The sequence below is a fragment of the Parahoeflea olei genome (assembly GCF_001703635.1).
Classification (GTDB): domain Bacteria; phylum Pseudomonadota; class Alphaproteobacteria; order Rhizobiales; family Rhizobiaceae; genus Hoeflea; species Hoeflea olei.
The window spans coordinates 56975-112116 of the sequence record NZ_LQZT01000007.1 but is presented as its reverse complement, the minus strand read 5'-3'; the positions used below and the strand labels follow the sequence as shown (position 1 = coordinate 112116).

General features: G+C 65.8%; 56 protein-coding genes, 1 tRNA gene and 1 CRISPR repeat array (2 of these 58 running past the window's edge). Of the genes, 23 read left to right on the top strand and 34 right to left on the bottom strand.

Annotated elements, in window-relative coordinates:
- Window positions 1-694, bottom strand: partial view of a pyrimidine 5'-nucleotidase gene (locus AWJ14_RS07010; protein WP_066176760.1) — the 5' portion only. It extends 14 nt beyond the left edge of the window; the window shows 694 of its 708 coding nt (coding positions 1-694); the start codon lies at window positions 692-694; its stop codon lies off the left edge, out of view.
- 292 nt (window positions 695-986) lie between these two features.
- On the opposite strand from AWJ14_RS07010, the gene AWJ14_RS07005 reads away from it, so the two are divergent.
- The 4 genes from AWJ14_RS07005 to AWJ14_RS06990 all read left to right on the top strand — a co-directional run bounded on the left by AWJ14_RS07005 (window position 987) and on the right by AWJ14_RS06990 (window position 4700).
- On the top strand, window positions 987-1697 hold the full coding sequence (locus AWJ14_RS07005; protein WP_171904835.1) for a GGDEF domain-containing protein: 711 nt from the start codon (window positions 987-989) through the stop codon (window positions 1695-1697).
- A gap of 170 nt (window positions 1698-1867) precedes the next feature.
- The gene (locus tag AWJ14_RS07000; RefSeq protein ID WP_066176756.1) at window positions 1868-2770 is read left to right on the top strand and encodes a DMT family transporter; all 903 of its coding nucleotides are present in this window, start codon (window positions 1868-1870) and stop codon (window positions 2768-2770) included.
- A gap of 73 nt (window positions 2771-2843) precedes the next feature.
- The gene (locus tag AWJ14_RS06995) at window positions 2844-4163 is read left to right on the top strand and encodes an alpha/beta hydrolase (RefSeq protein WP_083220116.1); all 1320 of its coding nucleotides are present in this window, start codon (window positions 2844-2846) and stop codon (window positions 4161-4163) included.
- An 18-nt stretch (window positions 4164-4181) separates the two neighbouring features.
- Window positions 4182-4700: a methylated-DNA--[protein]-cysteine S-methyltransferase gene (locus AWJ14_RS06990; protein WP_066176751.1), complete on the top strand. Its 519-nt coding sequence runs from the start codon at window positions 4182-4184 to the stop codon at window positions 4698-4700.
- Between the two features lie 24 nt (window positions 4701-4724).
- Here AWJ14_RS06990 and argB read toward each other — a convergent pair whose 3' ends face one another.
- Entirely contained in the window at window positions 4725-5621 is an 897-nt protein-coding gene (gene argB / locus AWJ14_RS06985; RefSeq protein WP_066176749.1) for an acetylglutamate kinase, read from the bottom strand.
- Window positions 5622-5842: 221 nt separating this feature from the next.
- Between argB and AWJ14_RS06980 the strand changes: the two genes are divergently transcribed.
- From AWJ14_RS06980 to msrB, 4 genes are all read left to right on the top strand, one after another.
- The gene (locus tag AWJ14_RS06980) at window positions 5843-6382 is read left to right on the top strand and encodes a sigma-70 family RNA polymerase sigma factor (RefSeq protein ID WP_066176747.1); all 540 of its coding nucleotides are present in this window, start codon (window positions 5843-5845) and stop codon (window positions 6380-6382) included.
- Window positions 6383-6406: 24 nt separating this feature from the next.
- Window positions 6407-7126, top strand: coding sequence for an anti-sigma factor (locus AWJ14_RS06975; RefSeq protein WP_066176745.1), 720 nt, complete (start codon window positions 6407-6409; stop codon window positions 7124-7126).
- 124 nt (window positions 7127-7250) lie between these two features.
- On the top strand, window positions 7251-7805 hold the full coding sequence (locus AWJ14_RS06970) for a fasciclin domain-containing protein (protein ID WP_066176744.1): 555 nt from the start codon (window positions 7251-7253) through the stop codon (window positions 7803-7805).
- A 180-nt stretch (window positions 7806-7985) separates the two neighbouring features.
- The gene (gene msrB / locus AWJ14_RS06965; protein ID WP_066176741.1) at window positions 7986-8492 is read left to right on the top strand and encodes a peptide-methionine (R)-S-oxide reductase MsrB; all 507 of its coding nucleotides are present in this window, start codon (window positions 7986-7988) and stop codon (window positions 8490-8492) included.
- A 31-nt stretch (window positions 8493-8523) separates the two neighbouring features.
- On the opposite strand, the gene yihA is transcribed toward msrB, so the two are convergent.
- Genes yihA through rpmH form a run of 4 tightly spaced genes read right to left on the bottom strand, consistent with a single transcriptional unit; the run spans window position 8524 to window position 11652 of the window.
- Window positions 8524-9204, bottom strand: coding sequence for a ribosome biogenesis GTP-binding protein YihA/YsxC (gene yihA, locus AWJ14_RS06960; protein WP_066176739.1), 681 nt, complete (start codon window positions 9202-9204; stop codon window positions 8524-8526).
- 23 nt (window positions 9205-9227) lie between these two features.
- The gene (gene yidC / locus AWJ14_RS06955) at window positions 9228-11030 is read right to left on the bottom strand and encodes a membrane protein insertase YidC (protein ID WP_066176738.1); all 1803 of its coding nucleotides are present in this window, start codon (window positions 11028-11030) and stop codon (window positions 9228-9230) included.
- Window positions 11030-11479 (bottom strand): ribonuclease P protein component, encoded by a 450-nt coding sequence (gene rnpA, locus AWJ14_RS06950; protein WP_066176736.1) that lies wholly within the window; start codon window positions 11477-11479, stop codon window positions 11030-11032. The genes yidC and rnpA overlap by 1 nt, the downstream gene beginning before the upstream one ends.
- A gap of 35 nt (window positions 11480-11514) precedes the next feature.
- Window positions 11515-11652: a 50S ribosomal protein L34 gene (rpmH, locus tag AWJ14_RS21865; protein WP_083220111.1), complete on the bottom strand. Its 138-nt coding sequence runs from the start codon at window positions 11650-11652 to the stop codon at window positions 11515-11517.
- A 315-nt stretch (window positions 11653-11967) separates the two neighbouring features.
- On the opposite strand from rpmH, the gene AWJ14_RS06945 reads away from it, so the two are divergent.
- The 5 genes from AWJ14_RS06945 (at window position 11968) to AWJ14_RS06925 (ending at window position 17088) form a co-directional block, all read left to right on the top strand.
- On the top strand, window positions 11968-12777 hold the full coding sequence (locus AWJ14_RS06945) for a DUF547 domain-containing protein (protein ID WP_066176734.1): 810 nt from the start codon (window positions 11968-11970) through the stop codon (window positions 12775-12777).
- Window positions 12778-12981: 204 nt separating this feature from the next.
- Window positions 12982-13791 (top strand): TVP38/TMEM64 family protein, encoded by an 810-nt coding sequence (locus AWJ14_RS06940; protein ID WP_139112558.1) that lies wholly within the window; start codon window positions 12982-12984, stop codon window positions 13789-13791.
- Window positions 13792-13888: 97 nt separating this feature from the next.
- Entirely contained in the window at window positions 13889-15319 is a 1431-nt protein-coding gene (locus AWJ14_RS06935) for a dihydrolipoyl dehydrogenase family protein (RefSeq protein ID WP_066176730.1), read from the top strand.
- A gap of 39 nt (window positions 15320-15358) precedes the next feature.
- Entirely contained in the window at window positions 15359-16840 is a 1482-nt protein-coding gene (locus tag AWJ14_RS06930) for a sensor histidine kinase (RefSeq protein WP_066176728.1), read from the top strand.
- Window positions 16841-17011: 171 nt separating this feature from the next.
- Window positions 17012-17088 (top strand) — tRNA-Arg (locus AWJ14_RS06925).
- A gap of 140 nt (window positions 17089-17228) precedes the next feature.
- On the opposite strand, the gene AWJ14_RS06920 is transcribed toward AWJ14_RS06925, so the two are convergent.
- Window positions 17229-18179, bottom strand: a complete 951-nt coding sequence (locus AWJ14_RS06920; protein WP_245304158.1) for a COG2958 family protein — start codon at window positions 18177-18179, stop codon at window positions 17229-17231.
- A 136-nt stretch (window positions 18180-18315) separates the two neighbouring features.
- Between AWJ14_RS06920 and AWJ14_RS06915 the strand changes: the two genes are divergently transcribed.
- Both AWJ14_RS06915 and AWJ14_RS22970 read left to right on the top strand, forming a co-directional pair.
- The gene (locus tag AWJ14_RS06915; RefSeq protein ID WP_280949304.1) at window positions 18316-19155 is read left to right on the top strand and encodes an NAD(P)H-quinone oxidoreductase; all 840 of its coding nucleotides are present in this window, start codon (window positions 18316-18318) and stop codon (window positions 19153-19155) included.
- Between the two features lie 13 nt (window positions 19156-19168).
- On the top strand, window positions 19169-19297 hold the full coding sequence (locus AWJ14_RS22970; protein ID WP_280949303.1) for a zinc-binding dehydrogenase: 129 nt from the start codon (window positions 19169-19171) through the stop codon (window positions 19295-19297).
- A gap of 388 nt (window positions 19298-19685) precedes the next feature.
- Window positions 19686-20699: a CRISPR direct-repeat array (repeat unit 31 nt; unit sequence GTTTCGATCCACGCCCCCGTGAAGGGGCGAC).
- A 204-nt stretch (window positions 20700-20903) separates the two neighbouring features.
- On the opposite strand, the gene cas2 is transcribed toward AWJ14_RS22970, so the two are convergent.
- The 16 genes from cas2 to AWJ14_RS06840 all read right to left on the bottom strand — a co-directional run bounded on the left by cas2 (window position 20904) and on the right by AWJ14_RS06840 (window position 35985).
- Window positions 20904-21194, bottom strand: coding sequence for a CRISPR-associated endonuclease Cas2 (gene cas2, locus AWJ14_RS06910; protein ID WP_066176726.1), 291 nt, complete (start codon window positions 21192-21194; stop codon window positions 20904-20906).
- A gap of 9 nt (window positions 21195-21203) precedes the next feature.
- Window positions 21204-22238 carry a type I-C CRISPR-associated endonuclease Cas1c gene (gene cas1c, locus AWJ14_RS06905; RefSeq protein ID WP_066176725.1) on the bottom strand — a complete coding sequence of 345 codons (1035 nt, stop codon included), beginning with the start codon at window positions 22236-22238 and terminating at the stop codon, window positions 21204-21206.
- Window positions 22235-22906, bottom strand: a complete 672-nt coding sequence (cas4, locus tag AWJ14_RS06900) for a CRISPR-associated protein Cas4 (protein ID WP_066176724.1) — start codon at window positions 22904-22906, stop codon at window positions 22235-22237. Before cas4 ends, cas1c begins: the two co-directional genes overlap by 4 nt.
- A 3-nt stretch (window positions 22907-22909) precedes the next feature.
- On the bottom strand, window positions 22910-23863 hold the full coding sequence (gene cas7c, locus AWJ14_RS06895; protein ID WP_066176722.1) for a type I-C CRISPR-associated protein Cas7/Csd2: 954 nt from the start codon (window positions 23861-23863) through the stop codon (window positions 22910-22912).
- Window positions 23860-25611: a type I-C CRISPR-associated protein Cas8c/Csd1 gene (gene cas8c / locus AWJ14_RS06890; protein ID WP_066176720.1), complete on the bottom strand. Its 1752-nt coding sequence runs from the start codon at window positions 25609-25611 to the stop codon at window positions 23860-23862. Before cas8c ends, cas7c begins: the two co-directional genes overlap by 4 nt.
- Complete coding sequence (gene cas5c, locus AWJ14_RS06885; RefSeq protein ID WP_066176718.1) at window positions 25608-26300, bottom strand: type I-C CRISPR-associated protein Cas5c; 693 nt, start codon at window positions 26298-26300, stop codon at window positions 25608-25610. Before cas5c ends, cas8c begins: the two co-directional genes overlap by 4 nt.
- A gap of 303 nt (window positions 26301-26603) precedes the next feature.
- Entirely contained in the window at window positions 26604-27530 is a 927-nt protein-coding gene (locus tag AWJ14_RS23090) for a hypothetical protein (protein ID WP_425349615.1), read from the bottom strand.
- A 428-nt stretch (window positions 27531-27958) separates the two neighbouring features.
- The coding region (locus AWJ14_RS22735; RefSeq protein ID WP_245304157.1) for a CRISPR-associated endonuclease Cas3'' at window positions 27959-28867 on the bottom strand (909 nt) is incomplete at its 3' end.
- 261 nt (window positions 28868-29128) lie between these two features.
- On the bottom strand, window positions 29129-29656 hold the full coding sequence (locus AWJ14_RS06875; RefSeq protein WP_066176716.1) for a 2,4'-dihydroxyacetophenone dioxygenase family protein: 528 nt from the start codon (window positions 29654-29656) through the stop codon (window positions 29129-29131).
- Window positions 29657-29667: 11 nt separating this feature from the next.
- Window positions 29668-30372, bottom strand: coding sequence for an SDR family NAD(P)-dependent oxidoreductase (locus AWJ14_RS06870; protein WP_066176797.1), 705 nt, complete (start codon window positions 30370-30372; stop codon window positions 29668-29670).
- 2 nt (window positions 30373-30374) lie between these two features.
- Window positions 30375-31289 carry a sugar kinase gene (locus tag AWJ14_RS06865; protein ID WP_066176714.1) on the bottom strand — a complete coding sequence of 305 codons (915 nt, stop codon included), beginning with the start codon at window positions 31287-31289 and terminating at the stop codon, window positions 30375-30377.
- 63 nt (window positions 31290-31352) lie between these two features.
- The gene (locus AWJ14_RS06860) at window positions 31353-32003 is read right to left on the bottom strand and encodes an RraA family protein (RefSeq protein WP_066176712.1); all 651 of its coding nucleotides are present in this window, start codon (window positions 32001-32003) and stop codon (window positions 31353-31355) included.
- A gap of 129 nt (window positions 32004-32132) precedes the next feature.
- A complete protein-coding gene (locus AWJ14_RS06855) occupies window positions 32133-33098 on the bottom strand; it encodes a C-terminal binding protein (RefSeq protein ID WP_066176710.1) in 966 nt (321 codons plus the stop codon).
- A gap of 21 nt (window positions 33099-33119) precedes the next feature.
- Complete coding sequence (locus AWJ14_RS06850; protein ID WP_066176709.1) at window positions 33120-34139, bottom strand: DctP family TRAP transporter solute-binding subunit; 1020 nt, start codon at window positions 34137-34139, stop codon at window positions 33120-33122.
- A 19-nt stretch (window positions 34140-34158) separates the two neighbouring features.
- On the bottom strand, window positions 34159-35445 hold the full coding sequence (locus AWJ14_RS06845) for a TRAP transporter large permease (RefSeq protein ID WP_066176708.1): 1287 nt from the start codon (window positions 35443-35445) through the stop codon (window positions 34159-34161).
- A 3-nt stretch (window positions 35446-35448) separates the two neighbouring features.
- Window positions 35449-35985 carry a TRAP transporter small permease gene (locus AWJ14_RS06840; RefSeq protein WP_139112557.1) on the bottom strand — a complete coding sequence of 179 codons (537 nt, stop codon included), beginning with the start codon at window positions 35983-35985 and terminating at the stop codon, window positions 35449-35451.
- Between the two features lie 114 nt (window positions 35986-36099).
- Between AWJ14_RS06840 and AWJ14_RS06835 the strand changes: the two genes are divergently transcribed.
- Complete coding sequence (locus AWJ14_RS06835) at window positions 36100-36762, top strand: GntR family transcriptional regulator (RefSeq protein ID WP_066176704.1); 663 nt, start codon at window positions 36100-36102, stop codon at window positions 36760-36762.
- A gap of 286 nt (window positions 36763-37048) precedes the next feature.
- On the opposite strand, the gene AWJ14_RS06830 is transcribed toward AWJ14_RS06835, so the two are convergent.
- From AWJ14_RS06830 to AWJ14_RS06815, 4 genes are read right to left on the bottom strand one after another with little or no spacing between them, the layout of a single operon-like run.
- Window positions 37049-38215, bottom strand: coding sequence for a thiolase family protein (locus AWJ14_RS06830; protein WP_083220109.1), 1167 nt, complete (start codon window positions 38213-38215; stop codon window positions 37049-37051).
- Window positions 38212-39690 carry a class I adenylate-forming enzyme family protein gene (locus AWJ14_RS06825; RefSeq protein WP_066176699.1) on the bottom strand — a complete coding sequence of 493 codons (1479 nt, stop codon included), beginning with the start codon at window positions 39688-39690 and terminating at the stop codon, window positions 38212-38214. Before AWJ14_RS06825 ends, AWJ14_RS06830 begins: the two co-directional genes overlap by 4 nt.
- Before the next feature lie 43 nt (window positions 39691-39733).
- The gene (locus tag AWJ14_RS06820; RefSeq protein WP_066176698.1) at window positions 39734-40528 is read right to left on the bottom strand and encodes an SDR family NAD(P)-dependent oxidoreductase; all 795 of its coding nucleotides are present in this window, start codon (window positions 40526-40528) and stop codon (window positions 39734-39736) included.
- Between the two features lie 2 nt (window positions 40529-40530).
- Complete coding sequence (locus tag AWJ14_RS06815) at window positions 40531-41334, bottom strand: IclR family transcriptional regulator (protein ID WP_066176693.1); 804 nt, start codon at window positions 41332-41334, stop codon at window positions 40531-40533.
- Between the two features lie 272 nt (window positions 41335-41606).
- On the opposite strand from AWJ14_RS06815, the gene AWJ14_RS06810 reads away from it, so the two are divergent.
- The 7 genes from AWJ14_RS06810 (at window position 41607) to AWJ14_RS06780 (ending at window position 49539) form a co-directional block, all read left to right on the top strand.
- Window positions 41607-42821, top strand: a complete 1215-nt coding sequence (locus AWJ14_RS06810) for an amino acid ABC transporter substrate-binding protein (RefSeq protein WP_066176691.1) — start codon at window positions 41607-41609, stop codon at window positions 42819-42821.
- 115 nt (window positions 42822-42936) lie between these two features.
- Entirely contained in the window at window positions 42937-43881 is a 945-nt protein-coding gene (locus AWJ14_RS06805; RefSeq protein WP_210183512.1) for a branched-chain amino acid ABC transporter permease, read from the top strand.
- A 15-nt stretch (window positions 43882-43896) separates the two neighbouring features.
- A complete protein-coding gene (locus AWJ14_RS06800; protein WP_245304156.1) occupies window positions 43897-44781 on the top strand; it encodes a branched-chain amino acid ABC transporter permease in 885 nt (294 codons plus the stop codon).
- Between the two features lie 53 nt (window positions 44782-44834).
- Window positions 44835-45539 (top strand): ABC transporter ATP-binding protein, encoded by a 705-nt coding sequence (locus tag AWJ14_RS06795; RefSeq protein ID WP_066176689.1) that lies wholly within the window; start codon window positions 44835-44837, stop codon window positions 45537-45539.
- Window positions 45540-45541: 2 nt separating this feature from the next.
- Entirely contained in the window at window positions 45542-46318 is a 777-nt protein-coding gene (locus AWJ14_RS06790; protein WP_066176789.1) for a branched-chain amino acid ABC transporter ATP-binding protein, read from the top strand.
- Between the two features lie 24 nt (window positions 46319-46342).
- Entirely contained in the window at window positions 46343-47758 is a 1416-nt protein-coding gene (locus AWJ14_RS06785; protein WP_066176687.1) for an amidase, read from the top strand.
- A 56-nt stretch (window positions 47759-47814) separates the two neighbouring features.
- Window positions 47815-49539, top strand: coding sequence for a thiamine pyrophosphate-binding protein (locus AWJ14_RS06780; RefSeq protein ID WP_066176685.1), 1725 nt, complete (start codon window positions 47815-47817; stop codon window positions 49537-49539).
- Window positions 49540-49648: 109 nt separating this feature from the next.
- On the opposite strand, the gene AWJ14_RS06775 is transcribed toward AWJ14_RS06780, so the two are convergent.
- The 7 genes from AWJ14_RS06775 to lhgO all read right to left on the bottom strand — a co-directional run.
- The gene (locus AWJ14_RS06775) at window positions 49649-50440 is read right to left on the bottom strand and encodes a hypothetical protein (protein ID WP_066176682.1); all 792 of its coding nucleotides are present in this window, start codon (window positions 50438-50440) and stop codon (window positions 49649-49651) included.
- Window positions 50441-50458: 18 nt separating this feature from the next.
- The gene (locus AWJ14_RS06770) at window positions 50459-50758 is read right to left on the bottom strand and encodes an antibiotic biosynthesis monooxygenase family protein (RefSeq protein ID WP_066176680.1); all 300 of its coding nucleotides are present in this window, start codon (window positions 50756-50758) and stop codon (window positions 50459-50461) included.
- Window positions 50759-50805: 47 nt separating this feature from the next.
- Complete coding sequence (locus AWJ14_RS06765; protein ID WP_066176677.1) at window positions 50806-52101, bottom strand: NAD(P)H-dependent oxidoreductase; 1296 nt, start codon at window positions 52099-52101, stop codon at window positions 50806-50808.
- A gap of 55 nt (window positions 52102-52156) precedes the next feature.
- Window positions 52157-52939, bottom strand: coding sequence for a hydroxypyruvate isomerase family protein (locus tag AWJ14_RS06760; RefSeq protein ID WP_066176676.1), 783 nt, complete (start codon window positions 52937-52939; stop codon window positions 52157-52159).
- 14 nt (window positions 52940-52953) lie between these two features.
- Complete coding sequence (locus AWJ14_RS06755) at window positions 52954-53370, bottom strand: cupin domain-containing protein (protein ID WP_066176674.1); 417 nt, start codon at window positions 53368-53370, stop codon at window positions 52954-52956.
- Window positions 53371-53443: 73 nt separating this feature from the next.
- A complete protein-coding gene (locus AWJ14_RS06750; RefSeq protein ID WP_066176672.1) occupies window positions 53444-54889 on the bottom strand; it encodes an NAD-dependent succinate-semialdehyde dehydrogenase in 1446 nt (481 codons plus the stop codon).
- A gap of 19 nt (window positions 54890-54908) precedes the next feature.
- On the bottom strand, window positions 54909-55142 hold the 3' portion of the coding sequence (gene lhgO / locus AWJ14_RS06745) for an L-2-hydroxyglutarate oxidase (protein WP_066176670.1). Its footprint extends 957 nt past the window's final position; the window shows 234 of its 1191 coding nt (coding positions 958-1191); its start codon lies beyond the right edge, outside the window — the gene reads right to left on this strand; its stop codon occupies window positions 54909-54911.

Below are 55142 nucleotides of genomic sequence, written 5' to 3'. Positions count from 1 at the left end.
CCAGCAGGAAGGCGGCCAGATCGTCGGTGATGTGGTCGATATGCGCCCCGTCGCGGCCTTCGTGTTCCCACACCTCGTCGAACACCCGGTCGAGATTGGTGGGCACGATCAGCACCGTGCGCATGCCGAGCGCATGCGGGGCCACCAGGTTGCGCGGCAGGTCCTCGAACATTGCCGCCCTGTCCTTGTGGACGCCGTGCCGGGCCAGGAACCGGTCATAGGTCTCGGGCGCCGGCTTGGGCTTGAGATCGGCGGCAAGGATATCGAAGATGTCGTCGAAATGGTCGAGAATGCCGAGTGCCCGCGCGGTTCGCTCGGCATGCGGCGTATCCCCGTTGGTGAAGATGAACTTGCGGCCCGGCAGCGCCTTGATCGCCGCGCCAAGGGCGGGATCGGGCTTGACCCAGGAATAATCGATATCGTGCACCTTCTCCAGAAAGTCGCTGGGATCGATGCCGTGATGCAGCATCAGCCCCTGCAACGTGGTGCCGTGGTCGCGGTAATAGCGTTTCTGCACCTCGCGCGCGGCGTCGTGGTCGAGCCCGAGCAGGTCGCGCACATAGGCCGTCATCTTCTTGTCGATCTGCGAAAACAGGTCGGTGTGGCGCGGATAGAGCGTGTTGTCGAGATCGAACACCCATTCGCTGACATGGGCGAAATCAGCGGGATCGGGCAGGGCCGATTTGTCTGTCATGCATCCCTCGGTCGGCTGATGGAGCGGCCCCTGAGCACCGGTGCGGTCCGTGGCGTCCGGCAGCGCCGCTGTCTCATTTCGCAGCGCTCTTGTCATTCGTATACGCGAGGTTTACCGCGTCTGTATACCGACTGTCAAAACTATCCTGCGAAGCATCGCGCAACAGCCATCAGGAACCGGTTCCATGCACGCCCCCGACCCCAAGAGGCGTATTTCATTCAATTTAATCAAGAGGATAGCTGCATTCACCGTTGCTTCGGTGGCGCTTTCCGTCTTGTTCACCGCATCGATCATGGCTTTCCTCGGTGCGGGCGCGGAAGCCCACCGGCTGGCGTTCCTGATCGCCCTTTTCTGTCCGCTGCTGATCGCCCCGCCGGCGACCTTCGTGTTCTTCCGGCAGACGGCCGAGCTTGCAGCCGCGCACGAAGCGCTGCGCAAGGCGCACGAGAACCTGTTTGCGATCCATGCCGAACTCAAGTCCGCGCACCGCAGCCTCGAGCACAGGGCGAGCCACGACGGCATGACCGGGCTTGCCAATCGCGAGGCCTTCCAGGCGCGGCTCGACGAGCTCAAGGCGGCCGGCGAACACGGCTATCTGCTGATGATCGATGCGGACAGGTTCAAGCAGATCAACGACGAGCATGGCCATGATGGCGGCGACCGGGCGCTCCTGGCGATCGCCGAGGCGATTTCCGCGGCGATCCGGCCCGGCGATTTCGCCGCCCGCATCGGCGGGGAGGAATTCGCGGTGCTGCTGCGCCAGGTCGGCGGGGAGCAGGCCGGCCAGATCGCCGAGGGCCTGCGGGCCAGGGTCGAGGCCGTGCGGGTGGCGACCGTCGAGGGCACGTCCTTGCAGGTGACCGTCAGCATCGGCTGCGCCGCCTTCACGGCCCAGTCGCGGATCAAGGACGACATGCGCGCGGCCGACCGGATGCTCTATGACGCCAAGCGCGATGGCCGCAACCGCGTCAGAATCACCCCCGGCATCACCCGCGCGGCCTGAGGCCGGCCCGCGCCCGGCCCGGCTCCGGCCAAGGGAGGCGGGCTTGTGGCTTGTCGCGAGGCCCGTCGGGCTGATAGACCACGCATCCTGGACGGACGCCGCCCCGTACCGGAGGGCGACACCGCGACCGTTCCACAGCCCTCGCGCACAGACAGAAAGCAGGCCGCCGGATGGAAACCTGGGTCCTCATCACCGTTGCCGCCGCGTTCCTGCAAAACATCCGCTCGGTGCTGCAAAAGCACCTGAAGGGCGTGATGGGCACGACCGGCGCCACCTTCGTGCGCTTCGGTTTCGGGGTGCCCTTCGCAATCGCCTTCGTGGCGTTTCTCGCGTTGGGACTGGGCTATCCGCTGCCGCGACCCAATGGCGGTTTCTTCTTCTGGGTCACGATCGCCGCCCTCGCCCAGATCGCCGCCCAGGCGTTGCTGATCCAGATGTTCGGCTACCGCAATTTCACCGTCGGCACCGCCTATTCCCGCACCGAACCGGCCCAGGCGGCTCTGTTCGGCCTGATCTTCCTCGGGGATCGCGTGAGCGGGGGCACGATCGCGGCCATCGCCATCAGCCTCGTCGGCGTGGTGCTGATCTCTGTCGCCCGCTCCGCCACCGGCACGGCGTCGCTGCTGCGCTCGGTGTTTTCGCGCACGGCGGCGCTGGGGCTTGCCTCGGGAACCATGTTCGGCGTCGCCGCGGTGGGCTACCGCGCGGCCTCGCTGTCGCTGGGCGGGCCCAATTTCATGATGCAGGCGGCGGTCACGCTGCTCGCCGCGATCCTGCTGCAGACCGCGGTGATGCTGGTCTGGATGCGGCTGCGGGCGCCCGACGAACTCGCACGCATCCGCGCCGCCTGGCGGATTTCCGCCCTGGTGGGGCTGGTCGGCGCCACCGCCTCCTTCGGCTGGTTCATGGCCATGACCTTGCAGAGCGCCGCCGCGGTCAAGGCGCTGGCGCAGGTCGAAATGATTTTCACCTTCGGCTCGTCGGTGCTAGTGTTCCGGGAACATGTCAACAGGCTCGAGATTGCCGGCTGCGTCCTGATTGTGGCCGGAATTGTCGTGCTCCTCTTGGTCTGAACCGCCCGATGTCGGTGTCCCCGGACGCAACTGTCCAGAGAACATGAACGGAAGCCTCATGCCCGCGCGGCACATGCCCTCCACCGTTACGCCGTCCCCCCGCCCGCGCTCCCCGGTGCGCGCGGCGCTGTTCGTGCTTGCCGCTACGCTCGGCGCCTGCGCGAGCCCGCCCGAGGGCGTGCTGTCGCCGGTGGCCAGCACCGTGCCGGATGCCACCCGGATCTCGATCCTCGTCGCCACCACGCGCGCACCGTCCGACAATCCGGGCCTGCTCTATTCCGGGGAGCGCGGCACGGCGGTCGATTTCGACGAACTGGTGGTGTCGATCCCCCCGGAAAAGGCCCGCAAGGTGGGCGAGGTGCAGTGGCCGAAGAAGCTGCCCCCCGATCCCGCGCGCGAATTCGCCACGCTCTCGGCCGAGAAGTTCACCACCGTCGGTCAGGTCGATGCCTGGTACGAGCGCAACCGTTCGCCTTCCGGACGGCTCCTGGTGTTCGTCCACGGCTTCAACACCCGCTACGAAAGCGCGGTCTACCGCTTCGCCCAGATCGCCCATGATTCCCACACCGATGCCACGCCGGTGATGTTCACCTGGCCCTCGCGCGGTTCGGTGTTCGATTACGGCTACGACAAGGAAAGCACCAACTATTCCCGCTCGGCGCTGGAGATGCTTCTGACCCGCGCCGTGGCGGCCCCGGAGATCCGGGAAATTACCATCCTGGCGCATTCCATGGGCACCTGGCTGACCATGGAATCGCTCAGGCAGATGGCGATCCGCAACCACGGCGTACCCAAAAAGATCTCAAACGTGATCCTGGCCTCGCCAGATCTCGATATCGACGTGTTCCGTCAGCAGCTGGCGGACATGGGGCCGAAGCGGCCGGATTTCACTGTGTTCGTCTCCAAGGATGACCGCGCCCTGACGCTGTCGCGGCGGATCTCCGGCAATGTCGACCGCCTCGGGCAGATCGACATCTCCAACCCCGTCTATCGCGACGAATTCGAGCGTGGCGGCATCACCATTCTCGATCTTTCGGCGCTGCAGGTCGGCGACCGGCTCAACCATTCGAAATTCGCCGAGAGCCCGGAGGTCGTGCGGCTGCTGGGCCAACGGCTGATCGACGGCCAGGCGGTCACCGAGCAGGATCTCGGCCTGGGCGCGGAACTCGGTGCTACCGCGATGTCGGTGTCCAACACCGTGGGCTCGGCCGCGGGCATCGCGATCTCGGCACCTATCGCCATCATCGATCCCAAGGCGCGCGACACGCTCGACGCCCAGTCGCGGCGCTTCGGCCGCGGCCTTGGCGACACCATCCAGGGCGTGACGCTGGGCCTAGCGGACGGACCGGCGGCGACCTCACGGCGTTGCGCACGGCAGTCCGAGGGCTGCTGACGGGGAGAGGCGTCTCGGATGGAAAAGGGCGGAGACCAACTGCAGGCACGCTGGATCGACACCCCGATCGGGCCGATGCGGGCGCTCGCCGACGCGACCCACCTCGTCGGGCTGGAATTTCATGACGAAGCCGCGGCCGCGCGTGCCGATTCGGCAACCTCCGGCACCTCGCCGGTGCTCGACCGGATCGAGGCCGAACTCCGTGCTTATTTCGCGGGCCACAGCGCCGAATTCCACACTCCGCTCAGGATCGAGGGCAACGAGCTCGAACGCAAGGTCTGGCAGCGATTGTGCGAGGTTCCGCTCGGCGAGACCTGCTCCTATGGCGACATTGCCCGCGACACCACCGGCGGGCTCGAAGCGGTGCGGCTGGTCGCGAAATATTGCGGCACCAACCGCATCCCGGTGGTCATTCCCTGCCATCGCTGCATCGGTTCGGACGGCTCGCTCACCGGGTTCGGCGGCGGGCTGTGGCGCAAGAAATGGCTGTTGCGGCACGAAGGGCGGATGCGCCCGGTCGGCCTGTTTGCGCTTTGAAGCCTGTTCGGGACGCGGCCCGGCTCAGGGAATAAGCAGCGTTCCCGCGCCGTGCGAGGTGAACAGCTCGAGCAGCACCGCATGCGGGGTCTTGCCGTTCAGGATGACCACGCCCTTCACGCCGCGCTCGATTGCCTCAATGCAGGTTTCCACCTTCGGGATCATGCCGCCCGAAATCGTGCCGTCGGCGATCAGCGCGCGCGCTTCGCTGACGGTCAATTCGTCGATCAGCTTCTTGTCCTTGTCGAGCACGCCCGGCACGTCGGTCAGGAACAGAAGCCGCGAGGCTTCCACCGCACCGGCAATCGCGCCGGCAAAGGTGTCGGCATTGATGTTGTAGGTGTGGCCGTCGCGCCCGGGCGCCACCGGGGCCAGCACCGGGATCATCTCCGACTTGGCGAGCAGGTCGAGCAGCGTCCGGTCCACTTCCACCGGCTCGCCGACAAAGCCCAGATCGAGCACCCGCTCGATGTTGGAATCGGGATCGGTGAAGCGCTTCTGCGCCTTTTCGGCATAGACCATGTTGCCGTCCTTGCCGCACAGGCCGATCGCCCATTCACCCTCGGCATTGATCAGCGCGACGATTTCCTTGTTGATCGAGCCGGCGAGCACCATCTCGACGATCTCGACGGTCTTCTCGTCGGTGACGCGCAGGCCACCCTCGAATTTCGATTCGATGCCCATCTTGGCGAGCATCGCGCCGATCTGCGGCCCGCCGCCATGCACCACGATCGGGTTGACGCCCGATTGCTTGAGCAGGGCGATGTCCTGGGCAAAGGCCTTGCCGAGCTTGGCATCGCCCATCGCGTGGCCGCCATATTTCACCACCACGGTCTTGTTCTCGTAGCGCTGCATATAGGGCAGCGCTTCTGCCAGCAGGCCGGCCTGGGTTGCGGCTTGGTCGCTTGTGAATTCGGACATGGGCATGCCTCCCGGTTCGGCGTGGGCGCCAGTGCAAAAATGGTCCGGCGCTGTTTAGCGGCATTCGGGGCCGGCAGCAACAACTCCCGCGGCCTGAACCCGGGCGCATCCGCGCTTTCGCCTTTGCCGGGAGAACCGCTTCGCCTGCTCGTGCGTAGGGGGTGGTCGCGGAAGCAGAACCTGCTAATACTCGAAAAAGATCATCAACGCGCCCGGGCCAAATGACCACAGAAGACCTCTCAGGATTGATCGCACGCACCGCGCTGGGCGACCGCAAGGCCTTCTCGGCATTGTATGCGGAGACCGCGGCGAAACTTTTCGGCGTCACGCTTCGTATTCTCAAGGACAGGGCCCAGGCCGAGGACGCCTTGCAGGAGGTCTATGTGCGCATCTGGCGGCGGGCCGGCAGCTTTCGGGTCGGCCAGGCCTCCGCAACGGCCTGGCTGGTGACGATTGCCCGCAACCAGGCGATCGACATGCTGCGTGCCCGCCAACCGGCCACTCTGGACTATGATGACGCGCCGGACATTGCCGACCAGGCCCCGGACCCGGAGGCGCGCGCCGCCCTGAGCGGCGAGGCCGGACGGATGGAAGCCTGCCTTGGCGAACTCGACGCGGACAAGGCCCGGGCGGTGGTCGGCGCCTATGTCGAGGGATTGAGTTACCAGGAGCTGGCCGAAGGCAATGGCGTGCCGCTCAACACCATGCGAACCTGGCTGCGGCGCAGCCTGCTGAAACTGAGAGAGTGCATGAACCGATGAGCGCCAACGGATGACCCTGGACCGATGACCACAGACGCGCCCATTCCCGACGACGACGCCCTGGCGGGCGAATACGTGCTCGGCGTGCTTCCGCTATCCGAACGGCTTGCGGTCGAGGACCGCATGCGCCACGACGCAGGCTTCGCGCGGCGCGTTGCCGCCTGGCAGGCGGAGCTGTCGCATCTCGACGAGGCCTATCAGCCCGAAACCCCGCCCGCGGGCGTGAAATCGCGGATCGATGCGCGGCTGTTCGCCGAAACCGACCGCCCCTCTCCGGGCCTGTGGGGTTCGCTCGTCTTCTGGCGCGGCCTGGCTTTTGCCGCCGTCGTGCTGGCCGCAGCGAGCTTCTTCCTGCCGGCCGAGGTCGCGGGGCCTGAAACCCCCGCGGCGGGGCCGCAATTGGTGGCCGAACTCGGGGCCGCGGGCAGTTCGGTCGGGCTTCTGGCCGCCCTCGATCCGGCAAACGGCGCGCTCACGGTCACGCCCGCCGCCTTCTCGCCCGACGACGGCAAGGCGCTCGAGCTCTGGCTGGTGCCGGGCGAAGGTGCCCCGGTGTCGCTCGGCGTTGTCCCCGATGACGGCGGCCGCATCCTGCTCGACCGCAGCATGGCCGAGCGCCTCGGCGCCGGAGCGCTGATCGCCGTCAGCATCGAGCCGGCCGGCGGGTCGCCCACCGGCGTGGCGACGGGGCCGGTGGTCCTTTCCGGCAAGCTCGCAAAAAAAATAGATCAGCCAAAAAAATAGATCGGCGTGGGCGAAACTCTTTTCGCGCCCCTCCCGTCTACCTCTCCAACCGCGGCGCTCCCGTGCCGCGGCAAGCGAAGGGCCGGATCAGCCGGCCCGGAAACAAAAACAGAGAGGTTCAGTCATGAAAACCACCCTACGCTCCATCGCCGCCACCGCCATTCTCTTTTCCGGCGTGAGCCTGGCCCTGGCCGCCAATCCCATGGTCGGCGGCGCCGAGATGTATCCCGACAAGAACATCGTCGAGAACGCCGTCAATTCGGCCGACCACACCACGCTGGTCGCCGCCGTCAAGGCCGCGGGCCTGGTCGACACGCTGTCGGGCGAAGGTCCGTTCACCGTGTTCGCCCCCACCAACGAAGCCTTCGCCGCGCTGCCGGAGGGCACCGTCGACACGCTGCTCAAGCCCGAGAGCAAGGACCAGCTCACCAAGGTGCTGACCTGCCATGTGGTGGCTGCGGACGCGATGTCGGACGCCATCCGGAAGATGGTCGATGACGACGGCGGCAAGCACCCGGTCAAGACCGTCGGCGGCTGCATGCTCAACGTCACCTACAAGGGCGACCAGATCATGATCGAGGACGAGACCGGCGCCATCGCCCATGTCACCATCGCCGATGTCGACCAGTCCAACGGCGTGATCCACGTCATCGACAAGGTGCTTCTGCCCAAGGGCTGAGCCTCGCCCGGGCATGCGGTCCGCCGGAGTTCAAACACGTCTCCCCGGCGCTCCGGCGACCGCCTGGCCTCCCGCCCAGCCATCTCCGGGCGGGAGGCCGTCACGGCCATGTGAAAAGATGTGGTTGGCGCGCCCGGTCCATCCGCCCTACCTATCGAACAGGAGAGAAGGAGACGCGAAATGACCAGATCCACCGATTTCACCCGTCGCGCGCTTCTGGCCGCCGGTTCCGCCGGACTGGTCCTGTCGGTATTCGCGCGCCGCTCCCCGGCGCATGCCGACGAAGGTCCGTTCGAGATCGTGCTGAGCGAGGCCGAATGGCGGGCCCGTCTTACCAAACAGCAATTCGCCGTGTTGCGCGAGGAAGCCACCGAGCGCGCCTTCACCAGCCCGCTCAACGACGAGAAGCGCAAGGGCATGTTCCACTGCGCGGGCTGCGACCTGCCGGCCTATTCGTCCGAGCACAAATATGACAGCGGCACCGGATGGCCGAGCTTCTGGAAGGCCCAGGACGGTGCAATCGGCACCAAGGAAGACCGCTCCCTGTTCTCGGTGCGCACCGAGGTGCATTGCCGCCGCTGCGGCGGCCATTTCGGCCATATCTTCGATGACGGGCCGGAGCCCACGGGAAAGCGCCATTGCCTCAATGGCGTGGCGCTCAGTTTCAAGCCGGCCGAAGCCGCCTGAAGTACGCGGTCAGTCCCGAACCTCAGGCAACCTACTGGGTGATCGCCAGCGCGATCGCTTCCCTCAGATCGTCGATGCCGGTCGATTTTTCCGACGAGGTGGCGATGATTTCCGGATAGGCGGCGGGCCGGCGCTTGAGCAGCGCCACCGTGTCCGACATCAGCCGCGGCACGCCGGCCTGCTTGATCTTGTCGGTCTTGGTCAGCACCACCTGGTAGGACATCGCCGCCTTGTCGAGCAGGTCCATCACGCCTTCGTCGTTCTTCTTGATGCCGTGGCGGCTATCGATCAGCAGATAGACGCGCTTGAGCGTCGAGCGGCCGCGCAGATAGTCGAACACCAGCTTGGTCCACTGGTCGACCTGGTCCTTGGGCGCCTTGGCGTAGCCGTAGCCGGGCATGTCGACCAGCGCCATCGGCGGCAGGTCGTCCTCTGCCCCCGAATAGCCTTCGGGCACGAAATAGTTGAGCTCCTGGGTGCGGCCCGGCGTGTTCGAGGTCCGCGCCAGCCCGTTCATCCCCACCAGCGCGTTGATCAGCGAGGACTTGCCGACATTGGAGCGGCCCGCGAAGGCGATCTCCGGCGGGCCTTCCGGCGGCAGGAACTTGAGTGCCGGCACGCCGCGGATGAACACCCACGGCCGGCGGCCGAACAGCGTGGCCGACAGTTGCTTCGCGGCCTGGACGGCCGGATCGGCGGACAGGTTGGTCATCGCTTCCGCCTTTCGCGGCTGGTTCAGGTCTTTTTCGGCTTTCGCTTGAACAGACCCTTGAGGTTGTCCCACAGCTCGATCTTGGCGCCCTGGCGCTTCATGATCACGCCCTGCTGGATCACCGACAGCGTGTTGTTCCAGGCCCAGTAGATCACCAGACCGGCAGGGAAGGTCGCCAGCATGAAGGTGAAGATCACCGGCATCCAGGTGAAAATCATCGCCTGGGTCGGATCCGGCGGTGTCGGGTTCATGCGCATCTGGATGAACATGGTGATGCCCATGATCAGCGGCCAGACGCCGATCATCAGGAACGACGGCACGTCATAGGGCAAGAGGCCGAACAGGTTGAACAGCGAGGTCGGATCGGGCGCGGACAGGTCCTTGATCCAGCCGAAGAAGGGCGCGTGCCGCATCTCGATGGTGATGTAGAGCACCTTGTAGAGCGAGAAGAACACCGGGATCTGCAACAGCACCGGCCAGCAGCCGGCCACCGGGTTGATCTTCTCCTTCTTGTACAGCTCCATCATGCCCTGCTGCAGGGCCATCTTGTCGTCGCCGTGCTTCTGCTTGAGCTCCTCGAGCTTGGGCTGCACCTTCTTCATGTTGGCCATCGACACATAGGACTTGTTGGCCAGCGGGAAGAAGATCAGCTTGACGATCACGGTGGTGACCAGGATCGAGATGCCGAAATTGCCGAACAGCTTGTAGAGGTAGTCGATCAGCCAGAACATCGGCTTGGTCAGGAAATAGAACCAGCCCCAGTCGATCATCAGGTCGAAATTGAGGATGTTGTACTGGTCCTTGTAGCCGGAAATGACCGGCACTTCCTTGGCGCCGGCGAAGACCAGCGTCTTGGAGGTCACGCTGCCGCCCGGCGCGATCGACTGCGCATCGGTCTTGAAGTCGGCCTGGTAGCGGGCGCGCCCGTCGGTGAAATGCGCAAAACGGGTCTCGAAGCCCGCACCCTGCGGCGGCACCAGCGCGGAGGCCCAGTACTTATCGGTGATGCCCATCCAGCCGGCGGTGGCCTTCGCGTGCGAGATCACCGGGGTTTCCTCGACATCGGAATAGTCGACTTCCTGCAGGCCCTCGTCACCGATGACGCCGATCAGGCCTTCATGCAGCACGTAGACGCCCTTGGTCTGGGGCTTGAAGAAGCGGGTGACGCGACCGTAGCCGGCCACGGCGGCAGCGGCGCTGCCGGAGTTTGCGACCGTGTCCTCGAAGCTGAACATGTAGTTCTCGTCGACCGAGATCACGCGCGTGAAGGTGAGGCCCGCGCCGTTGTCATAGGTCAGCGTCACCGGCGTCGAGGGGGTGAGAACCTGGTTTGCATCAGAGTTCCAGACCGTGTCCGGACCCGGCGCCGGGCCGGAGGTCGCGTCGGCGATGAAGCCGACTTCTGCGAAATAGCCGTTGGCCAGCGAGGCGGGGCTCAGCAGCGTGATCTTCGGGCTCGTGGGGTCCACGGTCTCGTGGTACTCCTTGAGCAGGATGTCGTCGATGCGCGCGCCGGCAAGGTTGATCGAGCCGGACAGCGACGGCGTGTCGATGGCGATCCGCGGGGTCTGGGCCAGAACCTGTTCGCGGGTCTGGCCGGAGGCGGCGGAAATCGCGCCGGGCACGGCGGTTTCGCCGGAGGGCGTGGTTCCGCCCGGCGCCGCCCCGTCCACGGTCGCGGGGCTCTGTGCGGCCTGCTCGGCCTGCACCGCCTCGGCGGCGGCGCGCTCGCGCTCGATCTTGGGGCTGACGAAAAGGAACTGCCAGGCGACGAGAACAAGCACCGACAAGAGGATTGCGACGAAATAGTTACGGTTGGTTTCCATCACTCTTTCCTGCTGGCCGGGCCTGAAGCGCCTGGCGTTCTGATGTTGTCCGGTGCGCCGGACTTCTCCCGCGTGCGCACCTGTCTGTCCCGCGCAGGACCGCCGCCTTCGGCGATCCGTTCGGCGAGCGCCCTGACCAGTCCGTCGAACGGGGCGGTCAGCGTATCGCGGCGTGCGACCACCACATAGTCGTGTCCGGGCTTGAATGGAACCCCTGCAATGTGACGCACGGCCTCTTTGAGCCGGCGGCGCATGCGGTTGCGCTCCACCGAATTGCCCTGTTTCTTGGTCACGGTATAGCCGATGCGGGGAGGGTGGTCCGGTTTCCCCCGGTCGAGGGTTTCCAGAAGAAAATAGGGGCCGCGCAGGCGTCTGCCCTTTTGCACGGCGAGGAAATCCGGGCGGGTCTTAAGCCGCCCGGGTTTCTTGATGGTGTCGTCTTGCGCCACGCGACATGCTTTCTTCGCGGGTCGTCTCTGAAGGATCAGGCCGAAAGACGTTTACGCCCGCGGGCGCGGCGAGCCTGGATGACCTTGCGGCCGCCCTTGGTTGCCATGCGCGCACGGAAGCCGTGGCGCCGCTTGCGAACAAGCTTGGAGGGTTGGTATGTACGCTTTGACATTTATTTAAATACCGCGGTGTGCGGCCCTTCTTGGAACATCTGCGTTTGGAGGTTCAGTCCGCCGAAATGCATTCCCGGAAACCGGATGCTCCCGCGGACGAGCGGCTTATACGCGTGTTCAACGGCAAAAGTCAACGTACCGCCCGGTCCGCGCTCGCTGCGTCCGCTCTGCCGCGGTCCTCTGCGGTGCCGGCCTCACGCCGCTTCACAAGACGGTGACACCGGTGGTGCGGGCCTTGCCGCGTCGGGCCTGCCGCGCAAGCTATGCGGGCACGCACCAGCCTTGTCCCACGCTCCCAGAGGGTCCCGTCAGTCATGCCCATCGCCCGCCGCACCGTCCTTTCGGGCTTCGCAAGCCTCGCCGCCGCCGCGGCCATCGCGCCCGTTGCCGCCGGCGCGGCGATCACCGCCTTTCGCCCGCGCGGGCAGGGTAGCGCCGATCATGCGGCCTTCGACGCGCTGCTTGCAGCCCATGTCCGGCCCGACCCGGAGCGCTACAACCGCGTCGACTATCGCGGCCTGAAGGCCGATCTCGCCGCGCTCAGGGCCTATCTCGCCTTTCTCGAAGCGCTCGACCCGGTGGCACTCTCGCCGGACGAGGCGCATGCCTACTGGATCAATCTCTACAATGCCAGGACGCTCGAGGTCGTGGCCGATGCCTATCCGGTCACCTCGATCAGGAAGATCAATCTTGGCGGCTCGTTCCTGTTCGGCTCCGGCCCGTGGAGGGCGAAGCTCGTCACCGTGAACGGCCGCGCGCTCTCGCTCGACGACATCGAACACGAGATCGTCCGCGGGCTGTTTCGCGATCCGATGTCCCATTACGGGCTCAACTGCGCCTCCTATTCCTGCCCGAATCTCGCGGCGCGCGCCTATACCGGCGCCACTCTCGCCGCGCTGTTGCGACAGAACGCGGTCGACTATGTCAACCATCCCCGCGGTGTCGCGATCGGCTCGGCCGGCATCACGGCGTCGAAGATCTATTCCTGGTATGCCGGCGATTTCGGCGGCGCCTCGAAGCTCAAGGCCCACTGGACCGCGCTTGCCACGCCGGAAAAGGCCGCCCGGATCGCCCCGGCACCGATCGTGAATTATGCCTATGACTGGCGCATCAACGCGCTCTGAGCCGATCAAGCCGTGCTCACCAAGCCGTGAGGTTTGCGTGCGCCCGGTTCACGCCTGTTTGGTCGCGCCGGGAGCAGTTGTCATTGGCGCAGCAGGTTGCGACCCTTTAGTATAGGTTCGGATCGACCCCGGCCCGCGCCGGAGGTCGAAGCGGGACCTATCTCCAGACCCCTGAACAACCCAACCGGCCGGATGGACAGCGCCATGCCAGACACACCCGAGACAAGGCCAGCGCCCGAACGCGCCCGTGAAGGCGCCCCCGAGTGCGGAAGAAGCGCGCCGGATGCATCCGCGGCCGCCTGCTCTTCGCCCGCCTGGCGGCGTTTCCTGCCGCTGGCGGTGATCGGGGCAGGGCTTGCGGCCGGATATGCGTTCGGGCTGCACGACTATCTCACCTTGTCGGCGCTGGCCGAACAGCGCGAGGCGCTCAATGTCTTCGTCGCCGATCACCGGGTGGCGTCGATCCTGGGCTATTTCGTGATCTACACGCTCGCGGTGGCCTTCGCCTTCCCGGCGGCCTCGGTGCTGACGATCTTTGCGGGCTTCGCGTTCGGCTGGTGGATCGCCGCCATCCTCACCGTGTTTGCCGCTACCATCGGCGCGTCGGCGATCTTCCTGGCTGCGCGCTCCGCCTTCGGGGACGTGCTGCGCAAGCGCGCCGGCCCCTTTGCGGCCCGCCTCGCCGAGGGCTTCAAGAAGGACGCCTTCAGCTATCTTCTGGTGCTGCGCCTGGCGCCGGTGTTCCCGTTCCTCGTCATCAATATCGCGCCGGCCTTCTGCAATATCAGCCTGAAGACCTATGCGGCGGCCACCTTTCTCGGCATCATCCCCGGAACGCTCGCCTATTCCTGGCTGGGGCAGGGGCTCGACAGCGTTCTGGCGGCGGCGGATGTCGACGGGCGGGAGGTCGCGATCTCCGATCTGGTGACGCCGGAAATCGCGATCGCCTTGCTCGGCCTTGCAATCGTCGCCGCGATCCCCACCCTAATACGGAAATTTCGCGCGCGGGCCTAGGCCTTTGCCGGTTCCGGCCTTTCGGCAAGCCGGCCGGGCCGGCACTGGCAGCCGCTCCGCCAGGGCCCCACGCGCCGACACACGGAAAGACAGAGCCATGAGCAACCGCCTCACCCCAGACATCTGCATCATCGGTGCCGGCTCGGGCGGCCTGTCGGTCGCCGCTGCGGCCGCCGCCTTCGGGGTCGAGGTCGTGCTCGTGGAAAAGGGCAGGATGGGCGGCGATTGCCTCAATTACGGCTGCGTGCCCTCCAAGGCGCTGATCGCCGCCGGCAAGCACGCCCATGCAATTGCCGAGGCGCCCCGCTTCGGCGTAAGCGCTGGCGACGCCAAGGTCGACTTCCGCGCGGTGCATGATCATATCCAGTCCGTGATCGCCGCGATCGCGCCCAATGATTCCGCCGAGCGCTTCCGCGCCATGGGCGTGACCGTGATCGCGGCCGAGGCGCGCTTCATCGACAAGGCGACGGTGATCGCCGGCGACACCGAGATCCGCGCCCGCCGCTTCGTGGTGGCGACCGGCTCCTCGCCGCTGGTGCCGCCGATCCCCGGGCTCGACACGGTCGATTATCTCACCAACGAAACCCTGTTCGAGCGCACCCGGGCGCCCAGGCATCTCGTCATCATCGGCGGCGGCCCGATCGGCATGGAAATGGCGCAGGCCCATCGCAGGCTCGGCGCCGAGGTGACCGTGATCGAGGGCGAGCGCGCGCTTGGCAAGGAGGATCCGGAACTCGCCGCGATCGTGCGCGATGCGTTTCGCGCGGAAGGCATCGCCGTGCGCGAGGGCGCAAAGGTCACCGCCGTCGAGAAACGCGGCAAGACCGGTGTGCGCGTGAGCTACGAGACTGCCAGCGGCAGCGGAACCGTCGATGGCTCCGACCTGCTTCTCGCCGTCGGCCGCAGCGCCAATGTCGAGGGGCTCGGCCTCGACGAGGCGGGCATCAAACATGACAGGCGCGGCATCAAGGTCGGCGCCAATCTGAGAAGTTCCAACCGCCGCGTCTATGCCATCGGCGACGTTGCCGGCGGGCTGCAGTTCACCCATGTCGCGGGCTACCATGCGGGCCTCGTCGTGCAGCAGATCCTGTTCCGCCTGCCGGCGAGGGAAGACCGCAGCCTCATTCCGCGGGTGACCTATACCGCTCCCGAGCTTGCCCATGTGGGGCTCGGCGAGGAGGAGGCCGCCCGGCGCCACGGCGGGCGCATAAAGGTGCTGCGCTGGCCCTATGCGGACAATGACCGGGCCCAGGCCGAGCGCGAGACCCAAGGCCTGATCAAGCTCGTGGTCGACCGCAAGGCGCGCATCCTCGGCGTCTCCATCGTCGGCGCCGGCGCGGGCGAGATGATCAACATGTGGGCGCTCGCCATTGCCAATTCCATGACGCTCAAACAGGTGCGTGGCTATGTCCCGCCCTATCCGACCATGGGGGAAATTGGAAAACGCGCCGCAGTCTCCTATTATGCGCCCCTGGCGCGCAAGCCGCTGGTGCGCCGGATCGTCCGTTTCCTCAGGCGGCTGGGCTAGTTTGGGCGATCGGGCCGGAACGGCGCAAGGGGGCGGATCATGACCGACGACACACAGACAGTCCGGGCCGGGCAGGCAGGCCGCGGCCGCTCCAGGCCCAGGGGCATGAGCCTGTCCTCCAAGCTCCTGTGGCTCACCATCCTGTTCGTGATGATCGCCGAAGTGCTGATCTTCGTTCCGTCGGTGGCCAATACGCGGGTGCGCTGGCTTGCAGACCGTCTCAACGTCGCCGCCGCCGCGGCGGTGGTGATCGACGCGGTCAACGACATCAACCTGCCGCGCGCGATCCAGGACGATGCCCTGATGGCGACCGGCACCAAGGCGATCGTGCTGCGCAAGGACGGCGCCTCGCGGCTGATCGCCGCCGCCGACATGCCGCCGGTGGTCACCCACCAGTACGATCTCTCCGCAGTCACCCCGGTGGGCGCGATCATCGACGCCTTCGATACTTTCCTGTTCGGCGGCGACCGGGTGATCCGGGTCTATGGACCGGTGGCCGACGATCCGCGCATGCAGATCGAGCTGGTGATGGCCGATGCGCCGCTCCGGCATGCGATGCTGATCTATGGCCGCAACGTGTTCCTGCTGTCGGTGGCGATCTCGGTCATCACCGCAAGCCTGATGTTCTTCGCCATCAACCGGCTGCTGTTTCGCCCGGTGCGCCGGGTCACGGCCAACATGCAGGATTTTGCGAGGGACCCGGAAAATCCCGCCAACATCATCGTTCCCGGTCCCGCCGTCGATGAGCTGAGCGCTGCCGAGGGGCACCTGGCGGCGATGCAGACGCAGTTGCAGCAGACGCTCAAGGAACAGCGCCATCTCGCCGATCTCGGGCTCGCGGTGTCCAAGATCAACCACGACATGCGCAACATCCTGACCTCGGCGCAGTTGATGTCCGACCGCCTGGCGACGATCGATGATCCCATGGTCAAGCGCTTCGCGCCCAAGCTTCTGCGCACCATCGACCGCGCGGTGAGCTATTCCGGCGAGGTGCTGGCCTATGGCAAGGCGCGCGAGGCGCAGCCGCGCCGGCGCTTCATCAACCTGCCGACGCTCGCCCGCGAGGTGCGCGACATCGTCAGCGAGGAGACCGAACTCGACATCCAGTACGTGCTCGATGTCGACCGCGATCTCGAGGTCGAGGCCGACAGCGACCAGCTGTTCCGGGTGCTCTACAACCTGGTGCGCAACGCCGTGCAGGCCTTCGGCGCCGATGCCGATGACGATGCCCTGGTCCGGCGCATCACGCTCTCGGCGCGTCGCACCGGCACGGTGGTCGAGATCCGCATCGCCGACACCGGCCCCGGCCTGCCCGCCAAGGCCCGCGAGAACCTGTTCCAGCCGTTCCGTGGTTCGGCGCGGGCCGGCGGCACCGGCCTGGGGCTCGCCATCGCCCGCGAACTGGTGATCGCCCATGGCGGCTCGATCGCGCTCGACGAGACCGTGACGCAGGGCACTGCCTTCCGAATCGAGCTCCCGGACCAGCCGGTGCCGCTCGACACCTTCCGCGCCCGCGCCTGACCGGGCGAGCGTCGCCCCGATCCGTCGCGGCGGCGGGTGCGGTTTTCCCGCGCGACGCCGGGCCTCGCCAAAAGGATTTGCACCTCCCATGCTTTTTTCGCCAATTCCGCTTGCAATCCCCCGCCGTCCGTTTTAGGAGATCGCCTCGCAGGCGAACACAGCCTGCCCTGCGCGCCCGTAGCTCAGCTGGATAGAGCACCAGACTACGAATCTGGGGGTCAGAGGTTCGAATCCTTTCGGGCGCGCCATTTTTTCTCAGATAAATCATGTCGCTGTACGAGTATGCACGCGAATGGGCGCGTCGCCGCTTGGCTCAGGGGAGCGGCAGTATCGCTTATGCTCCCCAGATGTTCAGAGGGGCTTTGCCCGCAACCAAACAATCTGCAAATCAGGCGTCCAAATCACCTGTCTGAAAAAATTGCCGGACGCGCTTCATGAACATCCTGTAGTCCTTATTTTCCTCCGCAAGGCGGCTGCACATTCCCCATTCCAGCTCTATCCGTTCCCGAGCGGGGATGACAATCTGGCTCTCGGAGGGGGTCTTGGGGTCTAGCTTTATCAGTCCGATACCGTGCATCGCATAAAGGATACGGAGTTCCTTAAGCGTATCTGGACCTTCTATTTCCCCGGCAACCAGATAACCCATATTCGACCAGGAGCAATTCGATACGGCTTGGTAATAGGCCTCGCGCGCATTTGATCGGTTGATCAAGAGCTTCACCTCGAAGGACCAGAGACGCACACGTTTCTCTCTGCTTTCTCGCATCGCCAGAACAACCTCATTGTTCAGGCCATTGGTCAAATCCTCCATCCCAACGACATCAGGGAATAGCCATTTGTTCCCGCCTTGACCGTTCCTGTTTGAAGATTTCGTCTCATCAATCCGAAATCCCTTAACGCCCTGGTCCTCCTTCATGAACTCGATGAGCATAGGGTAAAGATCGTGTTCGCGGAGCTTCGGTGTATCTGCGAAAATCGAAATATTGTCTTCGGCCTGTTCGATCTCAGCTTCGGCTGATTTTTCAGTCCAGTAGTACAGTCTGGGCCTTTCACCTTCAGTTGTTCTGAGTTGGAAATGCCTTTTCTGCCATGTCGGCCGATTGGCACCTATTTCGGCCACGAGTTGGTTCAAGAGATCGGCTTCAGTGTGGATGGAAGCACTGGCCGTCATTTTCCCATTCGCTTCATCAGGGTAGGCCCCACAAAACCATTCGGCGATATCTCTGGCCCTAAATTTCCTCTCGGGATTTGCTGAGAGAAACTCAACGACCCTTTTTCGCAGTTCAACGGCCAATTCATGCACCCCGATTCCCAATTGGCTAATCTTTGCAGGTAACATGTGTGGGCCGCAACCATCGATTTACATCTCCGATTAGCTCTTCAAACGCGGCCAAAACTCGCTGTTGTCTGTGACCGGCTCCCCTGAATGATCCTCGGTTATCGGTTAGCCTGCACCCTGATGAAGGAGACAGGCGATGAAACACGTCGCCCTTCGCGCGCCCGGCCAGTCCGGTGGTCTCGACATCACGCAAGGTCCGCGCCCGAAGGCCGAGGCCAGCGAGGTGCTGGTCAGGGTCCATGCCGCGGGCGTCAACCGGCCCGACATCATCCAGCGCCTCGGCAACTATCCTCCGCCGCCCAGGGCGTCGGACAGTCTCGGGCTCGAGGTGGCGGGCGAGATCGCCGCACTCGGCAAAGGGGGCGAGGGCGGGTCGTTGGGCGGCCGGGTCTGCGGGCCCGTGACAGGCGGTGGCTGTGCCGACTATGTCGCGGTGCCCGTGTCTCAACTGCTGCCGGTGCCCAAGGGCATGGATTCCGTGACGGCGGCCGCCATTCCGGAAACCTATTTCACCGTCTGGACCAATGTCTTTCAGTCCGGCGCCCTGAAGGCCGGTGAAAGCCTGCTGGTCCACGGCGGCGCGTCGGGCATCGGCACCACGGCGATCACGCTCGCCCACGCGCTCGGCTCGACGGTCTGCGCCACGGTCAGCTCCGCGGAAAAGGCGCAGGGCTGCCGAGATCTCGGAGCGGTGGAGGTGGTCGATTGCAACACCGGGAATTTCGCCGACCGCCTGCTCGAGATGACCGGCGGTCGCGGCGTCGACGTGATCCTCGACATGCGGGCCGGGCCGTTCTTCGCCGACACCATGCGGCTGATCGCCACCCGGGGCCGCCTGGTCCACATCGCCTCCCTTGCCGGCCGGGAAGTCACGCTCGATATTTCGCAAATGATGCGCAAGCGGGCGATCGTGACCGGTTCGACGCTGCACGCGCTCGGTCGAGGAAAAGGGCCGGATCGCCCGGGAGCTGCTTGAACGGGTCTGGCCGTTGCTCGATGCCAAAACGATCGCACCGGAGGTCTCGTGCGTCTTTCCCTTGGCCGAAGTCGCCGCTGCGCATGACATGGTCGAATCGAACAAATTGATCGGCAAGGTGGTTCCGGATCTGTCAGCGTGAGCGGCAAATGATGTGTGCGCTGAGGCCAAACCGCACCCGGAGACAGCCATCATTTCGGTGTGCCAGACGCTTTTCGGTCTGTCTGACGGTGGCGCAACCGGAGATCAAGCCGATCGGGGCATAACGCAAGCAAGGCCGATCCGAGCGCACGCCGTTCTTGCAAGAACCTCGCCTCATCCTGCGGGTCTCGTGCCGCCGTGCGCTGCCGGTTCGCAACACCTGCGCGACCCGGCCCCAAACCGGCCTTGATCTCGATGCCTGCTGTTGTGATCCACGCCCCGCGAAGGGGCGACCGTTTGAAAATCGCTTCTTGTTGTTCTTTTGAAAGTTTCGATCCACGCTCCATGGGCGGCTCCCCCATCGTCGGCGATTTGTCGCCACAACTCAAGTTTCGATCCACGCCCCCGTGAAGGGGCGACGGTGGCGGCGGCGTGACCACGTCGGCCAGCACGCCGTTTCGATCCACGCCCCCGTGAAGGGGCGACCACATCATGGCTGCCGCCATCCGGAAAGGACCAGGTTTCGATCCACGCCCCCGTGAAGGGGCGACCACCGCCACCATTGGCCCGGTTCATGTTGTCAAAGTTTCGATCCACGCCCCCGTGAAGGGGCGACGCGCCCGGCGCTGCACGGCGGCGGCCGTGGCGCTGTTTCGATCCACGCCCCCGTGAAGGGGCGACCTCGGGGGTTATAGTCGCACTCGGCAACTTTGGTGTTTCGATCCACGCCCCCGTGAAGGGGCGACGCGGCGCATGCGCACACGCCGCAGACTGCCGGGTCGTTTCGATCCACGCCCCCGTGAAGGGGCGACCCCCGGCCGGGGAGGACGCGGCATGAGCGCACCCGTTTCGATCCACGCCCCCGTGAAGGGGCGACGCGACAATCCGCGACGTGAAATCGGCCATTGCCGGTTTCGATCCACGCCCCCGTGAAGGGGCGACGCACGGATTCCCGTCTGATCATCGCGGCTATTGGCGTTTCGATCCACGCTCCCGTGAAGGGGCGACCAGCGCCACCGGCCAGGACCATTCTCCTGCCGCGGTTTCGATCCACGCCCCCGTGAAGGGGCGACAGCCGCTTTAGCGCAATTGTGCGCGGCATTGAAAGGTTTCGATCCACGCCCCCGTGAAGGGGCGACGCCAAGCGCTACATGGGCGAGCCCGTGCCGGCGGAAGTTTCGATCCACGCCCCCGTGAAGGGGCGACCCACGGCCCCGCGTCATAATCCGCGGCACGTTCTCGTTTCGATCCACGCCCCCGTGAAGGGGCGACCGGCGCCGGAACCAGTCACTGGCGGGACCTGTGGGAGTTTCGATCCACGCCCCCGTGAAGGGGCGACCAAGGCTGCGATCCTGCTGCTCGTTTCCCACTGGTTTCGATCCACGCCCCCGTGAAGGGGCGACTCCGGGGTGTTTAACCCATTGCGCGAGCGGACGGAATGGGATCGTGGTCGCGAAGCCGGTCGCTGCGGCTCGGGAACCGCGCGGAGGGAGCCGGGACAATCCGGGAAGCTTCACGATTTCAAAGAGCTGGGTCCGGTGCGAACATGCCGGTGCTATGCGGCACGCTTCAGGTTCGCACCGCTTAATCTGATACCCTTTGGACCGTCAGACGATCAGCACGCCGCCAAGGTCGGTTGCCGGTTTGGCACCGACATGTTCGACCTTCCGCTGCCAGTTGGCGCCGAGATAGTAATAGCGCAGGCTGTCGAATTCGGGCTTGATGATGGCTTCCAGGCGGGCCTTCAGCCGCGTCCATTGCGCAGGGTCGACCTCGATCTCGAAAACGGAATACTGCACCCGCTGGCCATAGTCGCGGCAGGCCTTGGCCACCATACGCAAGCGTCGCGCGCCGTCTTGCTCGGAGGTCCGGACATCATAGGTGACGAGCACGAGCATGGCGGGATCCTACTTCCAGAGCCAGGGCGGGTAGGCGTCGAGATCGCCGCGCAGATGCCGCGCCAGCATCTGTGCCTGGAGATGGGGCACCAGTCCGAGCGGCGCCTTCTCCCCGAGGAACGGATGGAGCCGCTCCTCCTTCTTGCGCTCCTGCCAGGCGGAAAGCACGGTCTTGCGCGCGTCGTCGCTCATCATCACCGCGCCGCCGTCTCGCGTCTCGAAATCCCCGGCGCGCAACTGCCGCCGGTTGAGCAGTGCCAAGGCAAGCCGGTCGGCCAGCACCGGGCGCAGTTCTTCCATCAGGTCGAGGGCGAGGGACGGTCGCCCGGGCCGGTCGCGATGCAGGAAGCCCACGGCGGGATCAAGCCCCACGCTTTCGCAGGCGGAACGGCAATCATGGGTCAAAAGGGTGTAGAGAAAGGACAGAAGCGCGTTGACCGGATCGAGCGGCGGGCGGCGGGAGCGGCCGGTCCAGCGCAATTCGGGATCGGGCGCGCGGATCAGATGATCGAACACCGAAAAGTAGAGATTGGCGGCCTCGCCCTCGGAGCCGCGCAACTGCTCCAGCGTGTCGTCGGCCCGCTCCGCCCGGCGAACGATGCGCGCCAGCCGGTCGGTGACCGCGGCAATCGCCTCGCTGTCGGCCGCCGCACAGCTGTCGCCATGGTCGCGCAGGGCGCGCATCAGCACCGCGCGCTGGTTCATCACCTTGCCGATGACGATCGACCGGACGATCTCGACCGGCGCATCCGAGGCCTTGTACTGGGCCCTCCGCAGAAGCACGTTGCCGGTCACCGGCCCTTCGATCCGGGCCTGGAAGCGGCCGTTGCGGTCAAGCAGCACGAGGGTGATGCCCGCCGCGGCTGCGGCTGCGATCAGGGCAGGCGAGACGTAAATGCCGCCGAAAACGACGATCGAGGCCAGCATGTGCAACGGGACGCGCGCGCGCTCGGTGCCCTCCACTTCGGCCACCAGGTTTTCGCCGTCCTTGCGCAGCGAGGCGCCCTCGGTGGTGATGTAGACGGTGTTGAGCAGCTTCTTCACGACGGCGTCTCCTCGGCGAGCAACTGCTCCACTCTGCGGTTGCGCCATGCCGTCGCCGGACGCGCCACTGTGTCCGGGCGGCAGAGCTCGCGCAGTGAACAGGCGCGGCACCGCTCCCGCCTGGCGGTCGGGGGTGGTGTCCGGCTGCTCGCGAACAGCTCGGCAAGCGCCTGGGCCGTGTCCTCGGTGAGCGCGCGCAGCGCCGGATCGAAGGGAACGGCAACGCGGCGTTTGGTTTCGGCGTAGTAGAGCGCGCCTTCGGGCACGGGCCGGCCGGTCATCTCTTCGAGGCAGAGGGCCTGTGCGCAGAGCTGCACCTCGTCGGCGCGGTGCAGCTTCGGCTTGCCGCGCTTGTATTCGACCGGGTAGGGCGTTTCTCCATCAGCGGTCGGGTGAAACTCCACCATGTCGGCAACGCCGGCGATATGAAGGCGGCGGCAGGCCACCGGCAGGGCCATGACGCGGCGCAGGCCGCGCGCCTTGCGGCTGCCGCCCTTGTCGGCCACGGCATGCAGCACCTGGCCTTCCGCGGTGAACCGGTTTTCCGCCCAGACCCGCTCGAGATGGATCAGCGCCGCCTGGCGCAGGCAGTAGACCGCGTGCTGCAGGGCAGACAGCGGGATCGGCTCGTCGCCGTCCTGCGTCGCCCCGTCAGCATGCGCGGCCATGGCTCACAGCTTCTCGATGATCTCGATGCCGGCGGGCAGGTTGTCGCGGTCGATCTCGATCCTGTAGTCGGAGAATTTGCGGGCCGGCGGCGCATTGCCGATGCCCCTGTCGTCGATCGCGCGGAATTCGCCATCGATCGCCCGGCCGATCCTCACCCGCTCGAACAGCGTGTGCGCCGGGGCGTTGCCGAGCGGATTGTCGTGCCGGAACACGATCAGCTTGCGGCTGGCCATTTCTCCGCGGGCGGCCGAGCGGTCGTGCTCGAACATGGTGGCGAGTGCCTCGAACAGCAGCTCGAGGTCGGCTTCGGAAAAGCCGGTCTGCGCGGCGAACTTGGCGGAAATGAAGCCGTGCGCGACGTAGAGGCCGTAGGGCACGATGTGCTTGCGCCCCATGGTGCGGTTGTCGGTGCGGTCGCTCGAATCGTCGCCCTCGGCCTTCTGCTTCTTCTCCGCCTCGTTGGTCGCGGCCATGCGCGTGATCGAGATTTCGAGCGGCATGATCGGCTCGACCGAGGTGGCAAAGCTCATCTGCACCGGTCCCTTGACCTGGCCGCAATTGATTCCGGTCGACATCACCGCGCCAAAGGTGCGCACGTCGAAGAAGTTCGCGCACATGAAAGCCTTGAGATCGTGCGCCTCGGCATCGTCCCTGGGATTGAGCTTGGGGGCCTTGTCCAGCTTGGCGTCGTCCGGATGCAGGGCCTTGTAGGCCTGGCGGTGCTTCTCGTTGAGGATCGCGCCTTCCTCGACATAGATGTGATAGCCATCCTGGCCATGGCGGGCGAGATCGACATAATTGCGGATCTTGCGCTTGAGCGAGACGTCGGTGACCAGGCCCTTGTTGGTCTCCGGGTCGAGGCGCGGCAGGTTTCCCGCATCCGGGTCGCCGTTGGGATTGCCGTTGGTCACCTCGAAGATCAGGGCGAAATCATAGCGGTTGGCGATCGTGGTCATTGGTCTGTCTCCCCGGTGCTGGCGGGCTCTGCCGCCTTCTTGAAGAACTCGTTGCGCTGGTGGTAGTAGCCCAGGCCGAACAGGGCCTGGTCCTCGGCGGGAAGCGATGCGGGAAACGGGTCGTCGCCGGGCGTCATTTTCTCCATGATGGCGCCGATCAGCTTTTCCAGGTTCACTTTTCGCCCGGGCGATTGCTTGCCGACCTTGGAGAGGTGGTTGGCCGATCCGCTTTCCAGCAGCGCGAACACCTTTCGCGGCTGGGCCGATGCCGATCCGTAGTATTTGTCCTTGATCGTCGAATTCACCCTGGAGCCCAAGGCGGCCGTCTGCGCCTGCTCATAGGCCGCAAACAGCCGCCCGAGCAGATAGCCTCTGTTTGTGTTGTCCGGGTCGAACGCCACGGGAGCCTCCTTGTCAAAGTTTCGGTTGAGCAGTGCTTTGAGAATGCCGACCCGCAAGGCATTCACCTCGCCGTCGGCGCGGATGCGCATGAGGACGCCCGAGAGCAGCGTCAGCGGGTAGCGGGTTCCGGCCAGGATCGCCCGCATCCATTCGCCGGCCAGATTGGGCGGCACGTTCTCGCGTTTTCCGAGAACCGCGAGTTCCGAGAGATATCTCCAGAGCGGCGGATAGGGATCGCGCGGCGGCGGAGGTTCGATGCGCATGTCCTCGACGAAAGCCTGGTAGTTCCGGGTCAGGGCGCCAAAATCATTTTCGAAATAAAAGCGGATCGAGAGCCGGGCGGCATTGGGCGCAAGGCCAAGCACGTAGAAGCGCACAGTGTCGGCGAGATCGGGCTCGATGGCACGCAGCTGTTCGCCCCTGCGAATGCGCTCGAGCTGAATGCCGATGGCTTTCGTCGCGTCCTCTTCCACGGCTTTCGGATCGAAATAGGAAGCAAACAGGCTTTCGGCTTCGGCTGCCGTGGCTGTGTTCGCGGCTTCGGCCCAGAACACGGTGGAGGCATCTCCGATCTGGATCCTGTGGCCGCTCTCGTGCTCGAGAAAGCGGTTGAGCGCAGTGGTGTAGGCGAAGGCTGCCGCCTCGGAGACCGGCGCATTGTCGCCCTGGTCGTGTCCATAGGAGGTGAAGGCGTCGAGATTGAACGAGACCAGCGCCGCGCCCGAAGACTGCGCGTCCCGGACGCCCTTGATCGAGGGGTGAAGTCGCGCCACAGGTCCCTGCTCGCCCGTCACCAGGCAGGCCTGCGCCGCGCCGTTGCCCTCGGCGATGAGGCGCGTCCACAAGGCTCTGGCAGCGGCCCGGTCATGCAGCCGGATGTGGTTCTGCCGGTCGCTTTCCAGCGCGAAGACCACGTTCTGGTCCTTGAGATCGTCGTCCCAGAGCGGAGGGACGAATTGATCCGGCGTCCATTTTTCGAGGAAGCGGCGCAGCGCCAGCAGGCCGGGGTCGGTCTCCGCTTCCAGAAGGCCGAGATGGCGGTCGACAAAGGCGGCATGTTCCTCCGCGGTCCGCTTGCCCTCGCCGGCGGTCACGCCGAGCACATAGGAGGTCTTGTCCCAGAGCGTGTTCGGTGCGATCCCTGCTGTGCGTTTGACCGGCTGCGGCACCAGCATCGGCCGAGGCCGCTTCTTCCGGCCTTCGCCGTCGCGCCAGTCGGAGACATTGGCGACGCTTCCGTCTTCGTTCAAGCCGATGATCACGCCGATCTTTTCAGAAGAGAATCCAAACGGCGGGGCATCGGGCAACCGCTCATAAGCCTTCGCCAGAGACGCAAGAATACTCATCGGCGGATCTCCGGCGAGCCGGGCGGGGGGACGCGGACGACGCCGTTGTCGAGCGTTGCCCGGAAGAACAGCGACGGTCGGCTCTCTGCCTGGTGGTCGATGTCCCACAGCATGAAGCCGAGGTCGCGCGGCGCGCCAAACCCGAGATCCGCGGATTTCTCCTCGGGCTCAGGGGGTGTTGCGTCCGGCGGCACGGGCTCGAAATGGGCGGCGAACTCCCGGGTGCCGAGGCAGGGCTGGTGGAAGCACTGGCCGCGGGCGGCCCGGCGGTTGAAGATGTCGAGATGCTTGCCTTCGGTGTCGTCCGGTCCGGCCTTGTCGGTGAGCTCGAAATGCGCCGCGATCATATAGGCGGGCCTGACCAGAACCGTGGCCGCGCGTTGCTGCCGGTCCTCGTCGACGCGCAGTTGCAGGCCGCCCAGGTCGCCACGCTTCATGGCGCTCCTGATCTTGCCGGCCGGGGCCTTGTGCCCGACCTCGTTGCGGCGGATCGACTGGAAACGGACCGGCTCGAGCACATGGATTTCATCGATCACCCAGCGGATCGCCGGCTTCCAGTGGATCGCTTCCAGGATGCCGCGCGCCGCCGAGGGCGTCATCACGTCATAGGAGACGCGCTCCACCTTCATCTCCGGGCGGGTGAAACAGGCGTGGGCGCCCCAGACTTTCAGCCGAATTCCGTAGGTCATAACACACCATTCATCTCATCAGTCCTTCTGTCTACACGAAGTGAATTTCAATTCATATATCTTGTATCCGGCTCGAATCATGCGTATAAGATAGCGTCACCTAATTTGAGGAACGCACGATGAGACGGCGAAGGTATGCACTTCGTATCAGGGTAGGACCCTTGAAGATCGAGGTTGAGCTCGATCTGGAGCCTATATAGTTGTTGCGTGATTCCCTCTTTGGGTGTGGATAGAAACTGTCTTCACGATGGGGTTTTTCCAATTCAGCCCAGGCGGCGGAGCCAGCGCTCCGCCGCCCATTCTTCAGACGATCGAATTTTCCGTCGCCACATAATCCGCATCCTCCCACAGCAGCCCAACATCGGGGTGATACAGGCTCTCCGTTTTCAGCACCGCGAACTGGTCGCCACGCAGATCCGGCCGGACAAAACTGACATGGCCGTTGCGCACCAGGGCGGTCCGTGCATTGGGGGGCGTTTGCACGATATAGGATTGCAACTTCCGGGCGAGTCTTCCAGAGGGAATGTGTTCAATCCCCAATTCGTCCACAGCCCGCTTGGCCTTGTCGTCGGTGGCGACGATGACCGGCACCATGGCGCTGTCGATCATGCGGAAGTCCTCGGCCACCGACCGGAAGGCGAAATCGGTTTCCATCTGGCCGCCGAAGCGGCCGAACCGGAAGCGCGGCAGGATCGCCTTGGAGCTTTCCTTGCCATCGAGCCGGTCTCCCATCCGCCAGTAGACCTCGCCGAAATAGGCCTCGATGGCCTCGATCGACAGCAGGTCGTCATGGCTGTCGATCATCCGCTTCATGTCGCCGATCAGTCCGGCAATCTCGGCGGGCGGCTTGTGGTCCGGCGCCTGGAACACCGTGACGATACTGTCCTCGAGCGGCCGCTTTCCCTCACGGTTGCAGCGCCCGGCCGCCTGGATGATCTGGTCGAGCCCGGCTTCGGCGCGCCAGACCCTGGGAAAATCCACATCCACGCCGGCTTCGATCAGGCTGGTGGCGATCACGCGGCAGGGCGCGCCTTTGCGCAGCCGCTCGCGGATATCGGCAAGGATCAGCCGGCGATGCGCCGCATGTTGCCGCGTGGTCAGGTGCACGAGGCCGGGAAGGCCCGCGGCTCCGGCCGCGCGGAAAAGCTCGAGGGCATGCTTGCGGCTGTTGACGATCACCAGTGCCTGGGGTTCGGTCCGCAGGGCCGCAACCAGTGCCTCGTCGTCCATCGGGCCGGAATGGACAAGGCGCGTGCGGCGCAGGCTGCTTGCGAGTGCATGCGGATCGGGCGCCAGCTCGCGGCCGTCCAGCGGCAACCCGCCTTTCAGCTTGCGTTGGTCCAGCGCCGGCTGGGTGGCCGTGCACAGCACGATGCTGCAGCCATAATTGAGGGCAAGCTCGTCGAGCATGCTCATGCAGGGCCTGAGCAGATGCCGCGGGATGGTCTGCGCCTCGTCGAGGATGATGACGCTGCCGGCGATATTGTGCAGTTTGCGCGCCCGCGAGGTCCGCGCCGCGAACAGGCTCTCGAACACTTGCACATTGGTGGTCACGACCACCGGCGCCGCCCAGTCCTCCATGGCGAGCTTCAGCTTGTCGCGCGCCTCGCGCGGGCGCTCCGGATCGAAGCTCTCCTCGTCGATCGCCGAGTGATGNNCACATGCTGACCTCCCAGGACGTCGCGGAAAATCGCGGCCGTCTGGTCGATCACGGACGTGAAGGGGATCGCGTAGATGATGCGGCGATGTCCGTGACGCCGCGCGTGATCGAGCGCGAAGCCGAGCGAGGCGAGCGTCTTGCCGCCGCCGGTCGGCACCGTCAGCGTGAACAGGCCCGGCCTGTCGCCGGCCCTGCCGCGCACATGCGAGAGCACGTCGGCGCGCAGGCGGTTCAGGGACGAATCGCCTGGTCCCATGCCTGCCATGTGCGCATCGAACCTTTCGAGGAACACGGGCAGCAGATCCTGCAGGCTTTGCCAGTGGCGATCGGCCTGGCGGTCTTCCAGCTGGGTGTAAAAGGCTTCCGTATCCTTGAAGTCGGCATCGACCAGGCAGGAAAAGACCATCCGCGCCATCACGGAAAACTGGAAGGCGGCCTTGTCCCGATCCGGGCCGAAGCTTGCGGCGAAACCCGGAACCAGCCCGGTTGCATCGATCTCCAGGTCCTGCCGCCACTGCGGGTCGAGCCGGTCGGCGAATTCCGCGAACCGGCGATCGACACAGGCCCGGGTCTCGTTCAGCCGGTCCGGCAGGCCGGCGTGGTGGCCCAGGATTGCATAGGCCGCGAGTTCGGCCATGCCCCGGTCGCGGCCTGTCGCAAGCTCCAGCAGCTTGACGGCGCCGGCGGTCGAGTGATCGACGCCAATCTGTGCGCCTGCCAGCCGCTTCTGGAAATCGGGGTCGAATTTGCCGAGATCATGGAACAGGCCGGCGAGGTAGGCGATTTTCTCGAGGCCGAACGGTGCCGCCATCTCCGCGGCAAGCCGGGCGACATTCTCGAGATGCTCGCGCAGCAATTGCCAATCGGACCGGTCTGCCCGTGTGCCGGAGTGTGCATGGAACGCCATCAGTGCATTGCCTCCAAGTCGGCGCACTGTGTACTGCTGGTTGCGGAAATGCAATATGCCCGCTATGCGACATTTTTTGCCTGACCCGTCGCGGGATCAGCGGCCGCCGGGCGGTCTGCCGCGATGCTGCCGCAAACCCGACAGGGAGCGGTCCCGGGGTGGGCCGCGACTGCAGGCGGTGCGCCGGGCTTGTGCGCGCGAACCAGTCCGGGCCGACAGCGGCCCGGACCGGATCCATGATGGATCGCAGCAGGTAGTGCCTCAGCGGATGAACTGGTCCACGTAGTCGGCGCCCAGGCCCACCTCCTCGTAGTGCTTCCGGCAGAGGTCGATCTTGGTGAAGACGTCCTCGAAGCCCATGGTCTTGCCGTAGGGGTCGACATAGAGCATCACCCCGTTGACCTGGAAATAGGTGATCATCTCCTCGACGCCTTCCGGCACCACCAGCGTATGGGTCTCGCCCGGCGCCTCGTAGACATAGCTGCCTTCCTCGGCCATCCAGTCGTGCTCGAGATAGTGCCAGCGCCCCTTGAGCACCCAGCCGTGCACGGCCTGTGGATGGCGATGGCGCGACAGCAGCCCCGATTTCCGGACCTTGAGAAGGTTCATCCAGTAGCCTTGCGAGCGGTTGAGGCAGAGCGGACGGAACCAGACATTCTCGGCCTGCGGCACCCAGATCCGCTCATCGGTGGGGATCGCATTGGGGATGACGATTTCGGGCAGCGCGTCCTTGGGGAAGGGAAGCCGATAGGGCATCCGGGCATCGCTGTCGTTCTTTTCAACGGGCATTTTTCATCTCCTCACATTGCTGAATAGCCGCCATCGACCGGATAGACGCTGCCGGTGACGAACGAAGCCTGGTCCGACAGCAGCCATGCCACCAGCGCGCCGACCTCGGACGGCTTGCCCCAGCGTCCCTGCGGCGTACGCGCCAGGATCGGCCTGTTGCGGTCGGGGTCGGCGCGCAGCGCCGTGGTCATCTCGGTCTCGATCCAGCCCGGCGCGATCGCGTTGACGCGAATGCCGTCCGCGGCCCATTTGCCGGCCAGAGCCTTGGTCAGTTGCGCCACGCCGCCCTTGGAGGCGGAATAGGCCGGCACCAGCGGCCCGCCGAAGAAACTCAGCATCGAGGCGGTGTTGACGATGGCGCCGCCGTTCTGCCTGAGCAGCGGATGGGCGCAGACGCAGGCGCGCATGGTGCCGTTGAGATTGATGTCGATCACCTTCTCGAAGGTAGCGATGTCGTATTCGCCGCCGCGATCGAGAATGCCGGCACAGTTGACCAGCCCGTCCAGCCGCTCCAGCCCGGCGAAGAAGGCCTGCACCGCGCCGGTGTCGCGCACATCGAGCACGGAGGCCTGCGCCTGCGGGTGGCTGGCCCGGAAGCCTCCAACCTCGTCATCGCCGACGCCGGTGCAATGCACGCTCCATCCGGCCTCAACCAGTGCCTCTGCAACCCCGGCGCCGATGCCGCGCGTGCCGCCAATGACAACAGCCTGCCTCATGATCATTCCTCGTTCAGAAAGGCTTCGACCGCGGCCGCCCGGGGGATCGGGGCCACCGCGCCATAGCCCTGGGTGGACAAAGCGGCCGCCGCATTGGCGTAGCGGGCCGCGGCAAACGGGTCGTCGCCGGCGACCAGCCGCGCCAGGAATGCCCCGTCGAAGGTGTCGCCGGCGGCGGTGGCGTCCACCGCCTTGACCCGGCGGCCGCGGATACGGCGGCGCTCATCGGCGGTTGCGACCAGCGTGCCCTCTTCCCCGAGCGTGAGCGCGACGATGCCCGCCCCCAGACGCAGGTAGAAATCGGCGATGTCGTCCGGCGTTGCGAGGCCGGTCAGCTGGCGCGCGTCATCGAGCCCGGGCAGGGCGATGTCGCATTGCGCCATGGCGGCGTGGATCACGGCGCGGGCGCGTGCCAGCGGCCAGAGCTTGAGCCTGAGATTGGTGTCGTAGGAGACCTTGCCGCCGGCCGAGCGGACGGTTTCGATGGCCGCGAACACCGTATCGGCGGCGGTTGCGGAAATGCCCTGGCTGATTCCCGACACATGCAGGATCCGGGTTGCGGCGAGTGCATCGCGCGGCAGGTCCTCGGGCGCCATCCGGCTGCTGGCCGATCCCGCCCGCATGTAGCTGAACTCGTGCCCGTTCGGGCCATGGGTGACGAAATAGACGCCGGTATGGGCGTCCGTGACCTGCCTGACCGTCGAGGTATCGATGCCTTCGCCCTGCCACAGCTCCATGAAGGAATTGCCGAAGGTGTCGGCGCCGATATGGGTGAGATAGCCGACGCGGGCGCCCTGGCGTGCGGCCGAGATCGCGCAGTTCGACGTATCCCCGCCATGGCCCGGAAGATAGCTGCCGCCGGGCTGCTGGTTAAACTCGAGCATCGGTTCGCCGAGGCAGAGTATGTCGGTGGTCATGGTCGTCCTCTTGTGGTGCGGACCCGCAGGCTGTCGCGACAGCCTGCGGGCAAGCGATTGGTTTCAGATGCGGCCGTACTTGGCGAGCCCTTCCCGGAGCGAACCGGAAGCGATGATCAGCCGGGCCTGCTCGGCCTCGCGCTGGTCGATCTCGCGCGCCAGCGCCAGGATCTCTTCGGCCTTGTCGCGCGGCACGCGGACCACGCCATCGATGTCGCCGACCATGATGTCGCCGGGCTTGACGATGACTTCACCGATGGCGACCTCGACATTGGAGGCCAGGGTGCGAATCCGGCCGAGCGTGGTGCCGGGCGAGACGCAGCGCGAATAGACCGGGAAATCATAGTCGCGGCGGATCTCGACGATGTCGCGCAACCCGCCGTCGAGCACGGCGGCCTCATGCTTGTTGGCGACGGCGCCGGCGGTCATCAGTCCGCCCCACACCGCCACATCGGTGGTGCCGTTGGTCGAGATGACGATCACCGAGCCGGCTTCGGCCTCGTCGATGGCGTCGATGGCGTGCTGCGGCGGAAGGAATTCGGCCGTCGGGCCTTCGAGGATCGTGACCGCCGGGCCGACGATCTTGCGGTCGTTGATGCGCGGCTTGAACGCCTCGGGCAGAAATCCGGTCTTTCCGGTGACCTTGTCGACCGCGTCGGCGACCGATGCGGTTGCGGCTTCGCGGAAACCTGCGATGAGTTCATCAAGTGTCATGTCTTCTTCCTTCAGAAGCTTGGGTTGAAACGGCTATTGCCTGGAAGTGCGGACGCGATGGCGAGCCTGCAGGCCGTGGAGCGGCGCCCGGGGCCTCTCCCGCTGACGGGGGTGAGGCGAGGCGGCGGCTCACCATCTGTTCACCCAGTTCCTGGGTGGTTCGCCGGAGAGAACCCGGCTGATCTCGGTCGCGGCATTGCGCTGCAGCACGGCAACCGACCTTTCCGAATACCAGGCCGTGTGGTCCGACAGCACGGTGTTGGGCGTGCGCAGCAAGGGGTGGTCGGGGCGCACCGGCTCCTCCTCGAACACGTCGATGCCGGCGCCGAAGATGCGGCCTTCGGCAAGCGCCTCGGCGAGGGCGGGTTCGTCGACGAGCCCGCCGCGCGAGACATTGACGACGATGGTCGTGGGCTTCATCAGCGCGAACAGCCTGGCGCCGAGAATGCGGTGCGTCTGGGGCGTCAGTGGCGCATGCACGCTGACCACGTCCGCGAGCCGGCACAAGGTCTCGAGTTCTGTGAGCTCCAGCCCTTCGGCTGCGGCCTTGTCGGCATCGAGATAGGGATCGAACACCAGGACCCGGGCAAATCCGAGCGCGCGGAACTTGCGGGCCGTCGCCAGGCCGATGCGCCCGCAGCCGATCAGGCCCAGCACGGCGTTCTCGCGGCTTGGCACCGGTGCCGACTGGCCGATCCCCCATTGCCCGGCGCGCACCTCCCGGTCGCGGCCGGGAATGCGGCGCTGGACCGCGAGATAGAGCGCAAGCGCGTGTTCGCTGACTTCGGTCTCTGCGCCGTAGTCGGGCACATTGGCCACATAGATGCGCCGCTTCGCAGCCGCGTCGAGATCGATATTGTCGATGCCGACGCCGTAGCGCACGATCACCTTGAGCTCGGGGCAGGCCTCCATCAGGCCGGAGGTCACGGTGCGTTCGCGCACCATGACCCCCAGCGGATTGATGGCCTTCAGGGCAGAGGCCGCGTCCTCAAGCGGAGCGACCGGAACCACGTTCAGGCCATGCCCGGACAGCACCGATTTCTCGATGCCGTAGTCCGCATAACCCGGTTCCAGAACAGCAACGGCATTCGCCATGACGCGGCCTCTTCGTCTCGGTTACTTGAAGGAGTCGCGGTAGGCGGCGACCGCCGCGTCGAGCTTGTCGGGCCATTCCGCACCGACTTCGCCGACCACGAATTCGCGCACCGCCGGCTGTGCGGCTTCGCGGAACATGGCCTTCTGCTCCGGGCTGACCGGGACGACTTCCATGCCCTTTTCGCTCAGGATGGCGCTCGCATTGGCGTCCTGGGCCGCGGTCATGCCGCGGTGGATCACCTTGGCGATCTCGACGCACTGGTTCACCGCGGTCTTCTCGCCATCGGTCAGGCCTTCGTAGAAGGCGTCCGACATCAGGTAGGCGTGCCAGCTGAAGACATGGCCGTCGAGCGTGACGTATTTCTGGTTCTGGTAGAGCGAGGCGTTGACGATGTTGGTCACGCCGTTCTCCTGGCCGTCGACCACGCCCTGCTGCAGCGCGCCGGGCAGTTCCGGCCATGGCACGGGGGTGGCCGAGGCGCCGAGGCTTTCCACGAGCGTGACCCAGACCGGCGCCGACATCACCCGCAGCTTCAGGCCTTGCATGTCCTTGGGTTCGGCGACCCGGCGCACATTGTTGGTGAAGTTGCGCACGCCGTTGTCGGCGACGCCGAACATGCGGATGCCGGTCTTGGCCAGCATGTCCTCGGCCATTTCCTTGCCGAACTCGCCGTCCATCACCGCCCAGGCCATGGCCTGGTCGTCGAACAGATAGGGCAGGGCGAGCGCCGAGAACGGCTTGTAGGTGGCCGAAATCGGGCCGTCATGCACGACCGCCATCTGGATCGTGCCGAGTTCGAGGCCTTCCATCACCTCGTTGTCGCCGGCCAGCTGTCCGGCGGGATAGATCTGGACGTCGATCGAGCCGGCGGTCTTGCCCTCGACGCAGCTTTCGAAGGCGAGCGCGGCCGCATGCTTTGGCGAACTGAGGTCGGCGGACTGGAAGTGGGCGTATTTGAGTTCCTTGGCCGAAGCCGCGGAGGCGGTGGCAAGCACGGCGATCGCCGCCGTCGCCGCCAGGCATTTTGACATGGATTTCATAAAGTTCCTCCTTCTCATGTCAGTTGGCAAATCCAAAAAGGTTGGGGACGAACGTGCTGACGCCGGGCACCAGGATGACCATGAGCAGCACGAGAAGTTCTGCCAGCAGCAGCGGCAGAACAGCCTTGGAAAGCGCTTCGAGGCGCAGCCGTCCGACTGCGGAAATGACGAAGAGGACGGGCCCGACCGGCGGCGTGATCATGCCGATGGTCAGGTTGAGAACCAGCATCATGCCGAACTGCAGCGGATCGACGCCGGCCGAATAGGCGATCGGGCCGAGGATCGGCGTGAGGATGATCAGGGCCGGCAGCGTGTCGATGAAGAAGCCGCAGATCAGCGCGAAGCCGGCAAGGATGAAAAGCGTGCCGAGCCGGCTGTCGGTGATGGTGGAGATCGCCGCGGCAAGCTGCTGCGGGATCTGCAGATAGGTCAAGAGCCAGGCGAAGATCGATGCCAGCGCCACGATCAGGAACACCGACGAGGTGACCACGGCGGCGCGAACGAACGCGGCATAGACGCCGCGGAAGGTGAAGGAGCGCAGCACCAGCCCGAGGAGCAGCGCATAGGCGGAAGCCACCGCGCCAGCCTCTGTCGGGGTAAAGATGCCGAGCAGGATGCCGCCGAGGATGATGGCCGGCATGATGATCGCCGGCAGCGCCGCAAGCGTGGTGTCCGCCAGTTCCTTCATGCTCGCCCGGTCCTCGCGGCCGCGATAGCCGTTCCGGATGGAAATGACGTGGTTGGCGACGGCGAGCGACAGCCCCAGCAGGATGCCCGGCACGATGCCTGCCAGGAACAGGCCGGCCACGGTCACGCCGCTGGTCGAGATGGCGAAGATGACGGCAAGGATCGAGGGCGGAATGATCGGCCCGATGGTCGCGGTCGCGGCCGAAAGCGCGCCCGCATAGTTCTTGTCGTAGCCCGCCTCGCGCATCATCCGCATGACGATCGCGGAGGGGCCCGCGGCATCGGCCAGCGCCGAGCCGCTGATGCCCGCAAACAGCATCGAGACCAGGATGTTGACGTGGCCGAGCCCGCCGCGCAGGTGCCCGACCAGCGCATTGGCGAAGCTCAGCAGCGAGCGCGTCAGACCGCAGGCGGTCATCAGTTCCGAAGCGAGAATGAAGAACGGCACGGCCATCAACGGAAAGCTGTCGATGCCGGCGAACATGCGTTGCGTGGCGACCAGCGGATTGAGCGAACCGTCGAGGAAGACGGCGACCATTCCGGCGATGCCCATGGTGAAGGCGACCGGCACGCCGAGGATCAGGGTGGCGAAAAACAGGATGATCAGCGTCTTCGCCATGGCTCAGGCCTCCGTGTCCGTTGCGCGCCCGGATGCGACGCCTGCGTCGAGGTCGCTGCCGTCGACGTCGAAATCCTCGGCCACGAAGCGCCGTGCGAAGAACAGGAGCTGAACCAGGAACAGGCCGCAGCCGATGGGAATCGACAGATAGGGAATGCCGCGCGACATGCCGGTCGACATCGTCTGCTTGCTCCAGCCGAACTCGACGAAGCGGATGCCGAGCCACATCATGGTCGCCATGAAGGCGAACATGATGGCGACGATGATCCAGCGGATCGGCCGGGCCAGTGCCGCGGGCACCATGTCGACGACGGCGACGATCGCGACCAGGCGTCCTTCCCGCAGGGCGAGGCCCGCGCCGGCGAAGGCGCCGAGGATCATCAGGTGCCGCGCCGCTTCCTCGACCCAAGCATAGGAATGCGAGAATCCGTAGCGTCCGACGACATTCATGAAGACGATTGCGAACACGATCGCGAGCACCGCAGCCACCAGAATGCGGTTCATCTCGACGATCACGGCTTCCATGCGACGCAAGTTCAATGCGGCCTACCTCCCAATGGCGCGCAAACTGGCATACAGTATGCCAAGCCGTCAATCCTGTATGTTGTATGCCAGCTACATGTTTGCTAGGTGTGGGTTGTGGAGAGTGAAGCAATGAAACCATTGGAACGTCCGAAATCCCTGACCGAACTGGTCACCGGGACCATCAGGGACTGGATCGTCAGCGGCAGGCTGGATCTCGGCGAACACATCTCCGAAGTCCGGGTTGCCACCGAACTGGGCGTGAGCCGCACGCCCGTGCGCGAGGCCATGAACCGCTTGGAAATGGAGGGTTTGCTCAAGGTCGAGCCGCAGAAGGGAACCTTCGTGTTCTGCCTCGCGCCCGAAGAAGTGGCCAAGCTCTGCGACGCCCGTGTCTGTCTCGAGACCGCGGCGCTGAAGGAGGCGATTCGCACCAATTCCGGTTTGCTCCTGGAACGCTTGAGAAGCTGCACCGCGAAGATGACGATTGCCCGCGAGAACGACGATGTGTCGGGTTACCTGGCGCTCGATACCGAGTTCCACCAGCATTTCTTCGATTGTTCCGGAAACCGGTTTCTCGATGACGCCTATCAGGCGATCGCCCAGAAGATGGCCTCGCTGCGCAACCGGCTGGGGCGGCACCCCGATCACATGGCCAAATCCTTTCGCGAGCACATCGAGATCGCCGACGCGGTCGGCAAGAGTGACACGGATACGGCCCTGGCGATCCTGCGCATGCATATCGACCGCAAGGAAGGCTCCTACTGGAACGTGGCGACCAAGGACGCTGGTTGACCGCCGGGCCCTGCCGGGCCTGCATGATCTCGCCGCCACACTCTCCCCCCTTCCGCATCCGCACCGAGTGTGGTGCGCTCCGGCATTCACGTGATCGCGATTACCGCCATGCGGTCGGCGACACGGCAAACCGCGACCCGTCCGCACGCCAAACGCTCAAGACACCGAAGGTTCTCGCCTCTCGAAAGCGAATGGGTGCAGGCAACGCTCCTCGCGCCGCCTGCGCCAAGCGGCCTCATGCATCCTGTCTGCCGGCAGTACCTGCGGGGCAGCCTTTGCGGGGCGCCTAAAGCCGCAGCAGCACCGCTTCGCCCTGGCCGAAGCCGCCGCAGATCGCACAGACCGCGATGCCGCCGCCGCGTTCGCGCAACCGGTCGATCGCCTGCATCACGATGCGGATGCCGCTCGCGCCGAGCGGATGACCGATCGCGACCGAGCCGCCCCAGGCGTTGATGCGGTCGCGCAACCGGCTCGGGTCGGCCCCCAGCCGGTTCGCCATCACCGTGGCGCTGACCAGCGGCGTGGCAGCGAAGGCTTCGTTGATCTCGATCACGTCGATGTCGTGCAGGGCAAGCCGGTTGCGCTCCAGAAGCCGTGCGATGCAGGCGGCGGGGATCGAGGTGCCGCTCTGAAGGTCGCCTGCAAGCTGGACCCAGTCGACGATCTCGGCCAGCGCGCCCTTCGGCGCAGCGTCCTCGCCGCCGACGAGCACGAGACCCGCGGCGCCGTCCGAGAGGCCGGGCGCATTGCCGGCGGTGATCGTGGCCGCGCCGTTCACCGTCGGCAGCGCGGCGAGCCTGGCAAGGCTCGAGGTCTCGCGCGGTCCCTCGTCGTCCGTGACCACCGTGTCGCCGATCCGGAGCGGCACGATCTGGCCGTCGAACGCGCCGCGCCGTTTGGCGGCAAAGTATTTCTCGTGGCTTTCCAGCGCCCACTGGTCCTGCTCCGCGCGTCCCACGCCGCATTTGAGCGCCTCCTCCGAGGTGTATTGGGCGATGGTCTTTTCGCTGACGGAACCGGACAGCAGCAGCGGGTCGATCAGCTCGAGGCTGTTGATCTTGCGCTCGCTGCCGCGGTGCAACAGCACTGGCGTGTTGGAAAGGCTTTCGACGCCTATGGCGAGCGCCTTGTCTCCCTGGCCGGCGCGCAGATGGGCAGCGGCCGATGCGATCGCGGTCATGCCGGAGCAACAGGCGCGATCGACCCCCTGCGAGGGCGTCGTGTCCGGCAGGGCCGACTTGATCAGGCTCTGGCGCAGCGCCGTCAGGTGCGAGCCGCCGAGCAGCCCGGCGCCGCCATAGACGATTTCCGGCAGGATCCCGCCGTCGGGATCGCGGGCGGCGACGGCGTCGATCAGCCGGTGGCCCAGGTCGATGGAGTCGAGTTCCGCCAGCGCGCCGCGGAACTTGCCGAACGGCGTGCGCGCCATCGCCATGACATGGATGCGTCTCATGGGCGCATGAACCCCATCTCGCGGATCGCCTTCTTGTCGATCTTGCCGGTGGCCGATTTCGGCATCGGCGCAAGCCGGTGATATTCCTTTGGCGCCTTGATCTGCAGTTGCTCCTTGCAGAAGGCCTTGAGCGCCTCAAGATCGACCGTCTCGCCGGCACGCTCGCTGTAGCAGCACACCACCTTCTCGCCCCAGACCTCGTCGTCCTTGCCGACGACGACCACCTCGTTGATGCCGGCGAAGCTCGCCACCACCGCCTCGACCTCGGAGGGATAGATGTTGAAGCCGCCCGATATGATCATGTCCTTGATGCGTCCGACCAGGCGGAACAGGCCCGGCGCCTCCTCGACGCCGAGATCGCCGCTGGCGACATGGCCGTCGATGATGGTGGCGGCCGTCGCCTCGGGCTGGTTCCAGTAGCCCTGCATCGTGTGCGAGCCGGCAAGGTGAAGCTCCCCGACCTCGCCGAGCCGGGCCGGCTTGCCGTCCTTGCCGACCACGCGCATCCGCGCAAAGGCATAGGGCGTGCCGATGTAATCGGCGCGAAACCGCTCCGGCCCATGGTTTCGGAAGTCCATATAGGTGCAGGTCATCATCGCTTCGGTCTGGCCGAAATTGATGACGATGCGATTGCCGAACAGCTCTGCCGCGCGGTCAAGCTGTGCCTGGGTCACCGGCGCTGCGCCGATGCCGATCCATTTCAGCGTGCGCACGAGGAGATCGTCCTTCGCGGTGCCCTCGACGATGCGCGAAAGGGTCGTGGGCACGCAGGTGACGATGGTCACCGGGTTGGTGCGGGCATAGGCCAGCAGCCCCTCGGTGTCGCCGCCGGCAAAGACGATATTGGTCGCGCCGACCAGCAGCCCGGCATAGAGATAGCTCCAGGCGGCATGGGTGAGCGGGCCGATGAAGGCCAGCCTGTCGTCGGATCGGATGTCGCGGTCGACCAGCATGTTTAGGTAGACGAACGACCAGTTCTCATGGGAGAGCACGACCCCCTTGGGATTGCCGGTCGAACCCGAGGTGTAATTGAGCGAGCAGATGTCCTGCGCGCAGACGCGCCCGGCAAACTCAGCCTTGGCCGCGCCGAGGTCCGGCGCGAGCTCGCCGACATGCCGCAGCTGTGCTGCCGCGCCGGCGGGGATGAGGTGGCGCGTCTCGTCCTCATAAAGGATCAGCGCCGGGCTGCAGTCGGCAAGGATCTTGCCGATCTCGCTGCGCGAGGCCTTGATGTTGATCGGCACGCGGATCGCGCCCATCAGCTCGATGGCAAGCGAGGCCCAGATATAGGCGCAGGAATTGGTGCACAGCAGCGCGACCCGCTGCCCCGGCTCGACGATCCGGTCGAGCGCCGCCGCGCCTGCAAGAACCCGCGCGCGCAGCTCGCGATAGGTGATCGCCTCGCCCGAGACCACCAGCGCCGTGCGGCCGTCATGCTTGCGGGCGTTGTCGAGCAGTTCCTTTATCGAGATCATGGGGCGTCCTAAACGTGGCGGCCGGTGGCCGGGGGCTGCCGCATCAGCGCCCGGCGCAGCTCTTGCCGCCGTCGACGGGTATGCAGACGCCGGTGACGTATTTGGCTTCGTCGGACGCCAGGAACAGCGAGGCATAGGCCACGTCCCAGGCGTCGCCCATCTTGCCCATCGGCGAGGCAGCGTTGCGCGCCTTGCGCATTTCTTCGACGCTTTCGAACTGGCCGCTGATCTGCTTGTAGATCAGCGGGGTATCCATGACGCCCGGCAGCACCGCGTTGGCACGGATGCCGTGCGGCCCGTAATTGACCGCGAGCGCGCGCGTGAAATGGTTGAGGCCGGCCTTCGACGCGTAATAGCCGAAATAGGGCATCTGGTTGATCTGGACCGAGGCCGCCGACGAGATGTTGACGATCGCGCCCGAGCGCTGCTCGAGCATCGCCGGCAGCACATGCTTGCAGGTCAGGAACACGCCGGTGAGGTTGGTGTCCAGCGAGAAGTGCCAGTCGGCCTCGCTGAGTGCGACCGGATCGCCCATCTTGGTGACGCCGACATTGTTGTGCAGCACGTCGATGCGGCCGAAGCGGGACAGGGTATGGTCCACGGCGGCCTTGACCTCGGCGGAATCGGTGACATCTGCGGCGATGGCATCCATCTCGAGGCCCATCTCCGCGAGCGCGGATCGGGTCTCCTCTGCGGCGGACAGGTTCAGGTCGACGCCGACAACATGCGCACCCTCCTGGGCGAACAGGGCGGCGGTCGCCTTGCCGTTGCCCCAACCTTCGCCGGATGATCCGGCACCGAACAACAGGACAACCTTGTCCTTCAGGCGATCAGCCATTTTTACTTCGTCTCCTGGGCGTTCCTGGGTGAAAGAGTTCGCGCGAGGGCGGCGGACAGCTGCCGCGCCTCCTCGCGCAGAAGGCCGGCGAGCCAGAGGGCCCGGTCGCCGTGAATGCGTTCCGCAATCGCGGTGATGCTCAGCGAGGCCAGCGGATGGCCGTCCTGCCCCAGCACCGGCATCGCAATCGCGTTGATGCCGGGGAGCACGAGCCCCTCGACATAGGCATAGCCAAGCGACTGGGTCTGGCGCACGAGACCGGGCAGCTTGTCCGCCGCGAAGGCCGGGTACTCGGCCAGCCAGCGGGCATTGGCCTCGATGATGGTGGTGATTTCCGCGGGCGCCAGGCTGGAAAGGATGGCAAGGCCGCCCGAGCCGACGCCGAGGGGGCGGCTCTGCCCGACATCGAGCGACAGCGTCTTGATCGGATAGGTTCCCTGCTGGCGGCCGATACAGACCGACCGCAGGCCCTCGCGCACCTGGATATAGGCGGTGTCGCCGGTCTCGTCGGCCAGGCGCATCAGCACCGGTTGCGCGAAGCTGCCGATCTCGTTGACCGAGGCGCGGCGTGCCAGGAGGCCGATGCCCGCCCCCAGGTGATAGCGGCGCGTCGTCAGGTTCTGGTAGGCGAAGCCCTCGTCATTGAGGGCCGCGAGGATGCGGTGGGCGGTTCCCTTGCCGAAGCCGGTGGCCTTGGCGATGTCGCCGAGGGTGCCGCCGGGGGTGCCGAGATCTGCCAGCACGCGCAGCACGGCGGCCGCGCGGGAGATCGATTTCACCGGCGTAACGTCCAGATCTTTTTCCATGCGTTCCTGCCTGATTCTCTATTCCACATAATGACACTCAGGTTCCTCATTGCGGAACGAATTTGCTTGCCGTCATGATTGGCATCTGCACGAAATCGCGTCAACCTGTGTTCCACTGGTGGCATAATGGCCGAAATACGTGCAAATGCAACAGGATATCGGGGCAACCAAAAAATTATGCTGCAGTTGACAGGTCAATGACTTGCATGCAAGCATGTTCCGCAAATAGATAACAATCGTTCCGTAATGCGGAACAGTATAGGAGGAACTTCATGAAAGCGTTTTATGTTTCACTGCTCGCCGCTTCCACCATGCTGATGGGCGCAGCGGTGGTGCACGCCCAGGAGAGAACCTCGATCCGCATCGGACTGACGGTTTCGTCGACCGGCCCCTACGCCGTGGCGTCACAATCGGGCGAGCGCGGCATCGGCATCTGGGTCGACGACGTCAATGCGCGCGGCGGCATCGAATTCGAGGGCAAGAAATATCCGGTCGAACTGGTCAAGCGCGATGACCGCAGCGACAAGCAACTGGTTGCGCGCGTTTACGAGTCGCTCATCACCGAAGAGAAGGTGGATGCCCTGATCGCGCCGTTCAGCTCCACCCTGGTCGGCGTTGCCGCGCCGGTGGTCGAGTCGCGCGGCGGCTTCATGGTGAGCTGGGCCGGTTCCTCCGACCAGCTGTTCCAGCAGGGCTACAAGAACATCGTCTCCGTGACGGCGCAGGCCTCGCAGATTCCGATCACCAGCATCGATCTCGCCAAGAAGCTCGGCGTGACCAAGCTTGCGGTGGTCTCGATCGACGAGCCGTTCCCGGCCAGTGCCGCCTCCGCCGCCAAGGGCATGGCCGAAGCGGCCGGCATGGAAGTGGTCCTGGACGAGCATTACGCCAAGGGCACCAAGGACTTCTCGATCCTTTTGCAGAAGGCGCAGGCAGCGGGCGCCGACGGGTTCTACACCTCGTCCTATGACGCCGACCTGATCCCGATGCTGCGCCAGATGCGCGAACGCGAGATCAGCTTCCCCTATACCTACATGCTGTACGGCTCCTCGCCGGCCGTGCTGGAGACGGGCGAAGATGCGGCCTATATCTTCAGCCACACCCAGTTCGACGCCAACGTCAACTGGCCGGTGACCGACGGCCTGGCGACCAAGGAATTCCTTGCCGCCTATGACAAGCTCTATCCGAATGCGGCCTATCCTGCCGACTTCCAGACCGCGCTCGCCTATGGCGCCGGCGTGATCCTGGAGAAGGCGATCGCCACGGCCAACTCCACCGAGCCGGCCAAGCTCAAGCAGGCCGCCCTCGATTTCAGCGGCGACACCGTCATCGTGTCCGGCGAGTTCAAGATCGAGGAGACCGGCTTCCAGCGCGGCATGACCCCGATCGTGCTGCAGAACCAGGCGGACGGGCTGAAGATCATCGCCCCCGATGCCATCAAGACCGCCGAGCCGGTTTACCCGATCCCGGCCTGGGGCGAGCGCTAACCTCCCCAGCCGGCGCGCCCGAGGCTTCGGCCGGGCGCGCCGGCATTTGCTATCGGTGACCAGGCCGCGTCTGCCCCCGACGCCAGGCGGCCAAAGACAACAAAGAGGTCCATACGTGTCATCCAACCGCCTTGTCTGGACGCGGACGTCCATCTGGCTCGGGTTTCTCGCGCTCTTAGCGCTGGGACTCGGGCTTCTGCCGGCCTACGGGTTCAGCCTGGCCTTCTGGTTCTACCTTCTGCTGTGGATCACGCTTGCCTCCGGGCTCAACATCATGGCCGGCTTCACCGGTTACCTGCCCTTCGGCTATGTCGCCTTCTACGGCATCGGCGCCTATGCGGCGGCGGTGACGGTGAAGATGCACGGCCTGCCGATCTGGGCCGGCTTCATTGCCGCGGCCCTGGCCGGCGTGGTGCTGAGCCTCCTGTTCGCGCGCACCATGGTGCTGCGCGGGATCTATTTCTCCATCGTGTCGCTGGCGCTCGCCGTGATCTGCCGCCTGCTGATCGCGGCGATGCCGGAAGACGTCGCCGGCGGCTCCTACGGCATCGCGCTCGGCTTCTCCAATCCGGACGGCGCCTATTACGCGATGCTGGCGCTGATGCTGGCGACGCTGCTGACGGTGACCTGGCTTGCCCAGTCGCGCCTCGGCATGGCGCTGCGCGCGATCCGCGACGATCCCGACACGGCCGAAACCGTCGGCATCAACATCGGCAGGGTCCGGCTCAAGGCCTGGGTGCTGTCGGCGGTGATCGCCTCCATGACCGGCGCCATCGAGGCCTGGTACACCAGCATCGTCGACACCGAGACCGCGTTCAACCTGCTGGTCAGCACCAAGGCGGTGATCTTCGCCGTCGCGGGAGGGCTCGGCACCGTGATCGGGCCGGTCGTCGGCACCGTGGTGATGCTGATCGTCGACGACCTGATCTGGCAGCACTTCCCGGTGCTCAACGTGTTCCTGCTCGGCCTGGTGATCGTGCTGTTGATGATGTTCCTGCCCAGCGGCATCGTCGGCTCGCTGATCCGCGCCAAGCCCTTCCTGCGCCGTATCCTGTTCTAAGGCGGACCCTAGCTCATGATGACAACCCTTCTCATCCAGGCCCTCGTCTCGGGACTGATCCTGGGCGCTCTCTACGGATTGATCGGCTGCAGCCTGACGATCATCTACGGCACCATGCGCATCGTCAATTTCTCGCACGGGGAGTTCGTCGTCGCCGGATGCTTTGCGGTGCTGATGTTCTTCTCGGCCACCGGCCTGCATCCGCTGCTTTCCATCCCGCTGGTGTTCGTGGCCTTCTTCCTCGTCGGCATGTGCCTCTATTACCTGTTCGTGCCGCGGCTCAACCGCGGCGACGACCCGGAAGTGGCCTCGTTCCTCACTTTCTACGGCGTGTCGCTGATGGCGGGCGCGATCCTGCTGTTCTTCTTCCAGGCCGATACCCGGTCGTTGAACTACGTGTTCACGCCAAGCGTCTTCAAGATCGGCCATGTCTTCATCCCGACGGCGCATATCGCGGCGCTGGCGACCGGCATTGCCATCATCGCCGCCCTGACCTGGTTCCTCTACAAGACCATCTACGGCAAGGCGCTGCGCGCGGCGATCATGAACCGCGATGCGATCCAGATCGTTGGCGTCAACATCAACACGCTGTCGGCGCTGGCCTTCGGCCTGGCGATCGCCATCGCCGCCTCGACCGGCGTGCTGCTGGCGCTGGTGTTCCCGGCCTTCGGCCCGTTCTCCGGGATGGATTACACGCTGATCGGCTTCGTGGTGATCGTGCTCGGCGGCCTTGGCCATCCGATCGGCGCGATCATCGGCGGCATCGTGTTCGGCATTGCCGAGCAGGTGGCGATCGTCTTCCTGCCGCAGTCCCTGTCGCAGGCCGTCGGCTTCGTCATCCTGATCGCGGCCATCACGCTTCGCCCCTCCGGGCTGTTCGGAAAGGTGGCCCTGCGATGACGACGGCTGCAGCAACCCAGGTAAACCAGGTCCAGGCAGGGAGCAGGGCGCCGATGCTCGAAGTGAATGCGTTGCGCAAGGTGTTCGGAGGCCTGGTCGCGGTCGACACCATCTCCTTCACCGTGCCGGAGAACAGCATCCTCGGTCTGATCGGCGTGAACGGGTCCGGCAAGACCACGATCATGAACTGCATCAACGGCATCTATGATGCCACCGAAGGCGCCATCAATTTCCGCGGCACCAACCTCGTCGGCAAGAAGCCCTACGAGATCGCCCGCCTCGGCATCGGTCGCACCTTCCAGGTGCCGCGCCTGTTCCGGCGGCTGACGCTGACGGAAAACCTGATGGTGCCGGTGCTCGAGGACAGCCGTTCGAATGCGGAACTCACCGAGAAGGCCAATGCCCTGCTCGCCGAGGTCGATCTCTACCGCATCCGCGACAACCACGCGGAAGAGCTTTCCGGCGGCCAGCAGAAGCTGGTGGAACTGTTGCGCGTGATGATGCTCAATCCGGACCTGATCCTGCTCGACGAGCCGTTCGCGGGGGTTCACCCGAACCTGTGCAAGGTGTTCCTCGACCAGATCCTCAAGCTCAAGGATGCGGGCAAGAGCTTTATCCTGGTGAGCCACGACCTGACCTCGGTCTACAGCCTGTCGGAACACCTGCTCGTGCTCAACCAGGGCAAGAAGATCGCCGAAGGCAACGCGGCCGACATCCAGCACAATCCTGACGTTATCGAAGCATTCCTGGGGCGATGATCATGGCAAACACGACACCTGCCGCGGGCGCCGCGGCCTCAGGGGAGGTTATCCTCGGGCTCGAAGACGTCTCGGTTTCCTATCACGGCGACATCACCATTCTCGACCACGTCAACATCTCGGCGCGCAAGGGCATGGTGACGGGCATCATCGGTCCGAACGGGGCCGGCAAGTCGACCGCGCTGAAAACCCTTTACGGGTTCCTCAAGCCGACGACGGGCCACATCCGCTACAAGGGCGAGAGCCTCAACGGCAAGCCGCCCTACACCTTCATCGAACGCGGTATCGCCTTCGTGCCGCAGAACCGCAGCCTGTTCGGCGACCTGTCGGTGCAGGACAACCTGCTGCTCGGCTGCTGGGTGTTCCGCAACGATGCCGCGCGCGTCAGGCGCGTGCTGGAGGCGGCCTATGCGCAGTTCCCGATCCTCGGCGACAAGCGTCACGATCCGGCCTCGAGCCTCAGCGGTGGACAGCAGCGCTTTCTCGAACTGGCCCGCGCGCTTGCGCTCGAGCCGGAGGTGGTGCTGCTCGACGAACCCACGGCGATGATCGCGCCGAAACTCTCGCGCGAGATCTACGACTTCATCAGGGCGCTGCCGGAGAAGGGTATCACGGTCGTTCTGGTCGACCAGAACGTGCGCCAGTGCGCCGCCGTCTCCGATTATCTCTATGTGCTCGAGCTTGGCCGGAACAAGGCCGAGGGCGGCAAGGAGATGTTCGAGGGCGACAGCGCGCTGCACAAGCTGATCGCCGAATGGCTCGAATATAAGATCGACTGAGCCGCAGAGGAAGCTGACGGAACCATGGCGATTGCTGTCCCCAATCTCGCCGACAGGCCGATCCACGAACTCGCCCCGCTGATCGAGACCGGAGCGCTGTCGCCGGTGACGCTGCTGGAGGCCTGCCTTGCGCGCATCGCGGCAACGAATCCAGTGCTGCATGCCTTTGTCGTCCTGTGTGCCGATCGGGCGCGGGAGGCGGCGAAGGCGGCCGAGCGCGAAATCGCCGGCGGCAGCTATCGCGGAAAACTGCATGGCATCCCCTTCGCGGTGAAGGACCTGCTCGACGTCGCCGGCCTGCCGACCGGTGCGGGGTCGCTGCATCTTGGCGAGAATGTCGTTGCGGAAACCGCGACCGTGGTTCAAAGGCTGATCGAGGCCGGAGCGATCTTTCTCGGCAAGCTGCAGATGGTCGAGTTCGCGTTCGGCGGCTGGGGCACCAACACGCATCTGGGCGCACCGCGCAATCCCTGGGACCTGACCGAACACCGCTCGCCCGGCGGCTCGTCAAGCGGCTCCGGCGTCGCCGTGGCCTCCGGCATGGTGGCGTTCTCGCTTGCGTCGGACACCGGAGGCTCGATCCGCAGTCCCGCCTCGATGAACGGCATCGTCGGCTTGAAGCCGACCATTTCCAGCGTGAGCACCCATGGCGTGTTCCCGCTCAGCCAGACCCTCGATTCCATCGGCCCGCTGACGCGCTCGGTCGAGGATGCGGCGATCGTCTTCGACGCGATCTCGGGCATGGACTGCCGCGACCCGGGCACCTGGGGTGCGAACCCGCCGCGCGTATCCGGCGGCGGAGCCGATATCGGCGGCATGCGGCTGGGGCTTCTGACACCGGACCAGTTGCCGGGCGTCCAGTCATCGATCCTCGACGCCCTGGCGCGGTCGGCAAAGGTGTTCCGCGAGCTTGGTGCAGAGGTCGTGGAGGTGCGGTTGCCGCGTGCGCCGCTCGATTATTGCGTCGGCGCATCGCACATCATCCGCACCGAGGCCTATGCCAATCTGGCCGCGCTGATGGCGGAGGATCGCGGTGCATTCGATCCCCATGTCCGTGCGCGCGTCCACGCCGGCAATACCGGCACGGCGGCGGAGTTCGCGGCACGGCTGATCGAGCGGCGCGAGGATAGGGTGGCGATGCGCGAGAGCCTCGACGGCTTCGACGCGCTGCTGCTTCCGGCCACGCCGATCGCCTCGCCGCCGCTTGCCACCATCGACGAGCAGGCGATGCCGCTCTCGAACCTCACGCGCTTCGTCAACTATCTCGGCCTGTGCGCGATGGCTCTGCCCAACGGCGTCAATGCCGAGGGGATGCCGCTGTCGCTGCAGATCGTCGCCATGCCGTCGCGGGAGGACATCCTGCTGACGCTCGGGCGCGCTTTCGAGCGGGCAACCACGTGGCACGCGCGCCGCCCCGACCTGTCGTCCCTGACCGGCTGAGGCCGCGGGACCCGACCCGTTTCGTTCTCCGTAGAACAACAAGAAGGACAAGATCCATGACCATCGAACTGACCGGCGGCGAAGCGATCGCCCGCATGATCTCGCTTTACAATCCCGGACCGATCTACGGCATGGGCGGCTTCCAGCTTCTGCCGTTCTATGACGCGGCCCGCCGCATCGGCCTCAAGCACTATCTGATCAACGACGAACGCGCCGGCATTTTCGCCGCCGACGCCTATGCCAAGATCTCCGGCCGCGTGGGGCTCGCCGACGCGACTCTCGGCCCGGGCGCGACCAATCTCGTCACCGGCCTGGTCGAGGCGCTGAACGCCGGCACGCCGATGGTGGTGCTGGTCGGCGATTCTCACCGCGAGCATTCCTGGAAGAACATGACGCAGGAGAGCCGGCAGACGGAGATCCTCAGGCCCGCGGTCAAGGAACTGCTGCGCATCGAGATGATCTCGCGCATTCCCGAATTGGTGCGCCGCGCCTTTGCGGTCGCCACCTCCGGCCGCCCCGGCCCGGTCGTGATCGACGTGCCCGAAGACATTTCGCATGGCGTGTTCGAATTCGAGGATCGGGATTTCTACGCAGTTGCCGCCCACGAAGCGATCCCGGCGCTGCGGTGCCGGCCCGAGCGCGCGCCGCTCGAAAAGGCGGCCGGAATGCTCGCGGACGCCCGCACGCCGATCATTCTCGCCGGTGGCGGCGTGCATCTGAGCGCCGCCGCGGACACGCTCACCGCCTTCTCCGAGGCGCTCAACATTCCGGTCGCGCATACCCTGAGCGGCAAGGGCGCGATCGCCTGCACGAGTGGCCTCAATGCCGGGCTTTTCGGCCGCTACGACCGCATCGCCAACAAGCTGATCGAGGAGTCCGACCTGATCTTCGTCGTCGGCTGCAAGCTCGGCGAGATCGCGACCAAGCGTTTCACGGTCCCGCCGCGCGGCAAGACTATCATCCATCTCGACCTGCTGGCGGAAGAGTTCGGGCGCACCACCGACTGTGCGATCGCGCTGTGGGGCGATGTCGGCGCGACGATCGCCGAGCTAAACGACATGCTCGCGCCGCGCGCGGCCGAGATCAGGGCGCGCCAGACCGGCTATGCCGCCGACGTCGTCAAGCGCATGGACGCCTGGCGGCAGGATGTCAGTCCGCGGCTCAACTCGGACGAGACGCCGGTCAGCATGGCGCGCATGCTGACCGAGCTCAACAAGGCGCTGCCGGACGACGGCATCCTGATCGCCGACGGCGGCTTTGCCGCGCATTGGGGCGGGCTGCTGTTCGACACCAAGAAGCCGGGCCGCGCCTTCGTGCCCGATCGCGGTTTCGCCTCGATCGGCTACGGCGTGCCGGCGGCGATCGGCGCCCGCGCGACCTCGCCGACGCGTCCGATCTTCGCCATCACCGGCGACGGCGGCTTCAACATGATGCTGGGCGAGCTCGAGACCGCCCGCCGCCTCAAGCTCGACTTCACCATCATCGTCGTCAACAACGCCGCCTCCGGCTACATCAAGGCGCTGCAGCACCTGATGTACGGCGCCGAGGGCTACCATGCTTCCGATCTCGAGGAGACCGATTACGCCAAGATCGGCGAGGCGATGGGCGTGACCGGAATCCGCGTCGAAAGCCCGGACCGGCTGGAAGGCGCGATCCGCCAGGCGATGACGGCGAAGGGGCCGGTGATCATGGACGTCGTCGTCACGCGCGACCCGGCCAAGATGCTGCCCGGCGTCGACAACCGCACCGTCAAGGTCAAGAAGGGCGATCGCATCGCCTGATGCCTCCCAAGGCGAACGGAAAGGCCGGCTGCAGAGCTGGCCTTTTTGTTTTTGGCCAAGGCGGGGCGTTGTCGGACCGCGCAAGGCGGGCAGCGCCGATACCGGCGGATCAGCCTGCGGCCCAGACCGTCAGGCGGTCGATCAGGCGTTCGCCCGGGACTGCGCCATGTGCTCGGGCGGTGGCGTTGACGCGCGAGATGACGCCGTCTTCGAGCACCGAGCGGGCATCGCCGATGCGGGCGGAAGCGCCGTCGACGGTGAGGCCGGCGATGCCGCGCCGGTCGAGCGCGGGCAGGCGCGTGGTGCCCGCCTCGTCTATGCCGATACCGGCGTCGTGAAACACTCCGGCGAAGGCATCGACCTGCAGCGCCAGGAAGTCGTTGCCCCCCAGCAGGCCGCCATGGGAGCCGGTGACCACGATCTGGCCCTTGTCCTCGGGCTTCACGAGGCTTGCCGAATCGATCAGCACGATCCTGCGGGCCCCTCCTGAGTGGAGGCTGCGCGCCTCGCTGACCGTGCCCGGGTCGGCCCGGGACGCGACGGGGCCCGCATCGAGCTTCTCGGCCGCTGACGTGCAGGCCTCGCCGACCGTCACGCCGAGGGCGGCGGCGATGGCGTTGACATGGGTGATGCGGCCGCGCGCCGCCATGTCGGCCGCGTCACCGATGCGGCAGCTTACGTGGCCGACGGTCGCGGCCGCGATGCCGCGGTCCGCGAGATAGGCAAGCGACCCGATGCCGGCTGCGTCCCTGCCGACGCCAGCATCGTTGAGGATCACGGCCTTCACTCCGGCCTTCGCGGCGAGATAGCCGGGATAGAGCCCGCCATGCGAACCGCAGACGAGGACCTGCGCCTCTGCCTCGGCGCCGATCTTTGTCACCGTGTCGGCGAAATGGATCACGTCACGCGTCCTCGCAGTTCAGCCGGCATCGACGGCGAGCGTCGAATGGTCGACGCGCGGCGGACCCGCGAAGAACGCGCCCACCAGGCTGCGCCAGGTCTGGAACGCGTCCGAATTGCGAAACGTCTCGGTATGGTCTTCCAGCGTTTCCCATTCGACCAGCAGCCGGTAGGTGGCCGGCTTCTCGATGATCCGGCGCAAGCTCAGCGACCGATAGCCCCTGGCGGCCTTGAACAGCGGCACCGCCTGGCGCACGCCCGCCTCGAAGGCCTCTTCCTGGCCGGGGATGATGTCGAATTCGGCGATTTCCAGAACCATGTGCATTTTCTCCAGATCGTGTTTCAGCGGCGCGGAAAGGCGGGCGGTCAGGCGAACGCGGCTTCCATTTCGCGGCGATAGGCGTAGGCGTCGTCGCTTTCGTCGACCTCGACGTCGTCCCAGGTCAGGCTCTGGCCCTCAGCCACGGCGCGCTTGATGCGAAGTCCGTGGGCGAGGCCGATCGGCAGCCCGCCGATGGCGAGCGACGCCTTGGCCGGCATCAATTTGCCCCAGACGAGGTATCCGCCTTCGCCGTCGAGCATCTCCCCCGGCTGGATATCACGCTTTGCGGTCGCGACCACGTCGGCGACGAAGCCGGTCGGCTTTCCGGTCGGCTCGTGGCGCAGGGCCGCCGAGAAGATCGAGACGTTGAGCTCGAGGCCGATGAGATGGAACGGACGGTACAGGGCTGCCAGCGTGCCGGTCTCGTCGCTTTCGACGCCATATTCCCGGAAGCAGCGCTCGGTATAGGCGTTCGGGGCGGAGAAGACGACATAGACGCCCCAGCGCAGATTGTTCGGAACCGTGGTGCCGTCGCGCTCGACGCTCGATACCACCTCGACCTGGCCGCGATGGTGCAGGTTCTTCTCGCACAGAACCTCTGCCAGCTTGTCGGCCTGCGCAGGCGGAAATTTGAGCCCGTCGGGCGCGGCGGAAAGGCCGGTGGCATTGGCCACGGCCGCCATTTCGATTCCCGACTTGGTGCCGTCGATGAAGGAGTTGAACATCTGCGCGTTCATGCCCCCCTTGCGGGCGTCCTCCGGGTCGACGCCGCGATAGTGCCACACGGTTTCGGGCGTCGAGGTGTGAAACACCGGGAGATACTTGGTGCCCTTGCCCGCGGCCACCACGTCGAAGCCGCAGGTGCGCGCCCAGTCGACCATCTCGCAGATCAGCGCCGGCTGGTCGCCATAGGCGAGCGAATAGACGACGCCGGCCTCGTCGGCCTGCCGCGCCAGCAGCGGCCCCGCCAGCACGTCGGCCTCGACATTGACCATGATGATGTGCTTGCGCGCCGCAATCGCCGCGCGGGCGTGGCGTATTCCTGCCGCCGGATGGCCGGTTGCCTCGATGATGACGTCGATGTCGTCCGCTGCGATCATGTCGAGCGCCTTGTCGGCAAAGCGGGTGTCCGAGACCAGTTCCTCGCTCCAGCCCACGCCCCGGCAGGCGGTGCGGGCGCGCTCGGTCGAAAGATCGGCAATCGCGACAACCTTCAGGCCCGGCGTGGTCGGCACCTGCGCCAGAAACATCGAGCCGAACTTGCCCGCCCCGATGAGGCCGACGCGGACCGGCTTGCCGCCGGCTTCAACCGCTGCGAGCGATCTTGAGTAAAGGTTCATTTCCGTCTCTCCATTGGCCGCGCATGCCCTGTGGGAGGGCGGGCGTGGCGGCAGATCATGAGTGTTCGAGATGGGGCCGGGCCCAGCCCAGTCCGTCAAGTGTTGCGGCACGGGGCGAATATTCGGCGCCGACGAAACCGCGATAGCCGGTCGCTTCGATTGCCGAAAACACGGCCTTCCAGTCGACGTCGCCGGTTCCCGGCTCGCCGCGCGCGGGCGCATCGGCGATCTGGATGTGCCGCGTCCAGGGGGCACAGGCCTTAAGTTGCGCCACCACCGGCTCGCCCGATCTGGCGCAGTGGTAGACGTCGAAGAGAAGTCCTGCGCCCGGGCCTTCGAGGCGGCCGAGCAGCGCCACCGCCTCGTCGAGCGAGCGGATGAAGTAACCCGGCACATCCACCGGGTTGAGTGCCTCGACCAGCAGCCCGACCTGCGCCGCACGGGCCTGGCGCGCCGCCCAGGTCATGTTCGCGTGCCAGGTGTCGAGGCAGGCGGCGCGGCTGTGGCTTTCGCCCGGCACGCCGCTCAGCACATGGATGAACCGGTTGCCGAGCGCGCTCGACCAGGCCAGGGCAAGCGCGATCTCGTCACGGAACTCGGCCTCGCGCCCCGGAATGGCCGCCAGCCCGCGATCACCCGGCTGTGCGCCCGGCGGCGCGTTGATGAGCACGAGGTCGAGCCCGCTGTCGGCGAGTGCCGCGGCGACATCCGTCATCGCGTGGTCGTAGGGATACTGAACCTCGGCGGCCGTGAAGCCGGCCCGCCGGGCCGCGGGGAAGCGGTCGAGGAACGGCAGGTCCCCGAACAGCATCGACAGGTTGGCGCTCAGCCGCAGCATGCCGGACCGCTCCCTTACGGCTTTGCGCCCATCAGGTCCTTGGCAGAAAGGTGCTCGACCTCCTCGTCGCTGCCCTCGAAGGTGCGCGTCACCTTCATGGAACTGTAGATCCACAGGATGCGCATCGGCTCCTCGCCGGTGTTGCGGAAGGCATGGACCTTCCCGGCCGGGATATAGGTCGTGTCATACTGCACGAGCGGAGTGATCTCGCCATCAACCTCGACTTCGCCGCGGCCTTCGAGCAGCGTCACCTGCTCGTCGCAATTGTGCTTGTGCAGCGGCGCGCCGAGTCCCTTGGGGTAGACGCTCATGCCGGTGGTGAACTTGGCGTCGGGCGCGGTGAAGTGGGTGACGAGCGGGGTCGTTTCGATCCCGCTGCCGCGCGGGATGCGCTTGATGCTGGCGAGCGGGAAAATATGCGTCTGCGACATGACGGATTGTCCTTTTTGCGTGTGTCCGGCCGGAGCAGGCGCCGGAACCGGAGAGTGGCGAAGCTGCCGGTGCCTAGCCGCGCGGGGCGTGGCGCTCGGTGATGAATTTGGTGGTGAGATAGGCGCCGATCGCCTCGGAGCCGCCTTCGGTGCCGTAGCCGCTGTCCTTGATGCCGCCGAACGGCGTTTCAGGCAGGGCCAGGCCCAGATGGTTGATCGACACCATGCCGGCCTGCAGCTGCCGCTCGACGGTCGCCTTGGTGGCGGCGGAGCCGGTGAAGGCATAGGAGGCCAGCCCGAACGGAAGCCGGTTGGCTTCGGTCAGCGCCTCGTCGGTGGTCTTGAAAGGAATGAGCAGCGCGAGCGGCCCGAACGGTTCCTCGTTCATCACCCGCATGCCGCGATCGAGCCCGGAAAGCACGGTCGGCTCGTAAAAATTGCCGGCATTGCCGATGCGCCTGCCGCCGAGTTCCACCTTCGCGCCCCGGTCGCGGGCATCGGCGATCAGCGCGTCCACCGCCTCCAGGCGCCGCTCGGACACGAGTGGCCCCATGTCGCTGCCCTCCTCAAGTCCGTGACCGACCTTGAGCGCCCGGGCCTGGGCGACAAAGGCATCACGGAAGGTGTCGATCACGGTTTCCTCGATCAGGAACCGGGTGGGGGACACGCAGACCTGCCCGGCATTGCGGAATTTCGAGCGCACCATCAGGCCCGCAACCGACTGCACGTCGCTGTCGGCGAACACCAGCACCGGCGCATGGCCGCCGAGTTCCATGGTCGCAGGCTTCATGTGCAGGCCCGCAAGTGCGGCAAGCTGCTTGCCGACCGGCACCGAGCCGGTGAACGAGATCTTGCGAATCGCCGCGTGCGCGATCAGGTGCGAGGAGATTTCGGACGGAACGCCGTAGACCAGATTGAGCACGCCCGCGGGAAGGCCGGCTTCGTCCAGCACCTGGGCCAGCACCGCGGTCGATGCCGGGGTCTCTTCGGCCGGCTTGAGCACCATGGTGCAGCCGGCCGCGAGCGCCGCGCCGATCTTGCGCGCAGCCTGCGAAACCGGGAAGTTCCAGGGCGTGAAGGCCGCCACCGGCCCGATCGGCTCCCTGATTGCCGTCTGCCGCACCGCCGGATCGCGCGCGGGCACGACCTGGCCATAGGTGCGGCGCGCCTCTTCGGCAAACCAGTCGAAAATGTCGGCCGCACCGTCGACTTCCGCGCGCGCCTCGACGAGCGGCTTGCCCTGTTCGCGGGTGAGGATGGCCGCGGTCTCCGCCGCGCGCGCCCGCAAGGCCGTGGCGGCCCGGCGCAGCACGCCCGAGCGGTCGAGCACGCTCGCATCGGCCCAGCCGGCAAAGGCGGCCTGCGCGGCCGCCGCCGCCTGTTCCAGTTGGCTCTCCGTGGCGACGCAGACCTTGCCGATCACGGCGCCGGTCGCGGGGTCGGTGACGTCGATGGTGCGTCCGCTGCCGCCGTCCAGCCAGCGGCCGTCGATGAAGAGTCGGGTGTCGGGGTAACTCATGCTTGGCCTTTTCCGAAAGTCAGTCTGCGGCGTGCAGGCGGTCGTAGATCATGCCGCCGATCGGCAGGGCGGAGGTGGCGGCGGGCGAGGGCGCGTTGCACACATGCAGCACGCGGCGCGAGCGCAGCACCGTGAAATCGTGGATCAGCTTTCCTTCGCGCGACACCGCCTGCGCGCGGATGCCGGCGCGGTAGGGGCGCAGGTCCTCGAGCTGCAGCGAGGGACAGTATTTGCGGCACTTCTCCAGATAGGC

What these genes read in the sequence shown, in the direction of transcription:
- AWJ14_RS07005 (WP_171904835.1), top strand. Translation starts at nt 987, where the DNA reads ATGGCTTTCCTCGGTGCGGGCGCGGAAGCCCACCGGCTGGCGTTCCTG.
- AWJ14_RS07000 (WP_066176756.1), top strand. Translation starts at nt 1,868, where the DNA reads ATGGAAACCTGGGTCCTCATCACCGTTGCCGCCGCGTTCCTGCAAAAC.
- AWJ14_RS06995 (WP_083220116.1), top strand. Translation starts at nt 2,844, where the DNA reads ATGCCCTCCACCGTTACGCCGTCCCCCCGCCCGCGCTCCCCGGTGCGC.
- AWJ14_RS06990 (WP_066176751.1), top strand. Translation starts at nt 4,182, where the DNA reads ATGGAAAAGGGCGGAGACCAACTGCAGGCACGCTGGATCGACACCCCG.
- argB (WP_066176749.1), bottom strand. Translation starts at nt 5,621, where the DNA reads ATGTCCGAATTCACAAGCGACCAAGCCGCAACCCAGGCCGGCCTGCTG.
- AWJ14_RS06980 (WP_066176747.1), top strand. Translation starts at nt 5,843, where the DNA reads ATGACCACAGAAGACCTCTCAGGATTGATCGCACGCACCGCGCTGGGC.
- AWJ14_RS06975 (WP_066176745.1), top strand. Translation starts at nt 6,407, where the DNA reads ATGACCACAGACGCGCCCATTCCCGACGACGACGCCCTGGCGGGCGAA.
- AWJ14_RS06970 (WP_066176744.1), top strand. Translation starts at nt 7,251, where the DNA reads ATGAAAACCACCCTACGCTCCATCGCCGCCACCGCCATTCTCTTTTCC.
- msrB (WP_066176741.1), top strand. Translation starts at nt 7,986, where the DNA reads ATGACCAGATCCACCGATTTCACCCGTCGCGCGCTTCTGGCCGCCGGT.
- yihA (WP_066176739.1), bottom strand. Translation starts at nt 9,204, where the DNA reads ATGACCAACCTGTCCGCCGATCCGGCCGTCCAGGCCGCGAAGCAACTG.
- yidC (WP_066176738.1), bottom strand. Translation starts at nt 11,030, where the DNA reads ATGGAAACCAACCGTAACTATTTCGTCGCAATCCTCTTGTCGGTGCTT.
- rpmH (WP_083220111.1), bottom strand. Translation starts at nt 11,652, where the DNA reads ATGTCAAAGCGTACATACCAACCCTCCAAGCTTGTTCGCAAGCGGCGC.
- AWJ14_RS06945 (WP_066176734.1), top strand. Translation starts at nt 11,968, where the DNA reads ATGCCCATCGCCCGCCGCACCGTCCTTTCGGGCTTCGCAAGCCTCGCC.
- AWJ14_RS06940 (WP_139112558.1), top strand. Translation starts at nt 12,982, where the DNA reads ATGCCAGACACACCCGAGACAAGGCCAGCGCCCGAACGCGCCCGTGAA.
- AWJ14_RS06935 (WP_066176730.1), top strand. Translation starts at nt 13,889, where the DNA reads ATGAGCAACCGCCTCACCCCAGACATCTGCATCATCGGTGCCGGCTCG.
- AWJ14_RS06930 (WP_066176728.1), top strand. Translation starts at nt 15,359, where the DNA reads ATGACCGACGACACACAGACAGTCCGGGCCGGGCAGGCAGGCCGCGGC.
- AWJ14_RS06920 (WP_245304158.1), bottom strand. Translation starts at nt 18,179, where the DNA reads ATGTTACCTGCAAAGATTAGCCAATTGGGAATCGGGGTGCATGAATTG.
- AWJ14_RS06915 (WP_280949304.1), top strand. Translation starts at nt 18,316, where the DNA reads ATGAAACACGTCGCCCTTCGCGCGCCCGGCCAGTCCGGTGGTCTCGAC.
- cas2 (WP_066176726.1), bottom strand. Translation starts at nt 21,194, where the DNA reads ATGCTCGTGCTCGTCACCTATGATGTCCGGACCTCCGAGCAAGACGGC.
- cas4 (WP_066176724.1), bottom strand. Translation starts at nt 22,906, where the DNA reads ATGGCCGCGCATGCTGACGGGGCGACGCAGGACGGCGACGAGCCGATC.
- cas7c (WP_066176722.1), bottom strand. Translation starts at nt 23,863, where the DNA reads ATGACCACGATCGCCAACCGCTATGATTTCGCCCTGATCTTCGAGGTG.
- cas8c (WP_066176720.1), bottom strand. Translation starts at nt 25,611, where the DNA reads ATGAGTATTCTTGCGTCTCTGGCGAAGGCTTATGAGCGGTTGCCCGAT.
- cas5c (WP_066176718.1), bottom strand. Translation starts at nt 26,300, where the DNA reads ATGACCTACGGAATTCGGCTGAAAGTCTGGGGCGCCCACGCCTGTTTC.
- AWJ14_RS23090 (WP_425349615.1), bottom strand. Translation starts at nt 27,530, where the DNA reads ATGGACGACGAGGCACTGGTTGCGGCCCTGCGGACCGAACCCCAGGCA.
- AWJ14_RS06875 (WP_066176716.1), bottom strand. Translation starts at nt 29,656, where the DNA reads ATGCCCGTTGAAAAGAACGACAGCGATGCCCGGATGCCCTATCGGCTT.
- AWJ14_RS06870 (WP_066176797.1), bottom strand. Translation starts at nt 30,372, where the DNA reads ATGAGGCAGGCTGTTGTCATTGGCGGCACGCGCGGCATCGGCGCCGGG.
- AWJ14_RS06865 (WP_066176714.1), bottom strand. Translation starts at nt 31,289, where the DNA reads ATGACCACCGACATACTCTGCCTCGGCGAACCGATGCTCGAGTTTAAC.
- AWJ14_RS06860 (WP_066176712.1), bottom strand. Translation starts at nt 32,003, where the DNA reads ATGACACTTGATGAACTCATCGCAGGTTTCCGCGAAGCCGCAACCGCA.
- AWJ14_RS06855 (WP_066176710.1), bottom strand. Translation starts at nt 33,098, where the DNA reads ATGGCGAATGCCGTTGCTGTTCTGGAACCGGGTTATGCGGACTACGGC.
- AWJ14_RS06850 (WP_066176709.1), bottom strand. Translation starts at nt 34,139, where the DNA reads ATGAAATCCATGTCAAAATGCCTGGCGGCGACGGCGGCGATCGCCGTG.
- AWJ14_RS06845 (WP_066176708.1), bottom strand. Translation starts at nt 35,445, where the DNA reads ATGGCGAAGACGCTGATCATCCTGTTTTTCGCCACCCTGATCCTCGGC.
- AWJ14_RS06835 (WP_066176704.1), top strand. Translation starts at nt 36,100, where the DNA reads ATGAAACCATTGGAACGTCCGAAATCCCTGACCGAACTGGTCACCGGG.
- AWJ14_RS06830 (WP_083220109.1), bottom strand. Translation starts at nt 38,215, where the DNA reads ATGAGACGCATCCATGTCATGGCGATGGCGCGCACGCCGTTCGGCAAG.
- AWJ14_RS06825 (WP_066176699.1), bottom strand. Translation starts at nt 39,690, where the DNA reads ATGATCTCGATAAAGGAACTGCTCGACAACGCCCGCAAGCATGACGGC.
- AWJ14_RS06820 (WP_066176698.1), bottom strand. Translation starts at nt 40,528, where the DNA reads ATGGCTGATCGCCTGAAGGACAAGGTTGTCCTGTTGTTCGGTGCCGGA.
- AWJ14_RS06815 (WP_066176693.1), bottom strand. Translation starts at nt 41,334, where the DNA reads ATGGAAAAAGATCTGGACGTTACGCCGGTGAAATCGATCTCCCGCGCG.
- AWJ14_RS06810 (WP_066176691.1), top strand. Translation starts at nt 41,607, where the DNA reads ATGAAAGCGTTTTATGTTTCACTGCTCGCCGCTTCCACCATGCTGATG.
- AWJ14_RS06800 (WP_245304156.1), top strand. Translation starts at nt 43,897, where the DNA reads ATGATGACAACCCTTCTCATCCAGGCCCTCGTCTCGGGACTGATCCTG.
- AWJ14_RS06795 (WP_066176689.1), top strand. Translation starts at nt 44,835, where the DNA reads ATGCTCGAAGTGAATGCGTTGCGCAAGGTGTTCGGAGGCCTGGTCGCG.
- AWJ14_RS06790 (WP_066176789.1), top strand. Translation starts at nt 45,542, where the DNA reads ATGGCAAACACGACACCTGCCGCGGGCGCCGCGGCCTCAGGGGAGGTT.
- AWJ14_RS06785 (WP_066176687.1), top strand. Translation starts at nt 46,343, where the DNA reads ATGGCGATTGCTGTCCCCAATCTCGCCGACAGGCCGATCCACGAACTC.
- AWJ14_RS06780 (WP_066176685.1), top strand. Translation starts at nt 47,815, where the DNA reads ATGACCATCGAACTGACCGGCGGCGAAGCGATCGCCCGCATGATCTCG.
- AWJ14_RS06770 (WP_066176680.1), bottom strand. Translation starts at nt 50,758, where the DNA reads ATGGTTCTGGAAATCGCCGAATTCGACATCATCCCCGGCCAGGAAGAG.
- AWJ14_RS06765 (WP_066176677.1), bottom strand. Translation starts at nt 52,101, where the DNA reads ATGAACCTTTACTCAAGATCGCTCGCAGCGGTTGAAGCCGGCGGCAAG.
- AWJ14_RS06760 (WP_066176676.1), bottom strand. Translation starts at nt 52,939, where the DNA reads ATGCTGCGGCTGAGCGCCAACCTGTCGATGCTGTTCGGGGACCTGCCG.
- AWJ14_RS06755 (WP_066176674.1), bottom strand. Translation starts at nt 53,370, where the DNA reads ATGTCGCAGACGCATATTTTCCCGCTCGCCAGCATCAAGCGCATCCCG.
- AWJ14_RS06750 (WP_066176672.1), bottom strand. Translation starts at nt 54,889, where the DNA reads ATGAGTTACCCCGACACCCGACTCTTCATCGACGGCCGCTGGCTGGAC.